We start from the raw sequence: 53,955 nt of genomic DNA, 5'->3' as shown, positions 1-53,955 counted from the left end.
GATGATCTGGCCCGAGCGCCCGGACAACTGGCGCCTGGGTGGCAAACCGGCGCAAGCCGCGCACGTCGCGGTGGCCAAAGCCATTGCGCGTTTCGAACCGGTGACCGTGGCGGTTTCCGCCGGTCAATACGAAAACGCCCGTGCCCGCCTGGACGTGCCGAATATTCGTGTAGTGGAAATGTCCAGCGACGACGCCTGGGTTCGCGACACGGGCCCGACGTTTGTCATCAATAACAGTGGCGAAGTCCGTGGTGTGAACTGGGACTTCAATTCGTGGGGCGGTTTCGACGGTGGGTTGTACTCGCCGTGGAATCGCGATTCCCAGGTCGGCGGCAAAATCCTCGAGATCGAGCGCAGCCAGCGCTACCGCACTGAGGGCTTTGTGCTTGAAGGCGGTTCGATCCACGTCGATGGCGAAGGCACGCTGATCACCACCGAAGAATGCCTGCTTAACCGCAATCGCAACCCGCACATGAACCGTGCAGAAATCGAAGCGGTGCTCAGCGCGAATCTGGCTGTGGATAAAATCATCTGGCTGCCGGACGGTTTGTTCAACGACGAAACCGACGGTCATGTGGATAACTTCTGCTGCTACGTGCGCCCGGGCGAAGTGTTGCTGGCCTGGACCGATGACCCGCAGGATCCGAACTACCCGCGCTGCCAGGCGGCAATGAAAGTGCTGGAGAGCAGCACCGACGCCAAGGGTCGCCCATTCACGGTGCACAAAATGCCGATTCCGGGGCCGCTGTATGCGACCGAAGAAGAGTGCGCGGGTGTGGATCCGGTGGACGGGACTCAGGAACGTAATCCGACCGTGCGTCTGGCCGGTTCCTACGTGAACTTTCTGATCGTGAACGGCGGCATCATCGCGCCGAGCTTTGACGATCCGTTGGATGGCCCGGCAAAAGAGATTTTGCAGAATCTATTCCCGCAGCACGAAGTGGTGATGGTGCCTGGCCGCGAACTGTTACTGGGAGGCGGTAACATCCACTGCCTTACCCAACAACAGCCAGCCCCCCACAAAGAGTGAGTGCGGTTGTAACAGCTTGAGTTGATTGCAAAATAATCCAGGCAAACGTTTTCGCTCACGGTTTGGCACAAAGCCCGCAGCCCTACAGGACTGCGGGCTTTTTTGTATCCGCTCGTCGACAGTTATGAAACTTTGGCACAGCTCTTGTATCGCTCAGGGGGTAAACAGGGAGGGGGAGAACTGCGATGTTCTGTCATAAACCTTGGATAAGTTAGCCGCTCACAATCCAGGAGAGAGCGCGGAAATGAACGCCGAAATGAATGTGGTGAGCGAGCGGGCGTTGCATCCCCTGGCAGTAAACAGCGAATCGCTCCAGATCCTGGCGCACTGGTTGAAGTCCAATGGAACGCGTCAGATCAGAGAACCTGATCCGCGCCGGACGATGATCGAACGCTACCCCGCTGGTTTATTCAGCGAAGCGGAACTGGAAGCGTTGTGGGATGTGATGGAAGGATAAGAAGAAAAACAACGGATTGGTAAAAGCGCTGCCGGGATGGCGGCGCTTTTTTTATGGGCGAAGGTTTTTTCGTGATCACTGGAGATCAAAATGTGGGAGTGAGCCTGCTCGCGATGGCGGTGGATCAGTCGACATCGATGTTGACTGCCCGGCCGCTATCGCGAGCAGGCTCACTCCCACAGGGTTTCGCGGTGTTTAGAAGCTGTAGGTCCCGGTCACGACCACACTGCGCGGTTCGCCCGGTTGAATCTGCGCCGCACTGGTGGCCGACGAGTAATAGGTCTTGTCGCTGATGTTGTTCAGCGCAGCGCGCAAATCCCAATCCTTCTGCCGGAACCCGGCCAAGGCATCCCAGCGGCCATAACCCGGCAGCACGGTGGTGTTGAGGTTGTCGGCGTAACGCTGGCCCACCAGAGTCAGACCGGTTTCGGCGTACCAGCCCATTTCCGGTTTCCAGGTCAGGAACAGGCTGCCGTTATGCTTGGCCACGTTGCTGATGCGTTTGCCTTCAAAGCCGTTGTTGTCCTTCTCGACCGTCGCGTCCTGCACACCCACGCCACCGCGCACGTACCAATTGCCGGCGATTTTGCCGGTACCCGTCAGCTCGATCCCGCGGGAACGTTGCAGGCCGGTCATCAAGGTGACGGTCGGATTATCGGGATCGCTGGTACGACGGTTATAGAGTTCCAGTTCGTAGATCGCCAACGTGGTGCTCAGGCGATCATCGAGCCAGTCGCTCTTCACGCCGATTTCCTTTTGCTTGGTCAGTTCGGGGCTCAGGTCGTTGCTGTTGCCGGCGGCGCCTGGAGTGATACCGATCAAACCACCGCCGACCGGGGAAAACGTCTTGCTCCAGGAGGCGTAGAAGGAATGATTCTGCAGCGGCGTCCATACCAGTCCTACACGTGGGCTGGTGCTATGGCTGTCGCGATCTTCGGAAATGTCCCGCAGCTTGTTGGTCGACTCGATATCGAAAGTGTCGTAACGCAAACCCGCCAGCAGTTGCCATTGATCGTTCAGGCGCAGTTGATCCTGCACGTACACCGCACGGCTTTCGACTTCGGTGTGAGAGCTGCTGGACACTTGCATCCGCCCGGTATGGCGCAAATTGCGGTCGGGGTTGTACAGGTCCAGTGCCGGCACCGGCTGAGTTCCGCGCCCGGTGGCCGCGTTGTACAGCGTAGGGTCGCGCCGCTGGCTGCCGATTTCGAGGCCGGTCAGCAAGCGATGCTCGAGGCCGAACGTGTCGAAACCGCCTTCCAGCTCGACGTTGTTGTAGACGTTGCGGGTGCTCAGGTCCTGTTGCCAGTGCTGGCGCGTGACCTTGTTGGTCGCCGGGGTGTAACCGGTCAGGTAGGTGTTGTCGAAATCGCTGTTGAGCTTGAACACGCCCAGGGTATGGCGCAGCTGCCAGTTGTCGCTGAGTTCATAACTGAGCTTCGAGCGCAGGGATTGCGACTTGTCGTCGATGAAATCGTGCTCGCTGCCGTAGGTCGTATCCCGTCCTACGTCCGCCGGGCGTCCGTTTACCCCGGGGATTCCGCGATCCGGCGTACGGTTGTAGCGGCTGTATTCGTACTGCACCAGCCAGTTCAGGTCCGGCGTCAGTTGCCAGCTCATCGACGGAGCGAACAGTTGGCGATTGCCGCTCACGCCATCGCGGAAGCTGTTTTGATCCATGTTGCCCATGTTCAGGCGCAGGCTGATGTTCTCGCTCGGGTCGGTGCTGAGGTCGGCGTAGAGGCTGCGCAAATCGTCGCTGCCGCCCTGGGCCTCGAGGGTCGAACGGCGACCGAACTCGGGCAGTTTGCTGACCCGATTGACGATCCCGCCCTGACTGCCACGACCATACAAAACAGCGGCCGGGCCTTTGAGCACTTCGATGCGTTCGATGTTGTGCAAATCGCGCACGTATTGGCTGTCGTCGCGGATGCCGTCGAGGTAGAAGTCGTTGCTGGCGTCGAAACCGCGGATGCGCAGGCTGTCGAAGCGAGTGTCGGCGCCGCTGCTGACGTTGGGGATGCCGCTCAACGCGGTGCCCAGGTCGTTGGTGCCGTAATCCACGACGTTCGCGGTTTTAATCGAGTCGATGGCTTGTGGAACGTAGCGCACCGGCGTGGCGGTGCGGGTCGCGGTGCTGGTTTCTTTCACCCGCGGGTCATCGGCTTCGGCTTCGGCGCTGATCGACGTCTCGGGTAAAACAGTGGGCGCGGCGCAGGCAAAACCGGCCGAGAGAAATGCAGAAAGCCCAAGGGTGACGGGCGTAAGGCGAAAGGGGGCAGGCATCTGAAGCGCATCCGAAAGGGTGGAGAAATTCGAGGGCGCGAATGGTAATGCTTGTTATTTGCTTCCGTTAATTATTCTTGAAAGGTTCTGCTGTTTGATTATTTCTAATTGTGTCGAGATGGCTACAGTGGGGCCGCGAGGCCATTCGACCGATTCATGAAACAGTCTGAAAGCCATTCCAGCGTTTTTCAGCAACGGGCGGAGGACTAATCTGCCGGCACGGCTGCGCCGATTGACGTTTACAAGTGATTTCTTAGACGTTTTTCGCCTATTCACAGACGATTCATGAAATTGACACACCATTAAGGGCGCGGCTAGGATTCGCCCCACGCCTGTGGCCAACCGCCACGACTCATAAAAATAACAAAAAGGCCCGCCACGATTTCTTCGTGCGCGGGCCTTTTTGTTTGGGGTGAAAAAAGAGTGCGATAGCGCCGTTTCAGCCGTTCGACACAGTGCGTATCAACCGATCATAAGGAAAAGAACAAAATGTTGAACAAGCGAATCAGCCTGATCGCTCTGGGGATGTTGAGTGCTACACAGGCCATGGCTAACGACCAGGCCGAATCCAAGGGTTTTGTTGAAGACAGCAGCCTCAAAGTGCTGCTGCGCAATGCCTACATCAATCGCGACAAAAAAGACGGCAACGCCGACCAGCGTGAATGGGGTCAGGCTGCCATCGGCACCTACACCTCGGGCTTCACCCAAGGTACCGTCGGCGTGGGCGTTGATGCCTTCGGTCTGTACGGCTTGCGTCTGGACCGTGGTAGCCACAGCGGCGGCCAAGGCATCGACTTCTTCAAGGAAGGCGACAGCGGTAACCCGGCCGGCGACCTGGCCAAAGCCGGCGGCGCGGTAAAATTCCGCGTATCCAGCACCGTTCTGACTTACGGCGACCAGATGCCAGTGCTGCCGGTGTTGAGCTACGACAACGGTCGCCTGCTGCCGGAAAGCTACACCGGCACGCTGATCACCTCCAAGGAGATCGACGGCCTGGAACTGAACGCCGGCCGCTTCACCGCCGAATCGCGCAAAAGTGCTGAAGGCCATGACAGCGGCGGCTTGAAGTCGATCAACGTATTGGGCGGCAGTTACCAGTTCACCGAACAGTTCAAGGCTGCGCTGTACGCCTCCGACGTCGAAGACGTGCTGAAGAAGCAATACGTGAACGCCAACTACGTGTTCCCGATCGACAAGGATCAGTCCCTGACCCTGGACTTCAACGGCTACCGCACCAAGCTGGACAGTTCCTACGTCCGCGAAAACACCGTGCCGGGCCAAAGCATCGTCACCGGCGACGACAACAAGATCTGGAGCCTGGCCGCCACCTTCGCCACCGGCGCGCACTCGTTCACGCTCGCCCATCAGCGCAGCACCGGCGACAGCAACCTGGGCTATGCCTATGGCGGCTACCAGAAGGACCAAGGTCGCGTCGGCGACGGTGGCAACACCATCTACCTGGCGAACTCCTACTGGTCCGACTTCAACGCCGAAGACGAACGCAGCTGGCAGCTGGGCTACGGCCTGGACTTCAGCACCTTCGGCATTCCAGGCCTGAGCTACAACTTCGCCTACGTGCGCGGCGACAACATCACCACCTCCACCAGCGAGGGCGGTACCGAGCGCGAAATCTTCAACCAGTTCAAGTACGTCGTGCAAAGCGGCCCGGCCAAAGACCTGAGCGTGAAACTGCGCAGCTCGATCCTGCGTGTGTCGCAGAAATCGAGTGAGTACAACTCCAGCGGTAACGAAGTGCGTGTGTTCGTGGATTACCCGATCAACATTTTCTGATGATCGGTTGCGTTATCGAGGCCTGATGCAAGGCTGAGAAAGAAGAAGCCCCGACTGGTTCGGGGCTTTTTTGTGGGCGCGATTTAGAGCTCAACGCTCTCACGAGCCTTAGATAATCCGCAAACGAACAAAAATTTAAAACATGTTCGGATCTGTACTACTCTGAAGGCACAACCCTTTGCCCGAAGAAGTCCTTCCGATGGCCACTTCATCCCCCATCCGCACAGCTCCCCAAGAACTCGACACGCCGGAAGCCGGCCGTGTGGCGCTCAAGTTCTTCTTCAACCTGATGGAGCGTTGGGGCTGCACCGCCGAAGAACAGCGCACGCTGCTGGGCAAGGTCGGCAACACCACCTTCTATAAATACAAACACCTGCCGCCCAATGTGCGTCTCCCTCACGACACCCTGGAGCGCATCTCCTACCTGATGGGCATCCATAAAGCCCTGAGCATCATCTTCAGCAACAACCGCGACCGTGCCTACAAATGGGTCAGCAGTCCGAACACCGCCGCGCCGTTCAATGGTCAATCCGCGTTGAGTTATATGTTGGCCGGCCGGGTGGTGGACATCGCTGACGTGCGTCGCTACCTCGATGGCGTTCGCGGCTGATGGCCCCGCCAGTAGCGCTCCCCGAGTGGAGCCGTGCTTACCGGATGATCAACAGCGCGTTTCCCCCGATCACCCTGTTCGAAGACGTGCTCGACCCCGAAGACCTGCAAACCGCCTACGCCCTGGAAGCCCTGACCAACGACCGGTTGGTGCAAGAAGCCGGCGTGCTCTCCCGCGTGCTGCCCGAAGACCGAATCTCCGGCCCCGGCTCATCACCGGTCATGGCCGCGTTCACCCACATCGGCAAAACCAGCCGCTTCACCGACGGCACTTACGGCGTCTACTACGCCGCCAGCAGCCAGGCCGCCGCCATCGCCGAAACGAGCTACCACCAGGAACGCTTCCTCGCCGCGACCAACGAGCCCGACATCGAGTTGACCCTGCGCACCTACGTCAACAAAGTCGTCAAACCGATGCATGACATCCGCCAAAACTACCCCGAACTGCACAACCCGGATCCCGACGCTTACGGGCCTTCACAGGCGTTTGCCCGGCAACTGCGTGAAACCTTGTCGTGGGGGCTGCTTTACAACAGCGTTCGATTATCCGGCCATGAATGTGTCGCTGCGTTTCGTCCGCCGGCCGTGTCTATTCCGAAGCAAGGCAAGCACATTCGATATGTGTGGAGTGCGAGCAGTCGCAAGATTTCGTTTGTGTTTGAAGTCAGCGAGGTGTGAGCCGGAACTAAAAAGCCCATTGATTAGGGAATTAACGAGGTCATGTCGCGAAAATTCAATTTCGGTAACACGTGTCGCCAACATGTCGTCCGCGGCGACATGTTTCTCAGACGTGTCGCAAAAAGTGAAAAATTGCGACACGTTATGGCCTCATGTCTACACTGGCGACATGAGTAAAGCCTCTCTCTGCTCAAAAAACATACAAGATGATCAGGATCGCATTCATGACCGAACCGTTGCTGCCATGGCAGGCTGACAGGCCATACAACCAACTGCCGCTGCTACCACCTGGAATCGAGCTGGAAACACGTGCAGTCCTCAAAAAATGTATTGAGGCACGTACCGCGTTGGCCGAGTTGAAACAGGCCGCAGAGTTGATTCCGAATCAGACGGTCCTGATCAATACAATTCCGTTGCTGGAAGCAAAAGACAGTTCGGAAATAGAAAGCATCGTCACCACCACGGACTTATTGTTCCAGCATGCTCAAGACACTGAAAACCATGCGGATCCAGCGACCAAGGAAGCGTTACGTTATCGAACAGCACTGAATCAAGGCTTTCAATCCCTGACGGAGCGGCCGCTGTCCACCAACACTGCTGTAGAAATTTGCCGCACGCTAAAAGGCGTTAAGTTGGACATCCGCCGCACGCCAGGCACACAGCTCGCGAATGACCGTACCGGCGAAGTCATCTACACCCCGCCCGAAGGTGAGGAACACTTGCGTAACCTCCTCGCCAATTGGGAACGCTTTCTGCACAACGAAACCGATCTCGATCCCCTCGTTCGTATGGCAGTCGGGCATTATCAATTTGAGGCAATCCATCCATTTATCGATGGTAACGGCCGCACCGGACGGGTCATAAATACTTTGTTTTTGATCCAGGAAGGCCTGTTGAACCTGCCTATCCTCTACCTCAGCCGCTACATCATTGCCTACCGGGCCGATTACTACCGACACTTACTGGAAGTCACGACTAAACAGGCTTGGGAACCATGGTTGTTGTTCATGCTAAGCGCTGTAGAAGAAACCGCTCGCTGGACGACGGCCAAGATTGCGGCCATTCGTGCATTGTCCGAACACACCACTCAGTTTGTTCGTGAACAACTGCCGAAGACCTATACGCGTGAACTGGTCGATGTCATTTTTGAGCAGCCTTACTGTCGTATCAGCAACGTCGTCGAGAAGAAAATTGCTCAGCGCCAGGCTGCGTCTCGTCACCTGAAAGAGCTGGTGATGATTGGAGTATTGGAAGAGGTTCAGGTGGGTAAGGAGAAGCTTTTTATTCATCCGAAACTGATGCAATTACTCATTCGCGACAGCAACGAATTCAAGCATTACGCAGGCTAATGTGTGTGAGTCGAAACGCAAAAAGCCCCGATTGATCGGGGCTTTTTCTTGTGTACGATTTGTTTATGACGCGACGTTACTGGCTTTGTTGTTACCCGGTGCATCGAGCACCTTCGCTACGTCATCGATGATCGCCTTACTCATCTCCTGCAAAAAATGCGACGCCCAGGCGGGCACCTCCGGTTTTTGGGCGGTGGTGGGTGGTAACCAGTGAAGCGGTAACGCAAATTTTGGACGGATCGATAGCGGGCATTAGCAAAAACTCCTGAATCAAAGTTAGAGCTACCACGTTCGTTATCAGGCGAATGGGTGGCAGCTATGCGCGGGCTGATAAACCGGAGATACAGGAACCCGGCAGACCCGAAGGTCTCCCACGCACAGCCGCCATTACACGGAAATGTTGGCACAAAAAAAACGCCAGCAATCGTGATTTGGGGCGCTTGTGCGCCTGTATCTTACTCGGGTTATCAGGCCCGGTCGCCGAATTGGCAGCGACGGGTTGAAGGTAGCTTGCGGGCGGAGGATGCGCAATCGTGGCTAGGTGGTGGCGTGGGTTGAAGGTTTTAGTGATTTTTATGGCTGGGCAATGATTATTGGGCAGCCATAACTTTCATAATTTTGAAGAAGGCATGCTGATGGCCTTGCCGACTTGTTGAAGGAGATATTCGGAATGGACATTGAATTGGATCAGTTTCAAAAGGATTTGCTGGAATCTGTACGCGAAATGAATGAGAGCCGCGCGGCTCAAGTCTCCAAGACCAGGCCGTTGCGAATACAAGATTGCATCGACACTTACGTGTCGTCCTCAGCGACACATCCCAAGAACGTGTCGCCGAAACAGGAAAATAGCGACACGTAACAAGACGGACTACAACAGAAGGGGCTGAGTCCTACTGCAAAATCGCACAACGTCTAGCAGCCGTTAGCTTGTGAAATGACGATCTGAGGCAAAGCCCCGGCATCGTTGGACGGCAGGGTAAAAGTCGTTCGAAAACCGAGTTTATCCAGCATGTCCATCATCGCATCGATCGTAAATTTCTCGATCTTGCCAGTGGTGAGTTCTGAGACGCGTGATTGGGTCACGTTCAACCTGGCTGCAGCCTCACTTTGTTTGAGGCCCAGGGTTTTGATGTAGTCAGTGATAAATATCGATAGCTCCATCTTCAACGCTGTTTTGCTAGCGACTTCGCTGTCATGCGTGGCATGGAATGGGCTGTCGAAAAATTGAACTGCCATGAACGCCTCCCTACTTTGAGTTATCTAAAATTTGCGATAAACGCAGGCTAGTCGATTGATCGTTTTTGATGCAAACGTATTGTGTCTGCGAGACATAACTCATTACATCAAGTAACTAATGATGTTCCCGTCCCCACCTTTATCCCCTCCAGCCAACCCCATACATTGAACTCCAACGCCGACCCATTCATTCCGAAGGGAAGGTCACTTGGAGATTCCTCATGCCTTTCGTAAGCGTACGCATCACCCGCGATGGCGTTACCTCTGAGCAGAAAGCTCAGGTGATCGCCGAAATCACTGAAACCCTGCAGCGCGTCCTCAACAAGGATCCGCACCTGACCCACATCGTGATCGAAGAAGTCGACACCGATAACTGGGGCTACGCCGGCATCACCACCACCCAGTACCGCAAGCAGCTGGCTGAGGCGGAGGGGAAGTCATGACCGCGACCGTCTCCATCGATTTCATCTCCGACGTGGTGTGCCCGTGGTGCGCCTTGGGTGCGACGGCGCTGGAGCAGGCGATCGAGAACGTGGCCGGTGAGGTTTCGGTGGAGCTGACCTACAAGCCCTTCGAGTTGAACCCGGACATGCCGGCAGTCGGCGAGAAAGCGGTCGAGCATTTGATGCGCAAATATGGACGAACCGCCGAAGACGTCGCCGCCGGCAAAGCGATGCAGATCGCTCGCGGTGAGGCCATCGGCTTCAAGTTTGATCTGGAGAAACGCAGCCACTTCTACAACACGTTTGATGCTCATCGGTTGTTGATGTGGGCGTTGCAGAAAGGGCGGCAGGTCGCACTGAAGAAGATCCTGCTGCGCGCTTACTTCACCGACGGCCAGAACCCGAGCGATCGCGAGACGCTGGTGGGTCTGGCTGCTGAAGCGGGACTGAATGCGGTGGCTGCTCAAGAGGTGTTGGCGTCCGGCGCGTTCGCCAAAGAAGTGCGTGAGCTTGAAGCGTTTTACCGCCAGCGCGGCATCAATTCGGTTCCAGCCATGGTGCTGAACGGTCGTCACCTGGTGTCCGGTTCGCAGTCGGTCGAGTACTACGAACATATGTTGAGACAAATGGCGAAGGCCCCCGCCGAAGCCTGATTACTTACTTTCTCAAACCATCATTTATTAGTTGAGGTTCATCATGAGCAATTCGAAAAAAGTCATCGTAATTACGGGCGCTTCCCAAGGTCTCGGCGCAGGCATGGTCAAGGCGTTCCGTGATCTGGATTACAACGTTGTCGCCACTTCGCGTTCGATCAAACCGTCCACCGACCCGGACATCCTCACCGTGGCGGGCGACATCGGCAACCCGGAAGTCGCCCAGCAAGTCATCCGTGAAGCCATCGAACGTTTTGGCCGCGTCGACACCCTGGTCAACAACGCCGGGATCTTCGTTGCCAAGCCGTTCACCGCTTACACCCAAGAAGACTACGCCGCGGTCCTGTCGGTTAACCTGAATGGCTTCTTCTACATCACCCAACTTGCGATCACCGAGATGGAAAAACAAGGCAGCGGCCATGTCGTCAACATCACCACCAGCCTGGTGGACCACGCCATCGACGGAGTGCCGTCGGTACTGGCTTCGTTGACCAAAGGTGGTTTGAACGCGGCTACCAAATCTTTGGCTATCGAATACGCCAAGCGCGGGATTCGGGTGAATGCGGTGTCCCCAGGCATTATCAAGACGCCAATGCATGGCGAAGAAACCCACGAAGCGCTGGGCAATCTGCACCCGGTCGGGCATATGGGCGAGATCAGTGATATTGCGCAGGCTGTTGTGTATCTGGACAGCGCCAACTTTGTTACTGGCGAGATCTTGCATGTGGATGGTGGGCAGAGTGCGGGGCACTAAGGCCGGCTTTTCCAAACGCCAGAAACAACAAAGCCCTCGTATTTCTACGAGGGCTTCGTTTTGTATGGTGCCGGCACCAGACGAACGGTATGTTTCGGGGAGGCCAGGTTTTCCGGGCGTCTGGATTTCGATGGAAAATTCGGCGTACCCCAACTAGTAACTATAAATAAATCAGCTAGTTATGGCGTTCAGTGGAATCGAACTCGGGATTTTTCAGATGTCAGTACGCTGTCGGTCTGCAAGTTATTCAGAGCCGCATACGGAATGGTAAACCTCCTGAGTTCGAACGTTGTCGATCATCCCCTCCGCAGGGAATAGGCCGGAGTCCGCTAAAAGCTGCCAGTGGCGATAGGCAGAAGACAGCCGATTCTGTTGAAAAAGTCGGTTTTCTCAAACTGCCAGGATACTGATCGGTGAAAGCGTCTATTTTGTTCACTGCTACGTGAAATCTAAGTCCTAATACCTCTGCGCCGATTCTAGATTTTAATCTCAGGTGCGTACTTTTCTGCTGTGAAAACCGCGCCAGACTATTTTCAATAGAATCAGCCAATAGCAGACGCTCATAGAGGATAGGTATTGGTCCTCAGTGGACTGTGACAGGTAGAAATGGGTTTAGAGCAGCTTTCAATGTTTCGATGAAATCAGTGGCGATTCGAAGTGCAGGCGCGGGCCAAGGTTGAGCATCCATTTCTGGTGATCAAGAGGCATCTGATGGGTATGGGCGAGTTGCGCGGTTAACACGGAGAACCGGACGGAAAAGCCCGCCAAGCTGCTACGCGCACTGACGCCTCGATTAGGTTCCAAGGCCGGAAACGTAGAGGGGCCGCATGAGGGCTGGCTTCTAGTTGGTGACTGATGGGCTGACTTTTTACAGCGGTACATCTAGCTGTGGTGCACGGCTTGCTCTCGACCGGCTTTTACCAGCTTCACCTTCTTTTCGCGTTTTTCCTTTTCCCGCTGCTCAAGAAACTGGTCGAGAAGGCTATCTAACTGCTGCTCATGGGCCTCTGCAACTTCGAGGAAATCCGCATCGATGACGAATTCCTCCGCTGGCTTGGCCTTTTTAGCAAAAGACTCCTTACCGTGCACGTAGAGTTTTATAGCCATGAGTTTGATCCTTGAAGGATGATGTCGAGATCTTTGCTTCTAAAATAAGAGACAACCGACTCCTGAATACGTTCTAGGCAGTCCACCATTTCAACCATAGGGTTATCAAGGCTTTCGTCAAACGCCATCGTACCATCGATGATTATAACAATGGGTCGGATTTTCGCTCTCTCGCCGTGGACGCCATCGCATAGAGGAGCCTTATGACGGCGCCCGATCACTGGAGCAATTGGCAGGAGAGGCCGTGGCGTGACCGGGATGCACATGAACCATTGAACCTTTTCCCACATTCGTTCACGGGCATGAAACGGAACGTCATCTGCAAACGGCAGCGTCATCGCCAACGCGCCTTCATCCCAAGCAGTGCCAGCTGCGGACGACGATAATGGAAGAGTAATTTGGTGATCCGGGTGGTGGTCAGCGAAACCTGCTCCGTAGACCAACGACAAGCTATTCATCGCTCCTGCGCGTTGCGTTCCCAAGGCTAAACGAATCGTGTGTTGATCCATGGAGCCGCGAAACCAGCGGTCTTCAAATTTCTCCATGATGGCTATGACTGCGGCGTGGAGCACCGTCGCAGTCTCACGCATCAGGGCGGGGTATACGGTCAGCTCACGGCGCAGTTGATTAACCACTTGATCCCGCGACCTGCTGACTTCGTCATAAATTTTTCCGATGGGAGCATCAAAATCAAGCAGTGCTAGGTCACACTTCAACGGGATTTTAATGATACGACCCACTGCTCGGGTGTGGATTTCTCCGGTGCCAGACACAATGGCATTGATCACCGACCCCAGCCAATGCTGCGCTTTGGGAACTCCGCCTGGAAAGGGGGATGAGCTGATGCCTAGGGCAATGGTGGTTGTCCCCGGGTAAATTAAACGCTCCTCGTCGAACGGCCATGCCGGAAGGTTAGACATCAAGCCGCCGTCAAAGAAGCTGCCGGACACGGATCTCACGAAGTTTTCCGTGCTACGCCGGAATCGAATGGGCCACGGAGCAAAAATGATGGGTAGACAGATAGAGGCGGCGACCGCATCGGCAATAAGTGTGTCTGGCGTGCGCTCTAGACAAAACAGTTCCAGGCATTCACCAGTAATATTGGTTGACACGATTTTCAAAGGCAGACCTCCTGCCGATGAGAGATCTTTAAACGTTACGTTCGCTCGCCCCAGCGCAAGCTTGTCAGCGATGGCTCCATCAATCAGCTGTCGAACCTTGTTGACACTGGAAATGCCCTTAGCGACGCGAATAACGATTGCCACCAATCCCACAGCCGCAACGGAGGAGAGGATTGCGACGACTTGAGCGAAAGTCGGAAAGAAATAAAGAGAAAATAGTAGCAACAGTCCCAGAATCACGCCTTGACGTTTCCCTGGGCGCAGGACAGCCGGAAGAAGCAAATTCAAACTTTCATGAAAGCCTTTTACCCCCTGAACGAGGACGGGCACTCTCCTGGTAAACTTCAAGATGCTCCAGGCATTCTTCGAAAAAATGTCCGTCGCGCGCACAATCCCAAATTTTGGCGTGATGGATTGGAAAAGATGGCTTTGGGTGTCAGGATCGACGAGCTCTTTACCCGTGTATCCCGCCGCTACCAGCGCTGCAATCAACGAGCCGGCGGAGGTACCAGAAACGCCTTTGATTTCCAGCTTGAGGTCGTTGATCGCCAACAGGGCGCCAGCATGAACCACGCCTTTGGCGCCTCCCCCCTGGAAAGCGAGAAAAACGGGATGCGGCTTTATCATCAAATCATTCCTTGGTTTTACAATATGGTCTGGTGAATGCCCCAGATGCTTAAAGTATCTGTGCCGCGCAATCACTCGGATCCAGGCGCCTGCCTCTTGAGCCCTAACGACTTTAGCGTGCCATGTTTGTAATGCTCATAAATACCGTCAGTGTATTTCAACCTGCTGGCCATATGCTATAAGTTTGCATGATCACTGAACCATGCCTTGAGCGCTGAAATTTCTGGTAAGCGGTTCTAAAAGTAGAATTCTGGTCCCACCGGCGTCCCATATGGGATAGTCCGCAAACGGCTGACCCTGGGAGAAATAAACGGATGACAGTGCAAGAGGTGATGGATACCCCAGCGGCCCGGCTAAAAGGACTGGAGCTCCAAGGCGGCTGGATTGTCGAAGAACTCCTTGGGGTAGGAAAGACCGACCCCAGTGGTGAGGGCACAGGGGGGTCGTTTTCGGTGTCCTACCGGGTCAAACACAACCAAGCCGAGGCATTTCTTAAGGCACTGGATCTGGACCGCATCCTAGACAACGATGACGAGCATGATTTTTTAGACGTCATCAATCGGGAAACGACCGCGTTCTCTCAAGAGCAAAAGCTCAATGAGCACTGTGCGAAAAACCGAATGCGGCAGGTGGTTAGCATCATCAGTCACGGCACTGTCAAGGTTGAACGCAAGGAAGGCGACAAAATTTCGAAAGTGCCCTACATGATTCTGGAGCTTGCCGATGGCGGTGACGTTCGTGGATACCTGAAGCAGCGCTCCATAAACGACTTTTGGGCTAAATTTGGCTACCTTAAAGATGTCCTTCTTGGCATCAGTCAACTCCACGCTCAGGAAATAAGCCATCAGGATTTGAAACCCTCGAACGTGATGGTGTTTGCAAATCACGGGGCCAAAGTAGGTGATCTGGGAAGGGCCTCGATCAAGGGTTTTTCTGGCGGTGCTTATGAGGATTGGGTCGTCGCAGGCGACTCAAGCTATGCTCCACCGGAGCAGCTGTACGGCTTAGCCCCTCCCGAGTGGGTGGATCGGCGTGAACGCAGTGATCTTTATCAGTTCGGCTCCTTGATCTCATTCGTGTTGTTCGGTGTAACACTGAATACGATGATGCAAGAGCGGATTCCGGCCGCTATAGGCCCGAAACACTGGTTCCCGGAGGAAGGGGGCGGGAGCACTTACGCGCAAGCACTACCTTATTTACAGCAGGCATTTTTTGACGGACTGGAAGAGTACAAAACATCGCTGCCTGCCTGGGCGGCAGTCAAAGTGATTGACCTAATCGTTCAATGTTCCAACCCTGATTACACGCAGCGCGGGTCCAAAAGAGTGCTGGGGAAATCCCAGTTTTTGGGATTAGGCCTGAACCGGTTCGTCAGTGCTCTGGAGAATCTACGCACTGAAGCCGCCAAGCAGGCTCGGCTTGAGGCACGCAGGCCAGTTAAGCATGAGGTTTAGCATGGAAGAATTCGACAGGAAGGTCATTCCGATCTGGGATTCTTCCATAATGGCTGCCACCCTGGCCGAGAATTCATCAACGAGGAATACTGCCGACCCTGTGGTGTTAGGGAATGAAACGCCCAGGCTTATTGATGAGCTCGCGCACTCGCAAGCAATTGGCGCTGCGGTAGAATTGCTCAACGCTGCAAAGCTTGAGCGTCACCGGGAAGGAATGATAATCGCTTCCAGACGAATCCTTACGGAAGGCGACTTGCCACAACCGGTTTTGGCAATGGCGCGCATCGCCCTTGCAGAAGAGTCGGATGAATTTCAGCCGCAAGTTTCTGGCCGTGCTCGAATTCATGACCTTCGCCGGCGTCTCCGCAGCAACCCGCGCAACACCCTCGCCTGGGTAGATATGTCCCGCGAATATCTTATCCTCGGGCTTGGTGAGCCGGCAGCTAGAGCGATGTCTATCGCATTGGGATTGGCCGGCGGGCATCGCTGGGTCACCCGAGTGGCCTCCAGACTGTTTGTTCATCTCGAGGATTTTGACCGATCCCATGCCCTGTTATCCAAACACCCAGCCGTAAAAAACGATCCTTGGATTGCCTCGGCCGAGCTGGCTGTTTGCCAACTGCTTGAACAACCCAGTAAAAATATAGTGGCCGCCAAACGCCTGTTGGAGCAGCGATTTCATCCCCGTCACACTTCCGAGCTCGCCAGTTCCCTTGGCACATTGGAAATTGAAAGCGGTGCCATTAAAAAAGCTAAAGCATACATCCGCGCGTCTTTGCTTGATCCAAACCGCAATTCCTTGGCACAGGCGGTATGGGCGGAGCAAGCGCACGACATCAAGTTTGCCTCGCACTCCGCTGTTCAGGGCCTGGATATTGCCTATGAGGCGAAGGCTTGGGAGAACTACATCAGGGGCGAAATACAGCCTGCGATCGAGAACTGCAAGGCCTGGTATGACTCCGAACCTTACTCAAGTCAGCCCCCAATTCTGGCAGGATATCTGGCTGCTCTTGATGATCGCTACGACGAAATCATCGCGACTGCAACGCGTGGATTAGTGACAAGTCCCGGTAACCCAACGCTGAAGTTAAACAAAGCATATGGGGAAATGGCGAAGATTGATCCGATAAATCCGACGGAATCGGATACAAGGAAAGTAGCGGGCTGGGTGACCTTGTTTCAGGAACACATGAAAGTAGACCGTTATCACGCCGCCCATGCCCTCGCTAACATGGGCATGCTCTGCTACCGACTGGGTGTACTTGATAAAGGTCGCGAGTATTACGAAAAAGCAGAAAAAATTTGCACCGCCGAGCGCTTCAACACCCAGTTGATGTGCGTGATTTATCATGCCCGAGAAGCGATGCTTGCCCGAGCCAGCTGGGCGGGCGAATTGCTCGAAAAAGCTCGCCAGGCCAGTATCAAACACGCAGACCATGGCAAGGAAGCTGCCGTGGCCTATCTGGATAAACTTAACGCACTCCAGGCGAACCCAGATAATTACCTGGGCATTTTTAAACTTGAACGGCCAATTGCCGCTCGCCAGACGCCATCGATAGATCGCATCGCCTTTGCGAACTCTATCCAACAAGGCTTGACGTTTTATTTGCCTGAAGATTTCAAGAGGTTCTAACGGCATTTCGGTCTGTTATCTAAGATTCGAGCGGACCAACTTGTTTGTGGCGGAACTTGCCCCTAATCGGCCTCAAGCGCGCTGCGACTTACGCTGTGCGCCTTGACCGTCCCGTAATGCCCGCCGCCAAATAGGTCGCGCAATGCCTGCGATCCGGCATAGCTCAGTTGCCGACCATAGCCAAAATTGCGCCCATCCCGTTTACCGACCAACCGCATGATCACATTCCTCTCGAAACCAAACTTTTAAAGCCATCCCCACGTCATCCCGCCATGGATGTTGAGTGTTATCAGGGATCAAGGCCCCTGCGACCTGTGAGGGTTGTCCACTAACGCGGGACTGGCGGCTCTTTACGACCGGGAGCTTGGGCATCTCATGATCTGGCCTCCTGAGCACTTCCGAAGAAGTGGGCGGGTGGAGGTTGCGCTGGCTGACGAGACCAGCGCCGCGAGATCCTGAGTCGGGTGAAGGCAGTGAAGCGATGACCGGGGCATGCCTGGCTGTCAGTCAGGTGCAGCCCATTCCGTGGGCTGCGGCACCATCATCTGCATCGCTGTTGTTGGTGACTTCGGTGTTTGTCACGCCGATTGTCACGAGGGGAAATGCCGCAATGCCTTGTACGAGTTGGGTTGCAGCAGCGGTAGGAGCGCCCGTCTCTTTCCGCGAGAAAGAGACGGGCGCAGGTTGGCGCAAGGAAATGGCCACGCGGATAGGTTGCTGCAGAGCAGCTATGAAAAGGGATGAGTTGCCGCAGTGGGCACACTGCTAGAAGTAGGCATCCATCACATCGCTGTGACCGTGCGAGCCGCCGGACGCTAATCGCACTTTGGGAGAACCACCACGGTGTGGCGTAGCCTTAAAGGTTCTGGCTACCTGGGTTGCTGTCAAAGACAGCGCTTTGCCCGATCTTTTCTACGCCTGTGGATAATTTGGGTCAAGGCTCGAATTTTCGGGAATTCTGCGGCTGTGGATGAAATTATCCACCGGTGGAAATCTATGGTTTTCCACAGACAATTTGCGTGGGCTTTAGATTTTTTAAATGAGGTCCATCCAAGCAGGGCGGCTTTGCAGCCCCGCTTGGATGGACCCGCGTGGAAGGGCGGACAACGGCGATCTCGCAGGCTTACCCACGTTTGGATGCGCCACGGCTATTTTGTAGGGCCGTGATGTTGTCGCCGACTGGGTGAGCGAATTCGTGGGGTGTCACATGCCCATGGCGGTTGGCGTCGATGTAGTTGCTCCACCACGCCATGATCAGCCTGCGCTGTTCGAGGAATTCGGCCTTGTGGATATACGCGGCACGCACACGGTTGCGTTCCTTGTGGCTCATTTGTCTTTCGATGGCTGCGTCGGTCCATAACCCGGACTCCAGCAGGGCGCTACAGGCCATGGTCCTGAAGCCGTGGCCGCACACGTCCTTGCTGGTGTCATAGCCGACGTTGCGGAGCATGGTGTTCACCGTGTTTTCAGACATGGGCTTCCAGTACTTGTGGTCGCCTGGTAGCACTAATTCTGAAAAGCGACTGAGGCTGCGCAGCCGCTCCAGTATTTCGATGACCTGCGGCGATAGCGGAACCATTTGAATGTCGCCATTCATCTTGGTCCCACGTGTGGAGTTGCGTACCCCTTCAATCGGTGCGCGTGTATCGGGGATTTCCCACATGGCGCGTTGGAGGTCGAACTCACTCCATCGCGCGAAGCGCAGTTCGCTGGAGCGGACGAATACATGCAGCGTGAGCAGGACGGCGAGGCGCGTCAGTTCGCGGCCGTTGTAGTTGTCGATACGGTGTAGCAGTTCGGGTAGGCGGTTGAGGGAAAGGGCCGGGCGATGGATTGTGCGCGGCGCGTAAATCGAGCCTGCCAGATCCAGTGCAGGATTCATGGTGATCTGCCGAGCCCTTTTGGCGCCGCGCATGATGGTGGATAAGTAGTTCTGTACCCTTAAGGCCACATCCATGGTGCCGCGTTCCTTGATGCGCTGGGTGATCTCTAGCAGGTCATGGGTATCGAGCTCAGCTATGGGTCGTTGGCCGATCAGCGGGAAGACGTGGGTGCGCAGTCGGCTCATTACGGTTTTTGCGTGGCCTTCGGTCCAGCGGCGGGACATATCTGCGTGCCACTCCAGAGCAACGGTTTCGAAAAGCAGTGCCGCCCGCTGGGCTACGATCTTGGCCTTCTTCTTTTCTTCCATTGGGTCGAGGTTGTCTAGCAGCAACGCCTTGGCTTCGTCTCGCTTACGTCGTGCGACGGAAAGGGTAACGATGGGGTAATTGCCGATGATGAGCGTGCCTTCCTTGCCGTTGGGCTTGGTGTACTTCAAGCGCCAGGTCTTCACGCCATTGGGTTTGACGAAAAGGTACATGCCGCCACCGTCGAACAGCTTGTAGGCGCGCTCGCGGGTTTTGGCCGTGCGGCATTGCAGGTCGCTGAGAGGGATCGCTAGACGTGGCATAGGGGTACGCGCTCCTGACCGGAAAATCGCAGTACCCCTAACATACCCTCGGGGAAGGGGGATTTTGTTGGATCCCGACAGAGGGTTCTGGAACGAAAAAACCCGCCAAAGGGCGGGTTTTCGGGGCTTCCAGAGCATTCAGTAGAATGCAATGGAGCCTAATGTGGTGCCGGCACCAGGAGTCGAACCCGGGACCTACTGATTACAAGTCAGTTGCTCTACCAACTGAGCTATACCGGCGTGTTGGGCGACGATTATAGCGATTGGGTTGGTTCTGTAAACCCCTGAATTCAGACTATTTTTGCGCAGGCGTCAAGCTGGCCCCGCGGATGCTTCTGCGGGGCCGAGCGATGCAATTGCTTTAGCCCCTTACACGCCGTTTTTAACCGCGTTGATCAAGTCCTGGCTTAGCACCTGCGCGGGCGCCACTTGCACGCTTTGCGTGTAGAACGGCGGCAGGTTTTGGGCCAGTGTCGACAACGCTTGGGCGGTGGTGTTGCCCGGCAGCAGCACGTATTGGAGGTTGGACGGATAGCTTTGCGGCACGGGGCCTTCCATGGTTGAGCCGTACGCGCCGAAGGTCATCACGGCCTGCGGGGTGGTGGGGTCGGGGGAGTAGAGGAAGACGAAGGTGCCGTACTTCGGATGGGTCAGGTATTGGCCGGCCTCGGCGCGAACGACGGGGTCGGGGTCGTTCATCAGGGTCCAGCGCATGACCGCGTAGTTGCGGGTGGTTTCCATGAACGCTGTCCGAATCGGCGACTGGTTCTCGACGCCGCCCAGACACACCAGCAGGTTGCCGAACGGATCGATGAGGGCTACCGAGTTGAACACTGTGCTTTGTTGCGCAGTCTTCAATAGCGGCGGAGCGAGTTCTGCGCCGGGGTCACGCGGGTTGGCCGATTGCACAGTCAATGCAAACGGGCTGAGCGCAGTCAGTGCCTGGCGGACTTTGCTGGTGGCCGGGAGGTTTGCCGGGTTTTGCAGTTGATCCGGCGGCAGACCGCTGTTGTTGCTGGCCTCGCGGACGGTGTTGACGCTGGCGGAGAAGATCGAGCTGGTGAGGAAGTAAGCCGCCGAGTCGATGGTCTGGCCAGCAAACACCGGACTGGTCGAGCCCTGATAGGCCCGGCTGACCGGCGCCGCGATCGCGTAATAACCCCAGGTGTCTTGCGCCTGTTGGCGGATCTGCGGCGGCAGCGATGGAAAGGTGAACTGGCTGTTGTAGTTGATGCCTGCGTAGTCATCGATCGCACTGACGGCGACGTTAAATCCTGCAGTCAGCAGCGAACCGGCGCACATGGCGCACGGGTCTAGCGTGGTGACGACGGTCAACTGATTGGGCGGTGGCAGGTTCAATGGCGCGGCGTTTTCGTAGTACCAGTCCACCAATTGCCGTTCGCCGTGGGCGGTCGGGTCATGAGGTAGAAAGTACGTGGTGCCACCGCCGGGGATAGGCATCAGCACGTTGTTGTGCAGCGCGGCGATGACCTCGCCCGTTGCGTTGTTGATGATGGCGCCGCCCACCGCGAAGGTTTGCTGCAGCGCAGCTTCAATGGCTTGGTTGGCGACGGTATCGACGGCTTCCTGTGCACTGTTCAATGTGCTCATGATCTTCCCAGCTCCTTGCTGTTTGAGCGCCAGGAAAATCTGGCGTTTGGCAACGATAGTTGAGGTTTCGCCGGTCGTTATGTTGTTTTGTCTTAATGCTTATGCACAACGGGATCTGTACCGCACCTGTTTAGAGGCAAATTTGCGGACCCGTTCTCATTTGCTCGCAAATACCTGTTTTCCCGCTTTTTTTACAGGTGTACGAAAATTGTACAGTTGTGTTTCTGCCCCGAAACAGCCGGATATATTGGATCCACGATAATTTCATCCCCAGAGTTATCCACAGGCTGGAGCGTTTTAGGGGCGCTCAGCCAGGATCAGGAAATTACGCGGTGTAAGCGGGGTTTCGCAGAAGGTGCCGAGGCGGACCGCATACCCCTGCTCGGAGAGGAAAAGGGCACGATCGAGTACCAGCCAAAGCTCCAATGGGCGTCGGAAAAGTCCGCGCAGCAGCTCGAGATTGCGCACTTCAGCCAGTCGCTGCCAACCGGTGGCTTCGAGCGCTGGCCAATCGTGCGCTCCGATTGTGGATAACTCCTTGAGCGCGGCTAAATGATGGCAGTAATCGGCAAAGGATCTATCCAGCCAGGCACTGGGCAGCGACGGGGTGGGCAGGTATTCGTCAACGCCGCGAAGTTGCCGTTGCAGCAGGTCGAAACCCAGGCGCCGGGCCATGGAGGTGTCGCGCTGGCGTCGGACGCGAGCGCCGGCGGTGACGGTTTCGTTCATCGGCAGCGAGAGATCTTCGAGCGACAGTTGTAGGTCGGATCGCATACCCGCAGAGGAAAGCGCCTGATATTCACTCACACTGATCCGGTTGTAGCAGCAAGGGGCGATGGCCAACTGCTTGCAACCGGTGGCGCTCGCGAGTTGCATCAGCCGCACGTGAAGATCACCGCAGGCGTGCAGCGCTACCGGCGTGTGGCCGGCCTTCAGTAAAGAGGCAGCCCCCGGCGCGAGCACGTCTTGCTCGACGTGAAGCGCATGCAAATGATGACGCTGACTGAGTGCCTGGCCACTGGCGACCAACGTCGGGTCATATTCCAGGCAAGTGAGCTGCTGACCGGTTTGTAACAGGCGTCGCCCCAGATGTCCTTTGCCCGAACACCAATCCAGCCAATGCTTCGGCGCCTCGGAAAATTCCAGCCGACTGGCAAACGCCTCGATCTGCTGCCACTTGCGCCCCGGCACATCGACATTCAGCCGATGGCCAGCTGCTTCGAGTGCGTGAGGCGGCAATTCAGCTACAGCGCTCAGTTCGAGGGACAACGCCGCCAGTGAAGCGAATGGCTCCGGCGCCTCCAGAAGAGCAGGTTGGTTATGAGCATTTTCCGCATCGTCCAATGACCTGCCGCGTAGCCGTGCAGACAACTCGGGGTAGGACGCTTCCCACGGAAGCCGCAGGTGAGTAAATGGACGAGGTTTCCACAGCGCCTGATGCTTTGTCAGAAAAGCATCCAGCGCCGTGAAGCGGGCGAGTAGGGCCTCGCCCGTCAGCACGTAAGAATCAACGCCCTTGGCAGGCATCGACGCGCAGCCAGCGCTCCAACTGACGGAACGCCTGCACCAGTACAAACGACATCAATAGATAGAACACACCGGCAGTAAAGAACATGTCCACCGTCAGGTAGTTGCGGGCAATGATGGTGCGCGCCATGCCGGTGAGTTCCAGCAGGGTGACGGTGCTCGCCAGAGAACTGGCCTTGAGCATCAGGATCACTTCGTTGCTGTAGGCAGGCAGGCCGATCCGTGCCGCTCGCGGCAGGATGATGAAAAACAGCGCCTTGGCCTTGGACATGCCCAATGCGCGTGCCGCTTCGATCTCACCGGGCGGAATCGCCTGGATCGCGCCGCGCAGGATCTCCGCAATGTAAGCCGCCGTGTGCAACGTCATGGTGGCCGTGGCGCACCAGAACGGGCTTCGCAGGTAAGGCCACAGGACGCTGTCGCGCACCGCGTCGAACTGCGCCAGGCCGTAATAGACCAGGAACAACTGAACCAACAGTGGTGTGCCGCGAAAGAAAAAGATGTAAGCGTAGGGAAACGCGCGAACGTACCAAAGCTTGGACGAGCGCGCGATGCCCAATGGGATGGCCAGCAGCAGGCCGAGAATCACGGCGATGCCCACCAGCTCCAATGTCAGGGTGGCGCCCTGGATGAACTTCGGCAGCCATTTGTAGATGACTTCCCATTCCATTACGTCGTCCTCACAAAGCCGCGGGCGGCGCGTTTTTCCAGAAAATGCATGCCAACCATGGCCAGTATTGTCAGGCCCAGATACATGAAGGCCGCGACCATGAAGAACGTAAATGGATGCTTGGCGAAGGTCACGGCGTTCTGTGCATGACGCATGATTTCTTCCAGGCCGATGACGGACACCAGTGCCGTGTCCTTCATCAGGACCATGAACAGGTTGCCCAGCCCCGGCAGGGCGATGCGCCACATCTGCGGCATGATCAGTCGGGTGAAGATGCGAAATTTCGACAGCCCCAACGCCACACCCGCTTCGCGGTGACCTTTGGGGATAGCCAGAATCGCACCACGAAACACTTCCGTGGCGTAGGCGCCGAAGCACAGCCCCAGTGCAATTACGCCGGCGGCGAAGGCATTGAGTTCGAGGTCGGGCTTGCCGAAGAACTCGCCCAGGGCACGCATCAGGTTGACCGTGCCGAAATAGATCAACAGCACCCAGAGCAATTCAGGGATGCCGCGAACCAGGGTTGAATAAGTGCCGCCAAGCCATTGCAGCGGCTTGTACGGGGAAGTCTTGGCCAAGGCGCCGAGCAGACCGAGCACCAGCCCCAGGCACAAGGCCGAGAGTGCCAGTTTCACAGTCATCAGCGCGCCAGCGGCGAGCGCCGGGCCGAATCCGTAGAGATCGATAGTCATGGATTTCTTTTCAAATCGCGCAGGCAATGCCAGGGACTGGCGCCGTCAGATAACGGCGCCGGCCCGACAGGTCAGAATCAATAGATGCTGAACGGGAAATACTTGTCGTTGATCTTTTTGTAGGTGCCATCAGCGACGATTTCTTTCAGTGCGGTGTTCAGCTTCGTACGAATCTCATCGCCTTTACGTACAGCGATACCGATCTTGTCGCTTTCTTCCACCGGGTCGCCTTTGAACTCATAAGAACGGCCGGCGTCGCTTTTCAGCCACTCGTAGTTGACGTACTTGTCCGCCAGGATGGCGTCCAGACGACCGGAAGTCAGGTCGAGGTAGGCGTTTTCCTGGGTGTCATAAAGTTTGATTTCGACGCCTTCCATGTTGTCTTCCAGCCAGGTGCCAGCGAGGGTCGCACGTTGTGCACCGATCACTTTGCCTTGCAGGGAAGCCTTGTCGGTTTTGAAGTCGACGTTTTTCGGAGCGATAAATTGCAGCTTGTTGGAGTAGTACGGGTCGGTGAAGTCCACCGCTTGCTTGCGCTCGTCGGTGATCGACATCGAGGAGATCAGGAAGTCGAACTTCTTGGCGTTCAAGGCCGGAATGATGCCGTCCCAGTCAGACGTGACCACGGTGCATTCGACTTTCATCTTGGCGCACAGGGCGTCGCCGATTTCTTTGTCGAAGCCGACGACATTGCCACTGGCATCTTTGTTGTTGAACGGCGGGTAGGCCGCTTCGATGCCCATCTTCAAGGTCTCGGCGGCGGCACCGGCGCTGAAGGCCAGGGTGACGACAGCCGCCAGGAAGATTTTTTTGTAGTTCTGCATGCGGGTAGCTCCGTTAGCGGTTGCTGGACATGAATTGTTTGCAGCGCGCCGAAAGCGGGTTTTCGAACACCTGCTGTGGCGATCCTTGCTCTTCTACCAAGCCTTGGTGGAGGAACACCACCTCGCTGGACACCTGACGGGCGAAACCCATTTCATGGGTGACCAACAGCATGGTGCGGCCTTCTTCGGCCAATGCGCGGATGACATTAAGTACTTCCTGGACCATTTCCGGGTCAAGGGCGGAGGTGGGTTCGTCGAACAGGATCACCTTGGGCTGCATTGCCAACGTGCGGGCAATGGCGGCGCGTTGTTGTTGACCGCCGGAGAGTTGCGCCGGGTAGGCGTGGCGTTTGTCCGCGATGCCGACCTTGGCCAGCAAGGCCTCGGCGACTTCGATGGCCTCGGCCTTGCTCTGGCCGAGTACGCGGCGCGGCGCTTCGATGATGTTGTCGAGCACGCTCATGTGCGGCCAGAGATTAAAGTTTTGAAATACAAAACCGATCTCGCTGCGCAGGCGATTGATCTGCTTGCCATCAGCAGCAACCAGTTCGCCGTTCTTGGCGGCTTTGAGCTTGAGTTCTTCGCCGGCCACAAGGATTTGTCCCTGATGCGGGTTTTCCAACAGGTTGATGCAACGAAGGAAGGTGGACTTGCCGGAACCGGAAGAACCCAGGATCGAGATCACGTCGCCGTCGCGGGCGGTCAGCGAGATGCCTTTGAGCACCTCAAGCTGTCCGTAGCGTTTGTGCAAGTTGCGGATTTCAAGCGCGGGCGTGGCCTCAGCCATGTGCGTTCCTCATAAGTATTTCGCTCCTGCTATTGGCGGCCTTCCTGGCGAGGCGGCCAAGCTAGCATAGCGTCTGAATGACAGCCAACAGCGCTACGGACGCTAAACAGCTGGCGTGTGGCAGGTTGTCGCATCGGTACAGCAGACTGTCGCGCTGCTATCAACCGAACAGCCGTTTGAACCCTGCCTGTCGATAAAAAGGCTGGGGCTGTTCCAAAAAAGGGCGCGATGTTGCCAGCTTTGACGGGGGGTTGGAAGCGCTAACCGGCCAAACGTTCCTGATCCGCACTTTTATTGTGCGTCGCTTTATTTTTGGGTGTGTTTCTGGTGCGCCACTTCGTTCCTGAAAGTGGGTCGCAGGGTAACGCTCTGGCGAATTGCCATTAATCTCAATGACTTGCGATGACTGTCCGGTCCGGCGGAGAGCCCCATGTTTGGGTGCTTTGTAATATTTTGGCGCAATTATTGCGTGCAGAATACGGAACGCCCTGTTGGTTTCTTTTTACGAGAAGGAACGCCACGCCGGGTGGACGTCATCGCTTTTCCTTACAAAAGGTAGTTTCAATGAGCAGTACCCCAAGCTCCAATGGCCTCGAACAGGGGCTCAAACCGCGTCATGTGACCATGCTGTCGATCGCCGGGGTTATCGGTGCCGGCCTGTTCGTCGGCTCGGGCCACGCCATCGCTGCTGCAGGCCCGGCCGTGCTGTTGGCCTACGCTGCCGCCGGTATGCTGGTGGTGCTGGTGATGCGCATGCTTGGCGAAATGGCCGTGGCTTCACCCGACACCGGCTCCTTCTCGACGTACGCCGATCGCGCGATCGGTCACTGGGCCGGTTTCACCATCGGCTGGCTCTACTGGTGGTTCTGGGTACTGGTGATTCCGCTGGAAGCCAACGCCGCCGCGACCATCCTGCACGCCTGGTTCCCGAATGTGGCGATCTGGGCCTTCACCTTGGTCATCACCTTGCTGCTGACGGTGACGAACCTGTTCAGCGTGAAGAACTACGGTGAATTCGAATTCTGGTTCGCCCTGGTCAAAGTCATCGCGATCATCGGCTTCATCGGCCTCGGCGTTCTGGCGATTTTCGGCTTCCTGCCGACCAGCCAGGTCAGCGGCGTTTCCCACCTGTTCGACACCCAGGGCTTCTTGCCAAACGGCATGGGTGCAGTGTTGGGCGCGATCCTGACTACCATGTTTTCCTTCATGGGCACCGAAATCGTGACCATTGCGGCCGCGGAATCGAAGAACCCTGGCCAGCAAATCTCCAAGGCCACCAACTCGGTGATCTGGCGTATTGGCTTGTTCTACCTCGTGTCGATCTTCATCGTTGTGGCCCTGGTGCCATGGAACGACCCGGTACTGGCAGCCGTCGGCTCCTACCAGACCGTGCTTGAGCGCATGGGTATCCCGAATGCCAAGCTGATCGTCGACATCGTGGTGCTGGTTGCTGTGACCAGCTGCCTGAACTCGGCGCTGTACACCGCTTCGCGCATGATGTTCTCTCTGGGCAAGCGCGGTGATGCACCGGCCGTTTCCCAGCGCACCAACAAGAGCGGCACGCCGTACTGGGCCGTCATGTTGTCCACCGGCGCTGCGTTCATTGCGGTTTTCGCCAACTACGTGGCCCCGGCCGCCGTGTTCGAATTCCTGCTGGCCAGCTCCGGCGCTATCGCGTTGTTGGTGTATCTGGTGATCGCGATTTCGCAACTGCGTATGCGCAAGCAGCGCATGGCACGCGGTGAAAAAATCGCTTTCAGCATGTGGCTGTTCCCGGCCCTGACCTACGCGGTGATCGTATTCATCGTGGCGGCCCTGACCATCATGCTGTTCCAGGAAGCGCATCGCGTGGAGATTCTCTCTACTGGTCTGCTGAGTTTGTTGGTGGTGGCTGCCGGTTTGTTTGTGGCTCGTCGTCGCAAGCTGCAGAAGATGGGGGCGGTGGTGCTGAACTGATTCGCACCGCATAACGCAAAACGGCCGCTGTCAGTGATGACAAGCGGCCGTTTTTGTTTCTGTCAGTTGTGCCGGGCTCAATCGGGGTGAACCCAGTCTTCTACGCGTAGCCCTGGAACCCGTTCAAATTCTCGCAGGTTGTTGGTTACCACTATGAATCCGCGTGAACGTGCGTGGCCGGCAATCATGTGGTCGTAGGGCCCGATAGGCGTGCCAGCCTTGGCCAGCTCGGATCGAATCATTCCGGTATGCGAGGCTGCTTCATTGTCGAAAGGCAAGACTTCAAGGCGTGCCGCAAAACCCTCGATCACAGCGAGGTTTTTTTCGGGTGCTGCTGATTTTTCCGCACCGTAGATCAACTCCATCAGCGTGACGGCGCTGATACATAGCTGCCCGTCATGACGGTTGAAAGCTTCTCGTACGATTTGCGGTTTGTTCTTTATGGTGAAGATGCAGATGTTGGTATCGAGCATGTATTTGATCATCAGAACGACTCACGCTCCTGATCGGCGGGTTGTTCACGATCGCTCATGAAGTCTGCACTTACGCCATCCCCGTCGAACCAGCTGTCCCATGTTTCATCTGCGGGAGTGATGATGCGAGCTCTGCCGATGGCAACTACGTTGACTCGTTTCACGTCGCTTGGCATCGCAACAGCTTTGGGGAGGCGGACAGCCTGGCTTCGATTGCTCATGAAAAGGGTGGTCTGTTCCATTTTGGCCTCCTGCATTTGCGGGGTTTGTGAGCCAGAGAATAGATCTCTTAGAGGATATGTCAACGGGATATACACGGTTGCTGACGAGGGGATCGATTGTTTCAGGTGAGTGGCTTCCAAAGAAAACGGCCGCTGTCAGTGATGACAAGCGGCCGTTTTTGTTTCTGAGGCGAGTGTTTACTCGGCCTTTACTTCCTGAGCATCCAGCGACTCGCGATAGCTGTCGAGCGCCGCGCCGAAGTCAGTGATGAACTGCGGATCCGTCAGCCAGGCCTGGGCGGTGTCGCGGTCCATGCCGTCGGCCCACATGCGGTAATCGATCAGCATGTCGGCGGCCAGGTGAGTGGCGGCCATGGCTTCGTTGTCGGCGTTTTCCATGTCCAGCAGTTCTGGATGGTCGCTGATGATTTCGGCGAGGTCTGACAGCAGGGTCAGCAGCATGTCGTTGCGGCTGGTGGCCTCTGCATCGCGCATTTTGCTGAACATCGCCAGGGTGTATTCCGGGATCGGCTCGCCGATTTCGCCGAGGTCATCGTCCAGTGCGGCGGGTTTTCTGCCGTGGATATTGATTTGCTTCGCTTTGATCTTGGCGCGTTTGGCGCGTTTCTGTTGCTTGTTCAGGGAGGCCATGGGAACTCAGTTCGGTTTCTGTTGGTTTTGGGCCGCGATAGCTTCGGAAGCTGCCACGTAATCAGTTTGGAAGGCCGGGGACTCAATCCAGGCCAGGGCACTGGCTTCGTCCGTTTCGGTGGACCATTGGCGGTACTCGATCAGCGCAGCGATGATGAAATCTGTCGCTGTTTCTTCGCCCTCCTGCTCCAGCACCAGCGCGAGCAGCGGGTGTTCAAGGAATGCCTTGCACATGGCTTGCTGACTGATCTTTTGCGCGTCGATCATTTCTTTGAACAGGTCGGTCAGGTCCACCGATTCAAAGTCGATGCGGTCGTCGTTCGGGTCCAACTCGACCGGCGCGGCGGCCCGTTGGGTGCGGTTCTGCTTGGCCTTGGCTTTGGCGCGGGTGGCGCGTTTGTTCTGCTTGTTGGCGGATGCCATGGGCTCGTTCCGTATTCCGATGAGTGGGAGCATCAGTCAGTTGCGTGGCACTAGCCGCCCGGGTGTGTCGGGGGCCAGTTTGCCGGTCTGCAACCAGGACAATGCAATGGGCCATAGTGTGGCTTGGTATGGGCTACGAAAAAAGGCGAAATGTCCGACTTCTTGTTCGCCGATGTCTTCGGGGGCGATTCGCAAGTGGGCATTCGTGCTGTTGGTGAAGTAACCCAGCAGCCGTTCAATGGCTGGAATCGTACCGTAAGGATCGTCGCTGATGCTGATGGCCAGGGTGTGTGCGGTGACGGATGAGAAGGGCAGGCGCCCGGTCTTTGCGTGAAGAACGCGACCGCTGGGGCGTTTCTCGTAGTGCGCGGTGGGCATGCTCCAGTCGCGAACCACGCCAGCGGGGGTGTCCTCTAGCCAGCCGAGACGTTTGCCGGGGAAGTAGCCGCAAAGCAATGTCATCAACGGCATCGCCAGATGCCACTTGCCGAACATCCGCCAGCGATGGGCGGGTGCGTAATCGCGCCAGTAAGCAAATTGCGCACCGACGGTCAGCAGACGTCGAATCAAATGCCCGGAAGCTCCCAGGCCCGCTGCACAGCCTCCAAAGCTGTGGCCTACAACGTCGATGGGTTGCCCGGGAAATTCACGCTGAGCGCGCTTGAGCATCGCCTCAAAGTCCAGCGCGCCCCAATCTGACCATGAAGCACGCAGTCCTTTCAGCGATGCGGGTCGCGAGTCGCCAATGCCACGGTAGTCGTAAGTGATCACGTCGAAGCCGTTGGCGAACAGGTAATCGGCGAATCGCGAGTAATGGCGGCAGCGGACGGAGGTGGCTGCGTTGATGATGACCACCGAGCGGGTAGCGTCGTGACGGGGGTGCCGCCAGGTAAAGCCGCCGAGGCTGTAGCCATCTGCGGCGGGCTCCTTGAACGGTTCGCCTGCCGTAGATATGCGCGGTGGCAACTCGGCTTGAGTGGGTGCCAGTGAGGGCATGTCCTGCAAATTCATCGGCGTCGGACCTTTGCGGGTAGCTGCCAACGATAGTCTTCGCGCAGCGCATGAACAATCCACCCGTGCTTATCGGAGCCTGTGCTTGAGTATTCGCTCCTCAAGCACCGCCCATTCCCGATCCAGCTCCGCGCGAAGTTCCTCCTCGCTCGGCAGTACCAGTCTGTAGGTACTGGCGAACAGTTGTTCGTTGCCTTGCAGCACTGAATAGCGCACCACCGATTCATCTTTTTGTGCGCAGAGAATGAGGCCGACGGTGGGGCCATCCTCCGGTCCGCGCTTGAGGTCGTCGTACATGCGCACGTACATGTCCATCTGGCCGACATCCTGGTGGGTCAGTACGCCGCGCTTGAGGTCGAAGATGACGAAGCACTTGAGCAGGTAGTTGTAGAACACCAGGTCGATGTAGAAGTCTTTGCTCTCGGTACTGATGCGTTGCTGGCGAGCGATGAAGGCGAAGCCTTTGCCCAGTTCGAGCAGGAAGCCCTGTAGTTGATTGATCAAGGCTTGTTCAAGTTCGCTTTCCTGGACCAAGCCCGCATTGGGCAGGCCGAGAAACTCCAGTAGCACGGGGTCGCGGATGAAATCCCGAGGGCTGGCGTTCATCTGCTCGATATGGGTGGCGGCTTCCTGTTTGACGGCCGGCCGGTCGCGACTCGCCAGCAAGCGTTCGTAATAGAGGGTATTGATCTGGCGCTCGAGGGCGCGACTTGACCAGTTCTGCATCGCTGATTCGTTCATGTACCAATGGCGAGCGTGATCGTTCTCGACTCGTAGCAATCTGCGGTAGTGGGTCCAGCTCAATTCATGACGCAGTGCGTCACGAATTGGGAATGCTTGATAGAACAGGCGCATGTAGCGAAGGTTGGAGATGTCAAAGCCTTTGCCAAACTCTGTTGTCAGACTCTTCGCCAGCGTCGCCAGCAACTGCTTCCCATATCCCGCCCGCCGGGCCCCCTCCTGCTCGAACTCCACAATATGCCGTCCGATCTGCCAACAGGTTTGCACCTGGACGGTATCGACCGCTCGCAACACTTTCTGGCGGGCTTCACGGATCAACTCGCCAAGATTTCCGAGCAGTGAAGTGATCTGTGAATCTTGAGTGTTACCGGGTTTGAGAGGACTCATGACATTTTCCGCGGCTGAAGGAAACAGGCGGAAAAGGATGGCAAAAGAGTGGTAGTCCGCGATGCCGGGCGTTGCTGGTAAATCGGAAGGAAAGGCGAGTTTGCTTTGCAGGACCAGGCCGACGATATCCCGTGTAAGAGGAGTACATCTCGTAGTCCGATTCGCAGTGAGCTCAAGTGCTAATCGATCTAAAACTTGAACATTCGGTAACAAATCTAAAAGGAGTAACGATTGGGTTCCAAGCAACCCGGGAGTCGCCATCATGAAGAACGTCCATTCATTCATGCTGCCCATCGCCGCCGTCGGCGTACTGATGTTGCCAGTCGTGCTTAACGCCGCCAGTCTTGAACCGATCGACAGCACAGGTGTGCAAGTGCAACAGCAACAGCAAAACGGGATTACTTACCTGAACGGGGGGATCGGAGAGGATGAGGCGAAAGCTATCCAGCAAACGCAGGGCTACAACCTGCACATGACTTTCTCCATCGGGGCGGAGGGCAAATATGTTCCGGATGTAAATCTGGTCATTCAGAAAGATCCGGGGCAACCCGTGCTGACGCTGAGCGAGGCTGGCCCGTTGGTTTACGTACAGCTGCCACCAGGCAAGTACACCGTCGTCGCGACACGCAATGGTGAGGAACGGCGTGATACGGCGGAGATAGGAAGTGGTGCCGCTCGCAATCTGGTTTTCCACTGGAATACTGAAAACTAGCCGAAGACCGAAGAGAGACGCTTGCACGATGCCTGATCAAATCGCAGGCATAAAAAAACCCTGAATCTTGCGATTCAGGGTTTTCGGTATTTGGTGCCAGAGACGGAATCGAACTTTTGTCTGTAGAGTGCGTTTCATAAGGAGTTTGCTAGTCAGGTAATGAAAATCTACTCACAAATCTACTCTCTTTTTGAAATGCTCCCCCTCTTTCGGTCATGTTAAGGGTGGTCGAAAACGACGCTGACTGCGCTCAGCCGAACCCGACGAGCGGTAAACCTGCCTCGTCGAAGCCGTCGCCGACTTAAAGGTGTGGTCATCTTCACCACCCCGGATCAGGGTAGTGGTCATTCATGGGGGGAGTGTTGGTGGCAACCCTAGGACTATGCCATCTCACAGGTGGCCGGCCCCCTAGAGAGAGAGCTGGTTCCATCAAGTCGACCGATGCCGGTATCTCGGCATCGGTTTTAAATCAAAAGGTTACGCTAGCTTTTCCAGTAGGGCAGGCAGGTATTGTAGCGCCACCGGGTCTTTTTCCTGAAAGTAGGTCCGGCATCGTTGTGGAATCCACGTACCGTAGAAGTACAGTCGGAAATCACTTAAAAGCTCAATGGGGTAAAGTCTGGCGTCGACAACACGTCCATCCAGATACTGATGTTGATAGTTTGGAAAATCTTTTGGCTCGATGCCTTTTTCTTTGCGCAGCCAACCAGAAAACATTCTCCCGCTAGAGATGTCAGGGATCATATTTTCGGGCAGAACATAACCATCAGCCTCTAACGGCGCAATCAGAGCCAGAACAATTTCATTGAGCATCGAGAAGTGTGTATGGGGAATCTTCGCTCTGTTTGCGATATACCGCTGGAGATGCACAGGGATACGCGCGGCATTTTTTGGAGATACCCCTCCAGCCATCCATTCGGTAATCCAAGCGGTCACCTGGACAGCGAAATCTGCCGATAGCCACTGAGCAAGGTGGAGAGCTACCTGGGGATGTACCCAGGTACCTTGGTAATTGCCGCCTTTTACTGACTGGACCAAGACCGCAATTGGTAGCTTGAGTGACTTAGACAAAGCCTCAAGAAAGTCACTATTCGTCTTTGTCGTATGGTAGTGGCTAAATTTTTTATCAGCCGCTTGGCACATAGCTGTGGCGTTGATGTATCCATCTACGGCGCGCTGGTGAATTAGGTTGCCTTCCATCTCGTGCGGAATAACCGGCAAATCCATTTGAACCATTTTGTTCCCCTCGTGGCGATAAGGTGACCTGTCCTGCACCCAGATGCCCTGGAGTACGGGGTTAGCCGAGGTGTTCGGCGTCACACTGAGCCCTTATACCGGGTCTAGTGGCACTCGGCTATTGCCCTTTAGGATTGTGTTTCGATAGGGAGGTTGTCTATATCTGACTCCCATGGGGACTAAGCGCCTATGGCTAGGAGATGCCGGAAACTCTCTACGCATCTTCCTGCAACGCGAGCTCGCAAGGCTGGCTGAACTCCCATTTCGGTAGGGCAGGTGTCGCGACTCGTTTTGCGAATTTTGAAAACGTGTCGCGGAAAATTTATTGCCAAAGGGCTTTTACGATCTGCTCGTAAACCCGCCGGGAAACAACCGGGGACAAAGTGAGAAAATCCCAATTCGGTCCGTATGGATCAAATGTGAGCCTGAATCACAATTAAGCCACACCTGCTCCAGCCTGCTATCAGGTCGGCGGACGCCCCAATAAATACTTGACGAGCATCAAACGCCAGCACACGGCCTTTAACGATGGAGACGGCGCGGTACGTGGGCTGTTGAGAAACTGACCGGCGCCTGCGGGCGAAAATCCGTCAATGCCCTGTCAAGAATTGCTTGGTGCGCTAAATGAATTGCCAGGGCCGGTAACTGGTCGTCCGACATATAGAGCGCGGCATATTTGGCCTGCTATTTCCCTTGATGGTATTTTTGACGAGCACGCTGAAAATTCTAGACGAGATCTCCGACGTTTTGTCGGCGCCTGATCGCCAAAGTCCCGTATTACGGGGCTCTTAGGCCGACGGCAGCGCGCCGGCGCTATAGAGTTCGTCTGGGGTCTGTCTGAGGTTCGTCAAGACCTGTCAAAAATTTCGTCAAGGCTATTGCGGGATTGGAATGGGGGCCTGAGATAGGTGGTGAGTCTCACTCTCTTCCAATAAATCTTAGGCACTCCCTCCTCGGCTTCTTCAATTAGTTGGGTAGTGGAACGTTGTGCGTACGAGCAAGATCGAACACCTTAGCCTCAACGTCTAGGTAAGAATCTAATATTTCTTGGGATACGTGACTGGCTTCTTTATTCATTATTGAAACAGCCAGTCCTTTGTCATCCTTGCGCTTAGTGTTGAATGCAAAGAATGCCGTATACCGTTTAGGTGACACACCTTCGAAGGTTTCGAAGATGATTTTGTTTTCTGCTGCGAGGTCAATAGAGATCGCGTCGGAGTGGAGAGCCATTGCTAAACTTTTTTCATATGGCTCGATATATACAACTCGATTGATTCCGGAGGCGATTATATGTCTAGCGCAGTTGTGGCAAGGGTAGGTTGTTGTATACATTACCCCGTCTGTGGTGCTGCCTGATGGTTTGCGAGCGATATTTAAAATAGCTTCCATCTCAGCATGAATTGCACGGGAGTATTCAATTAAGGCTCCGGCAGGTGTTTCTTTCAATATTTTTTTTGAAATTTCTTCGGCGAGGCTCGGATCAATTTTTGCGGAGCTTTCCAGAATTCTGACAATGCTTTCTACCAGTCGGCTTTTATGAAAGTCGTTGTAACATTTTCTTCCGTGATTTACACATCGTTGGTCGTTGGGGTTATCTGCGGTATACAGGCCTCCACCTGCTTGTGGAACGTCATTCCAACCAACCGATAAAATATTGCCTTGCGAGTCAGTAATCGCAGCTCCAACCTGGCGGCTGAGACAGGCCGACTTCAAAGACGCTGAGTGGGCGGCATACATGCCTGACTCGTCGCGCGTTGGCGTTATGCCATTCTGTCCGTGAACTAGTCCTACGAACCTACCGCAGGGTTTAGATAAGTTTCCAATACTGGTCAGATGGTTTCGGATGAAGAAGTCAGATTTTTGAACGGTTTTTTCCAGTAGCTGACCATGATCAACATTTTCGTTGCGGTCTCTTTCAATCAGCTCCTGAGCGGCTACGGAGCTCATTCCTTCCTGCTTGAGTTGATCTATTCTAGAGTGTTGAGGGCTCATTACGCCAACAAGATAGAATATGTTTTTATAGACTAATCTGAAAAGCTCAACTTCTGCGGGATTCTTCAGCTGGTCGATAATATATACGGTTCTTGGCGGGTCTTCGTCCTCACTAGCGTTGATTTGAATCTGTCGGGATAGTGAGAGGTTGTGAATGGCCAAGGTTGCTAATGCATCATCCCCTAATCGCTTGCGAATACTGTTACCAAGATCTTGGAGCACTCGATATCGCTCGTCAACGCCGAGTCGATTTAGATCTTTTCCGAAGTGCTCGGTAGGTACAGTATGATTGGCGAAATAGTCTTTAATAATTTTGCTGAGCTTTATGTGAATTACATGGTAATTACATAGGCCAAATTGGTTTTTCAGCTCTTCGACCACGTCTGCTAAGTTGCAGCCGACGGCGCCACATACACCAATAACAATTTCTTTGGTTAGGCGGGATTTTATGCGGGCTTGTATATTTCTTTCTTTTTCATCAACTAAAGCAGTAGCTTCGCCCAAAATAGGCAAAGCTTTTACATTCCCTGTACTCATCTGATTCCTGCTTACCAGTCGGTTTTTTGAGCGCGCCTTGAGATTTGCTCGGCAGCAATCTCATATTCGGTTTTTTTCTTTTTGGCCGCAAAAGCATCGGTATAGATCACAGCCCCTTTCAGGTCGTCCTGGGTTTTCAAGTCCGTCCGATCTGACCTTCCCGTTCTTTCCTGAATGTTCATATGCTATCCCTTCTGACTCAGTGAAAAGCCTTGCAATTCACTTCTATTTGTGCTAGCTGGTCGTATCTCTAGCCCGCGTAGATGATAAACGGTATAGCTCAGAATTTGGTACTCGTTGGTCTGAAATTACAATTGTTTTTTTCTACTAGGAATAGAGCGATCCCGAAGAATGTTGTTGGATCTGAGAATGCACAGCCTCCTCCATGGGTTTGTTCGGCAACTGATCAGGTTGCCAGTGGAAAACACTGCAAAACCTTGGAAACCACAGTGGAAACCAGCGCCTGGTCACCATGTCTTTTGACAGGCGGGCGGCTTGGTTCGCGTTAGTGGGTGCGAACCTGGTGCTGGTACGCATAGGTGGGTGCGTACCGATGGTGCGTACCTGGCTGCGTACCATCGGCACACAGCTCTCTGCCACGGAACGTTCGCGCACTCCAGGTGCGTGAAGACACTGCGTGAAACCTTGCTGGGCGATGGCTTCGCGCATTGACCAGGTGCGCGACGACGGTGCGCGACACACAGCGCGAAAACACCCTGATGAGCCTTGCCGCCAGCCTTCCATGGGGTTGTTTCCGCAAATCGGTGGGAACCATTAACTACTTGGTTCTCCAATCATCTACGATCACCGTGACGGATTCGCACCAATTACCTACGGAGCTTTTGGATGGACGATAACCACGGCGAATTGCTCGATGGCCTCGATTGGTATTGGTCTCGAAAGGTGGAGGCTTACCGAGGATTTGAGTCGATGGGCGCATCGACTTTCAGTGCCAACGCCCGCCGATATTATGGGGAGTATTTTTTATATATCGTCAGCGCAGTCGAGCTTCTTTGCGATTTTGATGCGTCGTTCAATGATTGCATCGAAACCACACTTGATGGATATGGTGGCCACTCGGGGAAAAACAATTTCCAGTACCTTCGGCTCCTCCGCCACGCGATGATACATAGGGGCGCAGACTTAACGAGTGCTGGTGTCGAAGTAAATGGCATCATTTGTCCGCTGGCTCCCCCGACACTTACTGCGAGGGGGGGGAAGAGATTTGTGCGGTTCTCACCTTTTTTGACTGTCATTATTTTTTTCTGCGAGGCCAAGATCGGGCCCACTATTGAGCGCTTCATGGACGGTAAGCAGTTGTGGGATAGAGATCCCGCTAAATCGCTTGAAGTGGCGCTGAATGTTGTGAGGTCTATGGAGCACTGCTCAGCAATAAAGAAACGTGACATAGAACAGGTCATGAATGAACAGGCACAAAAGGGGGGCTTGCCATTCAATACATTCGAAACGTTGCGAGCCTCTTTGAAATCTGGAATGTCATCAGAAGCTGATTTGCAAGGCCTGCTCAGCGAGGCAGAGGCATGGTGGGCGTATTACCTAAGCAACCTATAGCTGTGCCTGAAGCACTCCTTAGTATCCAGTGTAGCCACGGCCAAACCGTGGATACCAGAGTGGATACCGAACGATCAGGCCGGCGTCAGCCACCTGGACAAAAGCCTGACATTGGCCAGCCAATTAGCCTGTTAACAATTGTCAAGGTTGGGGGCGGGATGACTCCGTAGCGAAGATCCCCTTTGATGGAGGGTAACCAGGCTCAGGTGGTACTTTGAGTGGTTACCATACTCGTGGCAGAGTAGGATCAGTTTCAGAAGGTGGATACTCTATTTTGGATACCGATCAATCTGGTCAACGCCTGAAGATTGGCGAAAATTGATGATTGCAGTCTTCGATTTGATGACAGTCCTTTTTCCGCACTTATGCGAATCTTCTAGACAAGGCTCATCTACAGGAAGAATGCTGTTCACTAACAATTGTGCGCATGTCCGCACCATTTCCATAGCTAGGAGTTATACCATTCGATGGAAAGTATATTTGGTTTCTTTGAAAGCCTCTTCAAGAACTTCACATGGGGTCGCCTAACTTTTCTTGCTTTTTCTATTCTATTAACTGTTGGTGGTTTATTTGTTTACGAGTCGTACACAGGGAACTTTAAATTAAATCGAATCAGTGCTGAGTTGAAAATAGTTGAAGCAATCGTTGAGCTCGAAAAGAAAGTCGAGAGTCTTCCGGACAACTCCCCTAGTAAGCGATACTTTGACAGGCTTATGTCCGAAGCAGGGAAAAGTCAAATTGAGTTTAATTTTCAACCAGGATTCTCATCGCCGAGGTTCGAGCGTATTTTTTACCAGTGCTTACCATGGGCGTTGTTATTAACAATTATTTTCTTCACTACCTCGTCAGGCCGCAGTTCTGCTGTTGGGGGCGTGCTTGCAATTGGTAGTCCATTTATAGTGCTTGGCTATAATCTGCCAGCATTGGAAGAAACTTGGGTGATTGATTATCTATACCCATGGGGAGTATTCACCTTGATACTGATTTTTATACTTGTATGGCAGCACCGCAAGAAAAGTTAGCTACAATCCTCATTTTTATGAGGTCCTGATCAAAGAGATAAAATGCGGTGTTTTGCCCAGGTTTTCACTATCATGGATGACTAGTTTGTTGGAGCAAATTCTCATTCGGAATCGCTTTCGGCGACAGATCATATGGTCCCAGTGGGATCATATGGTCTCTCTCGGTGGTGTACTTTTGGCAACTATAAACAGGGTTTGAGACTTGCCACGCGGCGGTCTGAAATCCAACTCATGCTGCTGCTGGAAAAGAACTGGACCTTTGTTGACTCCTTGCTGCCGATCACGTCCGCCATTTCTCTGTTGTTTGCGCTCACCACTGACTTGCCGCCACTCGGCCTCGGCTGAAGACTCACGTTGTAATGAGCCCCCGCCAGTGATTCATTTTGCCAGGCGTACAGAATGCACTCTGCCACCTGCTGTTCTGGTTTAGAAGTGGTGAAGGACTTTAGCGCCCCCTCTGTCCTCATCTCCTGGGGTGAGGTAGTACATCCGCCCAGTGCCAATACGATCACGCCGACTGCGATAATCCTTTGCATTTTCTTCTCCTGGAAATGGGCGAATGTATCACCGGCTGGGCTACATCTGGTCTTCGGCGTAAATCGCGGCGCTGATGATCGCTCCGCCGACACGGCGCTTCCCATAACAGAGCGGCACCGGGTTGCCAGACGCGGTGGTGTTCTTGGCACTGCCGAACGCATAGCCCGGCGTATTCTCGGGCGCGGCGCTGGTCCTTAGCCCCCCGGCTTGAGGGCTCAGCATCTGAATTACGCCGCCGATAGCCATCGATGCGCCTGCCGCGCCAACGGCGCCCCACGCCCCACCCGCGGCGAACCCGCCGACACCTCCCGTGGCGATGGTTGCAACAATTATCAGCGCGACACCGATAATCGTCTGCATCATACCGGCGCGCTTACTGCCCTCGATCACGGGCGCAATGATGATGTCGTCACCACCTTGATAGCAGAGCTCGGCCTCGCTGATGTTCTTCTTGCCCAGAAAAACAGCGAACACAAGGCCTCGAGATTTCGCGTTGGATATGAACCGCTCGAAGCCCGGGATTTGCACGCAAAGAGCCTTGATGGCTTCAGCAGGAGTGCGCACAGCGAGCGGGTACGATTTCCCGAACTGCCGCAACTGACCATAAAGCTTTACGGTTCTGATCGGCGGATTAAGACAGCTGCTCATGCTTTGTCCTCTGCGTAGATTGATGCGGAAATGATCATGCCGCCCCAGGTTCGCTCGCCGATGCAGATCGGGACGGGGTTACCGCTGGCAGTCGTGTTTCGGGCGCTCCCGAAGGCGTATGAGGGTGCGTTTTCGGGGGATGAGCTCTTGGCCAGCCCGCCCTGTTGCGGGCTAATCATTTGGATCACGCCGCCAATGGCCATAGAGGCGCCCGCCGCTCCCACAGCTCCCCAGGCGCCGCCGGCGGCGAATCCTCCGACGCCTCCTGTTGCAATAGTGGCAACCAATATGAGCGCAACTCCTATGATCGTTTGCAATGATCCTGCTCGCTTGCTGCCGGCGATCACCGGGACTATGCGAATCTCCGTGGCCCCACCCATCGCGAGCTCCTTCCCTCCAATATTTCGGCGGTTCCGAAAAATCGCGAATTCGAGACCTTTCCTTTTGGCGTCTGCGAGGTATTTCGCAACCCCGGGATGGTTGACGTCAACCGCCTTGACTGCTTCGCGCACATCGCCGGTTGATAACTCGAAAAAGTGTTCGCGACCGAACAGCTTTCCAGCTGACCCACCGAGCAGAACACGGGTTTTGTCTCCGAAATCAGTTGCCATACGTTACCCCTGGGCGCCTTGGGCGCTGTGTTTTGGAATTCCCATCCCGAGCTGACCAGCCAGGATCATGCGAGCGGCCATGGCATCGTCTCGGATCGCGATTTCTCGCTTCACGTCTGGATTCCAAGCCGAGCAGTGCGTCGACTGGTAAGCCCGGGCGCCGCGGTATTCAATGCGCATGAGTTCGGCCGAGATCCGGGCCTCGTCCTCAGTGAAAAAAGGTCCCTCGATTTCAACCCTTTCCCCGTCCCGCACGCGCTGAACGTTCCACACGAAATACCCACCAATCATTCCGGGGTCAGTAGTGAAATCCGTGGTCTTGCACGCCGCGGCGAAGCGTATGTGGTGTGACATGTGTTTCCTCCTTCGACGCCTTGGCGCCATTGATGGGCTGATGCCCGGTGCTGTTGCTCAATGTCGCGACACGTTTTGCGAATAACGAAAACGTGTCGCGGAATAGGTCGCTTACTTGCCGACGATGCTTAGGGTGGGCGGCAACTTCGGGCCGAACGGGGCACCAGGTGCGAACGGATCAGGCAGCAAGTGCTCCGGGCATTCCCTGATGAAATTCGCGGTCGCGAGTTGGCAGGCGTTGAACAGTGGGCCGTCGTTCCATTCCTGGCCTCGGCGGGCGGCGCTATCCTCGAGCGCATAGGCGAACACCAGGTCGGCAAGGCTGGCCAAACCCTCCTTGCGCGCCGTCTCCCGCTCCACGGTGTTGATCGCGAGCAGATCGCACAGACGATCAAACCCCAGGCCGTTGGCCAGTCCCTCGGTGTCCAGCACCAGCGATCGCCCGAATGCGGCGAGTACCGTGCGCAGGTCTTCCCACTCGGTGCGGCGGTGTTCGGTGGCTTGCTGCTGAATCTCGTAAATCTTGGCGGCAGTGAAGGGTAGGTAGTGGCGCAACTTGCTGGCCTCGCGGCGTATTGCCCGGCGCTCGAGGCGGATCGAATCAACCCGCGCCCCGAAGATGCGGCAGATCCGTCGAGTGGTGATCAAGCTGGTGCTCATGCTGGCGCCTGGCTTCCTGGCAATGTCCAGCAGGCCGATAACGAGACTGGTGCTCATGGGTGAGCCTCCATAGGTGTTTTGTCGTAGCTGGCGCGCAGGTGAGCACCAGCCGTGCAATGGCGGCCGGTGGGCGCGTAGCAGGAACGGCAAACCATGATGTGATTGAGGTATTGGTCGCGGGCTTGTCGCCACTCGGGTGTGGCAGTGGCGGCGTTTGCGTGTGGGCCGGTGATGAACTGAGCAGGACGCTCGACGCGAGTGGCCAACACCAGGCGCGGGCGAGCCCGACCATCCACTTTTGGCGTGTCGGTACCTGGAATGGCTGGTGGCATGTGATCGAGCAGGCGGGAAAGGAGGCTCATACCTTCACATCACCCTGATTGCTCCATTGCCCATATGTGTCTGTAGAAAAAAAACGGGGGAACGGGGGAACAGTGGGAACAGCCAATGTTTCCGGGGCTTTCAGAGGGGGATTCTGTTCCCCACGTTTTTTTGTGGGGAACAGTGATAACCAGATACTCAGAAATGCGGAGATGCTTATATTCAAAAACATGTTTGTGTTCCCCCTGTTCCCCATACATTCAATAAGGGGGAACGGCTACAGGCCACGGTTTTACTGGCTGTTCCCCCGTTCCCCCTGTTCCCCACGTTTATAGGTTCCTGTGAACTCGGGTATTCGTACTTGGTGGCAGTGGTGGTCATGCGCTACCCCCTTCGCAGTCCATGGCTTCGGGATCGATGACGTATAGGCGCGCTGAGCCGCCGGCGGGGATGCGGTACTTTTTGGTTTTGCGGCTTTCGCGGTCGGTGTCGCGTTTGGCCAGGGCTCCACCAACCTCAATGGCCTTGACCACTCGGGTAAGGCCGAACCCGTGAGCGGCCTCAATGAGCGCCGACTTGTTGAACAGGTAGAGCCGCTTGCCGGCCACCAGCTCCCAATAGCCGGCGCGGTTGAACACCTTGGCGTCCACCTCTGGCGCATCCACGTTGGAGAACCGGCTGCTGCCGTGTTTGTCGATAAAGTCGATGATGCCGGCCAGGATCTGGCGGTCTTCTGCGTTACCACCGCCCACACGGGAGAGCCATTCGCCATAGAGCAAACGACAGTCGGCGAGGGCGGTACCCGGCTCCCAAGGCAGCAGGCCATAGGCGATGGCCATCTCGCCCGCGAGCGCGATGACGGCGAACCGATCGGCTACGCGCCCGGCCTGGGCGTTGTCCTCGACGAACTGGGCGCGGATGCCGTCAAAGTCACTGAGCAGGCCGGGCTTATCGTCGGCGGCGACAAGGCGCTCCACGAACGCTGGCCCAAGGTGGCCATGGTGGGCGCCGACCGCCACGGTGAGCTGCCGGTGGAAGTCCGCTCCCTCAAGCCCGTGCAACTCATCGAAGGCCCGGTGTGTGCGGGTGCCGGCGTTCACGTCGACCATGCGCAGCTCGGCGCCAGCGTGGGCGGCATTGCCGGAAATGGCGGCGTGTTCGGAGAGCGAGCGCTCGCCGCTGGAGAGTGTCAGCAGGCGCCAGCTCAATTTGGCGCGGCCTTCACGCTCGCGGGTCATGGTGCCTTTGCCTTGGCCGTTGGCGAGGGAGTAGGCCATTTCCTGTACCCGTTTGGGGTCGGCGCGCTTGATCTCGTCCAGCGGAAGGATGGTGTCATTACGGCTCGACGCTTCGATCTCAAGCCCGCCCTTGGTCATGTCCCAACTGGCAGCGAACACGCCCGGGTCGCCCCACACCGACGACCCGATCAGTTGCGCCAGTGACTTGCCGCTCGAGCTGTCGCCCACCAAGTGAACACCGCCACCCAGCACGCCGACCAAACTCAATAGCGGGCCAGCCAGCGAGCACCCGATCGCCAGTGTCAGTACTGGATTGCCCGCGCACTTGGCGGCCACCTCTGATTGCCACAGCGCCAGCTCGCCGCGCCGGCTGAACAGTACCTGTGCCTTGTTGCTGGCCTGGTACCGCACATTGGTGCTGCCAATAGTTCGCCCAGGCAGTACGAACGCGCCAGACTCATGCCAGCCCGGTCGGCTAGTGGTGGCAAACACTTCTGCAGGATGCTGGTCGAGCAGGTACTCCATGAAGGTGCCGCGTTTCTTGAGGGCGATAATGACGCCCATCCCGAACAAGGCGCGCCGGGCGTCCTCGCCGCTGCCGCCGAACACCTCCATGGCGATGATCCATTCCTTGATGCCGCCCTCAGTGACCAGACGCAGCAACCGGCCCTCGCTGCCGTCGTCGCTATTGGTGGTGCGGGCCACGACCGTGATGGGGCTGGAGATCCATTCATCAGTGATAGGTCGGTCGCCGGTATCGCCCTCGGCGTCATCTTGGTCGGCGGCGGTGCGTTTGAAGCTGTGCCAGTAAACGCCTGGGCGCAGCTTGCGGCCTTTCTCATTGGTCACCCAATGCTCGTACACCGCCCAGCAGGGACGATCTGGCGCAATGGTTGCCGCATCTGGTCGAAGGTTGATCACGTTGGTGTCAGGCTTGGACATTGGCGAGTTTCCAGTTGGCGAGATCGTTGAAGTCGGTGAGGTCATCGGGGGCGCCTTCTGGCCACTCAGGGAAAGCCACTTGGCCGCCCACGGCCGCCGCGGCAGCGTTTGCCGCTTTGCGTCCTGGGTTGCCGTCGGTGAGCCGGTCGTCGTCGCCGACGATAACGATTGCCTGGCCCGGGTAGCGGGAGCGAAGGCCCATCGCCGCCGGGATCAGGTTGCCCGCGTTCATGGCTGCCGCAACGACATAGCCGCCGTGCTGGTGGAGGCTGGCGGCGGTCGCCCATCCTTCGCAGATGCAAAGCACAGAACCCGGCTCGATGATGCCCAGCGGCGAGTAGGTGCCCTTCACGCGGCCACCGGGCAAGAAGCGCTTGGCGCCGTCCGGGGCAATTCGTTGCAGGTTGACCAAGCGCCCATCCAGGTACAGAGGGATCAGCAGATCAGCGCCGCGCTGGCGCAGGCTGTGGGAGCGAACTCCTTTGGCGGCGAGATACGGGTGGTCGGGTGCGGCGCGGCGAGCATTGCGCCACCAGTGGTTGGCCTTCTCGGCGGCCTGCTGCTGGCGTCGGTGTTGCTCGGCCTCGCGCTGGCGCCGGGCCTGATCAACTCGCTCGCGGACCTGCGCGGCCTCGCGAGCGTCCACCGGTTCACGACTACACCAGGTGCTGGCGCCACCGGCTTTCCAACTGCCGAATGCGCCGGATGCAATGCCGTCCAGATACAGCACATACCAGCCGTTGAGGGAGCCGGGCTTATCCTCCGGCACACGGAACCGGTGGATAGTGCCGTCGGCCAGGGGAAGCCAGTCGAGCTGGCCATAGACGGCCTGGAGTGCGTCACGGAACAGGATCGTAGCGTCAGTCATGCGGCCCCCTTCGGTGGGGTGAACCGCTTGGCCAAGCATTCCAGTTTCTGGTTCAAACGATCCAGTTCATCGCAGTGACGGCCCTGGTCGCCTTCCTTGATGCGCAGCTCCAGAAAGCCAATCAGGGTTTCCACCAGCAGCGCATAGCTGGCGCTATCGATGTGCGCGCCAGCGGTGGGCGGCACGCCGCTACCTTTGCGCTTGATCGGGGTCACGTTACCCATGGTGGACCTCCCGGCGATCAGCGCCAGCAAAGGCCCGGCAGACCTGGCCGTTGTTCACGCCGTGCCAGTGGGTAATGTCGTCGATTGAATCAACCAGGCAGGCCGTCACTTGGGCGCCAGCACTACGTATAACTACGCGCCCGAACTCGGCGTCGGCCTCGGTCAAGAATGGCCCCAGCAGCGCCTTGGGCACCTTCGGGTGAGTGACGTAAAACAGTTTGGTGGCTTTTTTCGGGCAAGCCGATCCCGTCGACGCAAATGCGCCATTTTGAATTTTCATGCTTAACCTCTTAGGTCAGGGCGTCGGCGCATTGCGCGGGTGGTTTGAGAAAGCGTCATGCTGGAATTTCCAAATCAGAAACCAGCTCATGCAGATCACGTCTCGCCATATCAGCAATCAGATGGATTGCGGACTGAATTGCGGATTCGCCGAGATCGTCAATTTGCGGGGCTTCATCCAGATCGCTGGCGCCTTTGTAGGAGCCGTTGTCCATCAGGATTTGCGATAGCTGGGTGACGGTGAACAGGGAAAAGTCGAGACGATCAACGAGATCGCGGACGTACAGGCTTGGCCGATTCATAGCGCGATCTCCCGAACATTCTGGTCGGCGCCCGGGTCGTCTGAGCCGAAAATGGCCTGATTCAATGCCTTCCTGCTCTCACTCCACAGGTCGTACTCGGGGTGGCTGCCAGCTCCCGCATCATTCGCCCATTCTGGTAGCTCGTTACGCCACCGCATTTCGTTCAAGTGCGTCCACCAGCGGCTCGCGTGGCGCTGCTCATCGATGATCAACTCCGCCAACAAAGCGCGTTGCATATCCGTAAGCACAAGGGTCGTCGTGGCGATGAGATCGGAATTATCGATAGTCATGCGCACCCCCGTTGTCTATCCCGCTCCGTTTTCCGACCACGCCATAGGAGGCGCCTAGGTCGCGATGCTTCCAGCAGAAGTTGCCACTGAAGATGCGGATCTGCTCGATGTGTCGAGCAATATCGGAAGCAACACCATTTTCCTCACGACACATCATGGGATCGATCAGCGGCACCAGAATCCGCACCAGCTTGTCGAACTCCTCCGTGGCGAAGTTCATCGAACACATTTCTTGAGCATTCAGAGCGGCGTCACGCAGCACCTCGCCCTCGATGAACACTGCGGCAGGCAGAGTTTGCATATTCATTGCACACCTCCTTCAACCAGCAGGTGCTCATAGTCCTCGATGAAACAGTCCACGGAGTTGGCGTGATCCATGGCGACGAATGCGCCCAGAGAGGCAAGGCGCGCCTGATTGGAGTGCTGCGGGGAGGATTCTTTGAGGGCGATCAGCAGTGCTTCAAGCTGCTGCAAAACCTCCTGACAGCCCCTCAGGTGCTCAAAGGCGTCACTGGCAACTCGATGCGCAGAACGGGCGGAGGCAGTCATGCGGCACCTCCGATAGATTCCAGGGTGCGGACGATGGCCATGTGGGCGTTGTAGCGGGCGAGACGAACGGAGAGGGACGAGTTTGCGCGGAGAGCGCTCAGGGCCATGCGGCGGTGAGCAAAGGCGCGAATTGCGGACGGAATGAGGGCGTGTTTCATAGGCGAAGCTCCCGAATCATGAGAGCCACCACGGCCTGCCGCCAAGCAGAGAAGGGTGGCGAATTGCGCAGGATTGGCGGACCGGTGATTCAGGAACCCGGCGCACCCGAGGGTGCTCCTGCGCAACCCGCCATAACGCGAGAATGCGGACACAAAAAAAGCGCCTGCAATCGTAATGGGGGCGCTGTTGCGCCTGAAATCATTCGACCCGCCAAGGTCGTTGTCAGCAATGTGACGGAGGGAACCATACCGGCGGGCGTGACTACTGGCAAGAAAAGTTATCGACTGATTGTCACTGACCATAAGCATAGCTGTCATGCGGCATCACTCCGAAGATGCTTGGCGCGCAGACTTTGGATGTAGCGCAGCAGAGACTCTTTGCGAGCTGTGAAGTCTTTCCCCTGACCGATCAGCAGCACGTCGCGGATCTCGATCAGCGTCACCAGCACCAACTCGTGGGCGTTGAGTTCATCGCGATTGCGGCCGGCGAACTGCCCGGTAATTACCTGATTGATCAGCTTGGCTTCGTTGATGAAGTGGTGGCGCTGGGGAGTCTTGCCGCTCTCCTCGTAGGCGATCGCCAGCGCGTCACAGAGGCCGCGATAGCCGACGGCTGATTGCTGGCGGGCCTGGTGCCAATTGACTTGATCTCCGTGGATCAGCGCCTCGATCTGCATGTCACACCAGACAGAGAACTTGGCATCACACCAGCGGGCGAATGCCACTGCCAATTTAGGGTGGAGCCAGGTGCCGCCGGCGTTACCGCGGCGAGATTTCAAATACCCGGATTTCCGGGTATTCAAGATTGCAGACGGCCCCGCAGCAGGATGCTGAATTTCATCCAGCGCACGGATGTACTCGAGTGTTTCAGCGTTATCGAGCCAGTGATCAAGGCGTTTGCCGAAGCGTTCAGCGATCACTGTCGCGTGAAGCCAGCCTTCGGTGTTGAAGTTGACGGCCTGGCCCTGGTATTCGAAAGGGAGAATGCGGGCGCTCATGCTGTCACCCCGGCCGGCGGGTTGGTGCTGAGGTAGTAGAGCGCCATGCCTTGGTGAGTGCGCCCTTGATCGTCGGTCAGGGTGAGGCGGTGGGTCAAAATCTTGTGGCCCAGGCTGCGCAGCTCATTGATGCGAGCACCAGGGCGGACGATGTTAAGTTCGCGGATGGCGGTGAAGGTATCAATCGGGCCGGTTTGCAGACGCTCCAAAAGGCGAGCGCGCTGTGCCGTTCCGCTGGTATTCTCTACGTGAGTATTTTCGTGGCTGGCCTGTTGGTCGGCCATTTTTTTTGGGCTCATGCTAGGCGGCCTCCACTCGGAGGGCGACCAACGAGTCGCACCAGGCTATTACCTCGGTCTCAATCCAGACGGCGGACTTCGGCCCCAGCATAACTTGCTTAGGGAAGCGTCCGGCTGCAATGCGGCGGTAGATCTCGGATGTGGAGAGGGTGGTCAGAGCCTTGACCTCTCCTAGCTTAATAAAGCGAAGTGGCCGTTCAGATTGTACTGAGGACTGTTCGGTCGGCTTGCGGATTGGGTGGGTTGTGTTTGCCATGCTAGCGCCTCCTTGGGTGGCGTTGAGAACATGGGCATAGATTGGCTGGCGAGTATTGGCGGGAACAGGTGAGAGGTTGCAGTCAGGGGGTGAGGTGTTAACGCCATTTAGATATGGATAACGGCTGCACGCTTTGAATTACAAGGCTTACAACGGGTCACCCCTTTTTTCGGGAGTTCCGGGTTGGAGCACCGCCTTTTTTGCGTGAAAGGAGAGTCAGTGCTGTGGCAAACCGGTCAATTTGAATTTCTGCCGGTTTCTCCGCTCGTTTTTCCAGCCATCGTCTGACCTGTTCACGAAGTCCAATACCTTTCTCGGCCACTGCATCAACAGTGCAATCATTGCTGAGCTCGCGGCAGCACAAAACCATGAGACGTAACTCTGGCGGGGAAAACTCGTTATCGGCGCGCAGTATCTCGGCCAAGGCCATGACTTCCTCTAGCCTCTCCTCCATTGACAGAAGAGACTCCTCGATCTCTAGCCTGGCCCGACGCTCGTCGCTTGATTCTCTTCGGAAGCTTTCAGCCTCTTCCATGAATTGCTGTGATCGCGCTTTTTCGATTGAGAGCTGAGCTTTGAGTTCGATGTTCTCCAGTTCTGCGCGCTGCCTCCCTGATCGAGCCTCGTCGAGCTCTGCGCTGGCGGTCTTCTCGCCCTCACGGCGTAATTGAGCTTGCTGCGCTTTCAGAACTATTGGGGCGCTGCCCGAGAGGTGAGGTGGTGGAGGCTCAAAGTTAGCTACAGCAGAGCCACCGAAGGGGATGGAGAGCCGTCTGCTATCGTTTGCTGGTTGAGCGAAACCAGCGGCCAACTCGGACCGGGTGGTTGCCTCATCGACAAGACGCTCAATCCATTTCCGCCATATCAGGATGTTGGTAGCAGGTATCGGGCCCGAGCTGGTTGAGATAGTTGTGACAGCTCTGCCGGTGCTGGCGGCGGTGAAGTAGTCGGCGAGCGCGCCGTGAGTGATTTGAATATTCCTATCGGAGCGACCTTCTGAAAAGACGCTCGCATGCAGAGGCTGAATCGGCTGATTTAACGGTGCCAAGGTCTCGAGTGTTGCGGCGAGTTCGGAGGCCAGGAGGCGGGGGTTCAGATGGTGGCCTGACGCCCAGTCAGAATAGATCCCGTCGAGCTTTATCCGCCCGAAAGGTCCTATCTGATTGTCTCCATCGGCTCCCGCCATTTGACTAGCTCATATTTGCCGGCTGTACGAATATACAGCGATAGCCATTATGTTATCAGCAAATCCCAGCCACACCCAACCGAGCCCGCGCATACCTAGGAAGCTATGCCTTACGCTTGATGCTCACCACGTTGGCGCCGTTGCACAATGCGTCGATAGAGTCTGCCCAAGCTTGCATCATCTCCCGACGCTGCTCGACATAAGCGGCGTGATTGTAGGTGCCGCGTATTTCGTCGCTGTCGCCGTGGGCAAGTTGGCGCTCAATCCAATCCTTGTTGTACCCGCGGCCATTTAACTCGGTGCTGAGCAAGTGGCGGAAACCATGGCCGGTCTGCCGACCTTCGTAACCAATTACTCGCAGTGCTTTGTTGACGGTGTTCTCGCTCATAGGTCGTTCGGGATTGGCGCCAGCAAAGACCAGCGTGTAGCGTCCAGTGATCTCATGGAGCTGGCGCAGGATTGCAACGACCTGGCGGGGCAGCGGGACGATATGAGGGCGCCGGGCTTTCATGCGTTCGGCAGGAATTGTCCACAGAGCGGCATCGAGGTCGAACTCTGCCCAGGGGGCTTGGCGAAGTTCACCAGGGCGAACGGCCGTTAGTGCCAGCAAGCGAATGGCGTGCCGGGTCAGTGAATGGATGTTCGCGGCTTCGCTCTTGGCCAAGAGCTCGGGCAATTCGGCAAAAGTGATGTGCGGGTGATGGCGGGCAGCTTTTGTTGGCGCAGCTACCACGTTGAGGTCGGTGGCCGGATTGACCTCTACGACGCCCTTGGCCAGCCCATACCGAAATATCTGGTGTAGCCATTGGCGGATCTTGCCGGCGGCATTCAGTGTGCCTCTGGCTTCCACCTTGCGCGCCAGCTCCACCAGATCGGGCCGGGTGATTGCTTTTACCGGGCGGGCGCCGATACCCGGAATCAAATCATTCTCCAGATACAGCTTTGCCTTGTAGGTAGTGCTCTCAGCCCAGCGGGGAGCATTGTAGGCAAACCACTCTCGCGCCAGCGTCTCGAAAGTCAGCCCCTCGACCTTCTGCGCTTGCTTGGCCGTTTTCTTCTGCTCGCCGGGGTCGGTGCCTTCAATCAGTAGCTGGCGCGCTCCATCGCGAAGCTGGCGGGCTTTCAGAAGGGTGACCGCAGGGTATGCGCCGAGCGCCAACATCTTCGCGCTGCCGTTGAAGCGGTAACGATAACGCCACAGCTTGGAGCCGGTCGTGGTTACTTCAAGGCATAGGCCATTGGCGTCGGTCAGCCGGTAAAGCTTGTCCTTCGGCTTGGCGGTACGGATGGTGGTATCTGAGAGTGGCACGCAGCCTCCTTGCAGGCCGCACCAGCCGGGCTTTTGCCGCGGAGGTGTGAGTAGATTTGTAGACCGAACTGGATCTACTCACGAATCTACTCACATATGTTTGGGCTTACAAGGGAACGGTTGGGAACCGTAGAAAGCAAAAAGCCCGCACGAGGCGGGCTTCTTGTGTGTTTTCAGGTGTGCTTGGCATCACCTGAAAACGAAAGGTGGTGCCCAGAGACGGAATCGAACCGCCGACACGGGGATTTTCAATCCCCTGCTCTACCGACTGAGCTATCTGGGCAACGGGGCGCATTAAACTGGTTTTTCAGGGGGTCGTCAAGAAAGTTTTCAAAAAAATTTTAATTATTACCGTCGCTTACGTTCCGACCCTCGAAAAAGCGGGATTATTCTGCCGGCGGAACGTAGCCGTCAGCCTTGGCGTATTCCTCGCCGGAAAAGAACTTGTCCATCTCGCCCTGAAGATATTTGCGGTCTTCGGCGTTCATCATGTTCAGGCGTTTTTCGTTGATCAGCAGGGTCTGGTGCTTTTGCCAGTCGGCCCAGGCCTTGGCCGAGACGTGGTCAAAAATGTCCTGACCTTTTGCGCCAGGAAATGGAGCGCGCTCCAGGGCGGGCAGTTCTTCTTTGTACTTGCGGCACATGATGGTGCGGGTCATGACGACTCTCCTGCGTTCAATACGGCAGCCGCGCGTTCGAGCAAGGTTTTGACCGGGGCGGCAAGGCCCAGGCGCGGCGGGGTGGCGAGGTTATACCAGAGCCAGTCGGCCTCGGCCACGTGATGGCCGGCCTCCTGGACCTGAACCAGCCAGGGTTCGATGGACAACTGAAAATGACTGAAGGTGTGTACCAGGCTCGGCAGCGACTGTCGGCTGCCAAGCTCCAGCGAATGCTGCGAAGCCAGATGTTGCAGGTCGTCGAGGTCGTCGAGTTCCGGCAGGCTCCATAGGCCGCCCCACAAGCCCGTGGAAGGGCGACGGTAAAGCAGAATCGCGCCGTCACCGTTGGCGAGCATAGGCATCAGCGTTCGCTTCTGTGGCACGGCTTTACGCGGTTTGGGGATCGGGTAGCGCGTCTCCAGGCCGAGCATGTGCGCTTCGCAGCCTTTTTCGAGCGGGCAGAGCAGGCAGCTTGGTTTGCTCCGGGTGCAAAGCGTGGCGCCCAGATCCATCATCGCCTGGGTGTAGGCGTTGACCCGATCATGCGGCGTAAAGCGCTCAGCATTCGCCCACAGCTGTTTGGCGACCTTTGGCTCGCCCGGATAGCCCTCTTGCGCGGTAAAGCGCGCCAGCACCCGTTTGACGTTGCCGTCGAGGATCGGCGCCCGCAGGCCCATGCTCAGGCTGGCGATGGCGCCGGCCGTGGACAGGCCGATGCCCGGCAGGTCGGTGAGTTTTTCCACATCCCGCGGAAACTCGCCGCCGTACTCGGCGACGACAATCTTCGCGGTTTTCTGCAAATTGCGCGCACGGGTGTAGTAACCGAGGCCGGTCCACAGGTGCAGGACTTCGTCTTCCGGCGCAGCGGCCAGGGCTTCGACCGTCGGCAAAGAGGCCATGAACCGATCGAAGTAGTTGAGCACGGTGCTGACCTGGGTTTGCTGCAGCATGATTTCCGAGACCCACACCCGATACGGGGTGATGCCTTGTTGCCAGGGCAAGTCGTGGCGGCCGTGGCGGTCGTACCAGTCCAGCACCGCCAATGAAAACTGCTCGGCTCTCATTTTTTGAACAGCCCCTTCAACGCGTTTTTCAGCTCAGGGCTGACTTTGTCGCCAAGCTTTTCATCGATTTTTTCGCTGATCCGTTCGCCAGCCAGTTTGCTTGCGACCTGGCCCATGCGGTCGTTATCCAGGCGGCAAGCCTTGGCGCCCAGTTCCAGCGGGCCACGGCAGCGCAGCGGCCACTCGATGCCGACAAACCTCTCGTTGACCTGGCAGGCCGGGTCCGGCATGTCGCTCTTGTCGCCTTCGACGATAACGCCCACGCGGTAATCCATGCCCAGCACCCGCAGATCGACATCGCCGTCGGCGTTGACGGTCATGCCCGGGATGCGCACTTTCAGGTCCGGGTTGCTGGCCACGCCGTTACGGAAGGTCAGGTTGCCCTTGAGTTCCTGGAACGGTGTGTCCTTGCCCCGTGGTTCGCCGCTGAGGGATTTACGGTTCAGGGTGGCGATGCCTTTGCACAGCTGTTGTTCGAGGTTGGCATTGAGCAACACGCCGTTGTTGATGATGAAACTGGCGTTGCCGTTGAGGGTTTCGATCAGCGCTTTCTGGCTGTTGCCGCTGCCGGTCAGGTTGCTGTTGAGCGTCACCAGGCCTTTGACCGGCGGATTTTTACCCTGGCTTTCGAGGATTTTTTCCACGGGTACTTTGGTGATGCTCGTCTGCATGTTCAGCGCGGGCACCTGTTGGCGCACGTCGAGCGTCCCTTTGGCGTCGAAGTTGCCGTCGTACAGGTCGCCGCGAAGGCTTTCCAGGGTCAGCAGGCCGCCCTGGCCTGTGGCCTTGAGCGCAGCGTTCTGGATCGGCAATTTATCGAGGGTCAACTGACCGAAGGTGAGGTCGGCGTCTACGTCGAGTTTGGCCAGGCGCTCCACCGGCAACAGGCGCTCGGTGCTCCATGCCTCTTTGGTCGGTGCTGGCGGCAGCGGTGTGCTGCCAGCGCCCGCCATGGCTTCGGCTTCGGTGTTGGCCACTTCGGCTTTACGCACCTGCGTCGCACTGTTGGCTTCTGCGGATTTTGGTGGCAGATAACGGTCGACGTTGAAGGTGTCGGCCTTGAGATTCGCCCGCAGCGATTGTTTGGCGAAGTCCTCGACGGCGATGCGACCGCTGAAGGTACTGTCGTCGACTTTGAGGTTGATGTTGTCCAGGATCACGCTGGTCGGCGTGCCGGCAAGGCGACTGACCAGTTCGACTTTGCTCAGGCTGCCTTCAGCCATCGCTGGAAGCTTCTGGCCGATGCTGTCGATGAATTTCGCCAGATCGAATTGTGCGATGGAAAGGCCGCCGCTGATTTGCGGAGTTTTGTCGAGGTCGTTGACCTTCAATTCGCCCAGTGCGCGCAGTTGGTTGGCGGAGATCTTGATGCCGGTCCATTCGGCGACGTTCGCTGCTTTATCCAGCAGTAACTGACCTTGTGCGGCGAAGGTCATGGTTTTGCCTTGCAGCGGATCGCCAGCCGCTTCGCCAGAGAG

The 53,955-nt window shown here is 56.4% G+C and carries 58 protein-coding genes, 2 tRNA genes and 2 pseudogenes (2 of these 62 running past the window's edge); 16 read left to right on the top strand and 46 right to left on the bottom strand.

Annotation, left to right across the window (positions count from 1 at the left end):
• Nucleotides 1–1,030, top strand: partial view of an agmatine deiminase gene (gene aguA / locus AC3WP4_RS14625; RefSeq protein ID WP_102614983.1) — the 3' portion only. It extends 77 nt beyond the left edge of the window; 1,030 of the gene's 1,107 nt are visible here — the last part of the coding sequence; its start codon lies off the left edge, out of view; the stop codon is at nt 1,028–1,030.
• Nucleotides 1,031–1,274: 244 nt separating this feature from the next.
• On the top strand, nt 1,275–1,487 hold the full coding sequence (locus AC3WP4_RS14620) for a hypothetical protein (RefSeq protein WP_074872612.1): 213 nt from the start codon (nt 1,275–1,277) through the stop codon (nt 1,485–1,487).
• Nucleotides 1,488–1,682: 195 nt separating this feature from the next.
• Here the strand turns inward: AC3WP4_RS14620 and AC3WP4_RS14615 are convergent, their stop codons facing one another.
• Nucleotides 1,683–3,773, bottom strand: coding sequence for a TonB-dependent receptor (locus tag AC3WP4_RS14615; RefSeq protein WP_076029020.1), 2,091 nt, complete (start codon nt 3,771–3,773; stop codon nt 1,683–1,685).
• 489 nt (nt 3,774–4,262) lie between these two features.
• Between AC3WP4_RS14615 and AC3WP4_RS14610 the strand changes: the two genes are divergently transcribed.
• From AC3WP4_RS14610 to fic, 4 genes are all read left to right on the top strand, one after another.
• Complete coding sequence (locus tag AC3WP4_RS14610; protein WP_102614982.1) at nt 4,263–5,564, top strand: OprD family porin; 1,302 nt, start codon at nt 4,263–4,265, stop codon at nt 5,562–5,564.
• Between the two features lie 199 nt (nt 5,565–5,763).
• Nucleotides 5,764–6,174 (top strand): MbcA/ParS/Xre antitoxin family protein, encoded by a 411-nt coding sequence (locus tag AC3WP4_RS14605; protein WP_102614981.1) that lies wholly within the window; start codon nt 5,764–5,766, stop codon nt 6,172–6,174.
• Complete coding sequence (locus AC3WP4_RS14600) at nt 6,174–6,851, top strand: RES family NAD+ phosphorylase (protein WP_102614980.1); 678 nt, start codon at nt 6,174–6,176, stop codon at nt 6,849–6,851. The genes AC3WP4_RS14605 and AC3WP4_RS14600 overlap by 1 nt, the downstream gene beginning before the upstream one ends.
• 224 nt (nt 6,852–7,075) lie before the next feature.
• On the top strand, nt 7,076–8,200 hold the full coding sequence (gene fic, locus AC3WP4_RS14595) for a protein adenylyltransferase Fic (protein WP_102614979.1): 1,125 nt from the start codon (nt 7,076–7,078) through the stop codon (nt 8,198–8,200).
• Between the two features lie 63 nt (nt 8,201–8,263).
• On the opposite strand, the pseudogene AC3WP4_RS14590 reads toward fic, so the two are convergent.
• Nucleotides 8,264–8,371 (bottom strand): annotated as a pseudogene (locus tag AC3WP4_RS14590) (DUF3077 domain-containing protein); the annotation flags it as partial.
• 499 nt (nt 8,372–8,870) lie between these two features.
• Here AC3WP4_RS14590 and AC3WP4_RS14585 point away from each other — a divergent pair.
• Entirely contained in the window at nt 8,871–9,059 is a 189-nt protein-coding gene (locus AC3WP4_RS14585) for a hypothetical protein (protein ID WP_074872626.1), read from the top strand.
• A 53-nt stretch (nt 9,060–9,112) separates the two neighbouring features.
• On the opposite strand, the gene AC3WP4_RS14580 is transcribed toward AC3WP4_RS14585, so the two are convergent.
• A complete protein-coding gene (locus tag AC3WP4_RS14580) occupies nt 9,113–9,436 on the bottom strand; it encodes a helix-turn-helix domain-containing protein (protein WP_074872629.1) in 324 nt (107 codons plus the stop codon).
• Nucleotides 9,437–9,657: 221 nt separating this feature from the next.
• Between AC3WP4_RS14580 and AC3WP4_RS14575 the strand changes: the two genes are divergently transcribed.
• Genes AC3WP4_RS14575 through AC3WP4_RS14565 form a run of 3 tightly spaced genes read left to right on the top strand, consistent with a single transcriptional unit; the run spans nt 9,658 to nt 11,286 of the window.
• The gene (locus AC3WP4_RS14575; protein WP_008149366.1) at nt 9,658–9,879 is read left to right on the top strand and encodes a tautomerase family protein; all 222 of its coding nucleotides are present in this window, start codon (nt 9,658–9,660) and stop codon (nt 9,877–9,879) included.
• A complete protein-coding gene (locus AC3WP4_RS14570) occupies nt 9,876–10,532 on the top strand; it encodes a DsbA family oxidoreductase (RefSeq protein ID WP_102614978.1) in 657 nt (218 codons plus the stop codon). Before AC3WP4_RS14575 ends, AC3WP4_RS14570 begins: the two co-directional genes overlap by 4 nt.
• A gap of 43 nt (nt 10,533–10,575) precedes the next feature.
• Nucleotides 10,576–11,286, top strand: a complete 711-nt coding sequence (locus AC3WP4_RS14565) for an SDR family NAD(P)-dependent oxidoreductase (RefSeq protein WP_102614977.1) — start codon at nt 10,576–10,578, stop codon at nt 11,284–11,286.
• A gap of 882 nt (nt 11,287–12,168) precedes the next feature.
• Here AC3WP4_RS14565 and AC3WP4_RS14560 read toward each other — a convergent pair.
• A complete protein-coding gene (locus AC3WP4_RS14560) occupies nt 12,169–12,393 on the bottom strand; it encodes a hypothetical protein (protein WP_102614976.1) in 225 nt (74 codons plus the stop codon).
• Nucleotides 12,384–14,141, bottom strand: a complete 1,758-nt coding sequence (locus AC3WP4_RS14555) for a patatin-like phospholipase family protein (RefSeq protein ID WP_102614975.1) — start codon at nt 14,139–14,141, stop codon at nt 12,384–12,386. Before AC3WP4_RS14555 ends, AC3WP4_RS14560 begins: the two co-directional genes overlap by 10 nt.
• A gap of 314 nt (nt 14,142–14,455) precedes the next feature.
• Here AC3WP4_RS14555 and AC3WP4_RS14550 point away from each other — a divergent pair, with 314 nt between their 5' ends.
• Nucleotides 14,456–15,595: a protein kinase domain-containing protein gene (locus AC3WP4_RS14550; RefSeq protein WP_102614974.1), complete on the top strand. Its 1,140-nt coding sequence runs from the start codon at nt 14,456–14,458 to the stop codon at nt 15,593–15,595.
• Between the two features lies 1 nt (nt 15,596).
• The gene (locus AC3WP4_RS14545) at nt 15,597–17,228 is read left to right on the top strand and encodes a hypothetical protein (RefSeq protein WP_102614973.1); all 1,632 of its coding nucleotides are present in this window, start codon (nt 15,597–15,599) and stop codon (nt 17,226–17,228) included.
• A 92-nt stretch (nt 17,229–17,320) separates the two neighbouring features.
• On the opposite strand, the pseudogene AC3WP4_RS14540 reads toward AC3WP4_RS14545, so the two are convergent.
• The 9 genes and pseudogenes from AC3WP4_RS14540 to AC3WP4_RS14500 form a co-directional block, all read right to left on the bottom strand.
• Nucleotides 17,321–17,446 (bottom strand): annotated as a pseudogene (locus AC3WP4_RS14540) (integrase domain-containing protein); the annotation flags it as partial.
• A 905-nt stretch (nt 17,447–18,351) separates the two neighbouring features.
• Nucleotides 18,352–19,680, bottom strand: coding sequence for a tyrosine-type recombinase/integrase (locus tag AC3WP4_RS14535; protein ID WP_102614971.1), 1,329 nt, complete (start codon nt 19,678–19,680; stop codon nt 18,352–18,354).
• Between the two features lie 164 nt (nt 19,681–19,844).
• A tRNA-Thr gene (locus tag AC3WP4_RS14530) sits at nt 19,845–19,920 on the bottom strand.
• Nucleotides 19,921–20,049: 129 nt separating this feature from the next.
• Nucleotides 20,050–21,291, bottom strand: coding sequence for a nucleoside deaminase (locus AC3WP4_RS14525; protein ID WP_102614970.1), 1,242 nt, complete (start codon nt 21,289–21,291; stop codon nt 20,050–20,052).
• 297 nt (nt 21,292–21,588) lie between these two features.
• Nucleotides 21,589–22,818: a methyltransferase gene (locus tag AC3WP4_RS14520; RefSeq protein WP_102614969.1), complete on the bottom strand. Its 1,230-nt coding sequence runs from the start codon at nt 22,816–22,818 to the stop codon at nt 21,589–21,591.
• Nucleotides 22,799–23,488 carry an ABC transporter permease gene (locus AC3WP4_RS14515; RefSeq protein WP_074872677.1) on the bottom strand — a complete coding sequence of 230 codons (690 nt, stop codon included), beginning with the start codon at nt 23,486–23,488 and terminating at the stop codon, nt 22,799–22,801. The genes AC3WP4_RS14520 and AC3WP4_RS14515 overlap by 20 nt, the downstream gene beginning before the upstream one ends.
• The gene (locus AC3WP4_RS14510) at nt 23,488–24,180 is read right to left on the bottom strand and encodes an ABC transporter permease (RefSeq protein ID WP_076029000.1); all 693 of its coding nucleotides are present in this window, start codon (nt 24,178–24,180) and stop codon (nt 23,488–23,490) included. The genes AC3WP4_RS14515 and AC3WP4_RS14510 overlap by 1 nt, the downstream gene beginning before the upstream one ends.
• Nucleotides 24,181–24,257: 77 nt before the next feature.
• Complete coding sequence (locus AC3WP4_RS14505; RefSeq protein WP_102614968.1) at nt 24,258–25,004, bottom strand: ABC transporter substrate-binding protein; 747 nt, start codon at nt 25,002–25,004, stop codon at nt 24,258–24,260.
• Nucleotides 25,005–25,017: 13 nt separating this feature from the next.
• Nucleotides 25,018–25,791: an ABC transporter ATP-binding protein gene (locus tag AC3WP4_RS14500; RefSeq protein ID WP_007897462.1), complete on the bottom strand. Its 774-nt coding sequence runs from the start codon at nt 25,789–25,791 to the stop codon at nt 25,018–25,020.
• Nucleotides 25,792–26,355: 564 nt separating this feature from the next.
• On the opposite strand from AC3WP4_RS14500, the gene gabP reads away from it, so the two are divergent.
• A complete protein-coding gene (gene gabP / locus AC3WP4_RS14495) occupies nt 26,356–27,747 on the top strand; it encodes a GABA permease (RefSeq protein ID WP_102614967.1) in 1,392 nt (463 codons plus the stop codon).
• Nucleotides 27,748–27,824: 77 nt separating this feature from the next.
• Here gabP and vapC read toward each other — a convergent pair whose 3' ends face one another.
• The 6 genes from vapC to AC3WP4_RS14465 form a co-directional block, all read right to left on the bottom strand.
• The gene (gene vapC, locus AC3WP4_RS14490) at nt 27,825–28,232 is read right to left on the bottom strand and encodes a type II toxin-antitoxin system tRNA(fMet)-specific endonuclease VapC (protein WP_076028998.1); all 408 of its coding nucleotides are present in this window, start codon (nt 28,230–28,232) and stop codon (nt 27,825–27,827) included.
• Entirely contained in the window at nt 28,232–28,462 is a 231-nt protein-coding gene (gene vapB, locus AC3WP4_RS14485; protein ID WP_102614966.1) for a type II toxin-antitoxin system VapB family antitoxin, read from the bottom strand. Before vapB ends, vapC begins: the two co-directional genes overlap by 1 nt.
• A 177-nt stretch (nt 28,463–28,639) precedes the next feature.
• Entirely contained in the window at nt 28,640–29,092 is a 453-nt protein-coding gene (locus tag AC3WP4_RS14480; protein WP_074872687.1) for a hypothetical protein, read from the bottom strand.
• A 6-nt stretch (nt 29,093–29,098) separates the two neighbouring features.
• Nucleotides 29,099–29,515, bottom strand: coding sequence for a hypothetical protein (locus AC3WP4_RS14475; protein ID WP_102614965.1), 417 nt, complete (start codon nt 29,513–29,515; stop codon nt 29,099–29,101).
• A 36-nt stretch (nt 29,516–29,551) separates the two neighbouring features.
• On the bottom strand, nt 29,552–30,526 hold the full coding sequence (locus AC3WP4_RS14470) for an alpha/beta hydrolase family protein (protein WP_102614964.1): 975 nt from the start codon (nt 30,524–30,526) through the stop codon (nt 29,552–29,554).
• Between the two features lie 69 nt (nt 30,527–30,595).
• Nucleotides 30,596–31,654 carry a PDDEXK nuclease domain-containing protein gene (locus AC3WP4_RS14465; protein WP_102614963.1) on the bottom strand — a complete coding sequence of 353 codons (1,059 nt, stop codon included), beginning with the start codon at nt 31,652–31,654 and terminating at the stop codon, nt 30,596–30,598.
• Between the two features lie 262 nt (nt 31,655–31,916).
• Between AC3WP4_RS14465 and AC3WP4_RS14460 the strand changes: the two genes are divergently transcribed.
• A complete protein-coding gene (locus AC3WP4_RS14460; protein WP_074872704.1) occupies nt 31,917–32,366 on the top strand; it encodes a hypothetical protein in 450 nt (149 codons plus the stop codon).
• Between the two features lie 477 nt (nt 32,367–32,843).
• Here AC3WP4_RS14460 and AC3WP4_RS14455 read toward each other — a convergent pair whose 3' ends face one another.
• From AC3WP4_RS14455 to AC3WP4_RS14445, 3 genes are all read right to left on the bottom strand, one after another.
• Nucleotides 32,844–33,602, bottom strand: coding sequence for a KilA-N domain-containing protein (locus AC3WP4_RS14455; RefSeq protein ID WP_102614962.1), 759 nt, complete (start codon nt 33,600–33,602; stop codon nt 32,844–32,846).
• A 966-nt stretch (nt 33,603–34,568) separates the two neighbouring features.
• Nucleotides 34,569–36,131: an anti-phage dCTP deaminase gene (locus tag AC3WP4_RS14450; protein WP_102614961.1), complete on the bottom strand. Its 1,563-nt coding sequence runs from the start codon at nt 36,129–36,131 to the stop codon at nt 34,569–34,571.
• An 11-nt stretch (nt 36,132–36,142) separates the two neighbouring features.
• On the bottom strand, nt 36,143–36,313 hold the full coding sequence (locus tag AC3WP4_RS14445) for a hypothetical protein (protein WP_158242617.1): 171 nt from the start codon (nt 36,311–36,313) through the stop codon (nt 36,143–36,145).
• 664 nt (nt 36,314–36,977) lie between these two features.
• Between AC3WP4_RS14445 and AC3WP4_RS14440 the strand changes: the two genes are divergently transcribed.
• Nucleotides 36,978–37,703: a hypothetical protein gene (locus AC3WP4_RS14440; RefSeq protein WP_102614960.1), complete on the top strand. Its 726-nt coding sequence runs from the start codon at nt 36,978–36,980 to the stop codon at nt 37,701–37,703.
• Between the two features lie 467 nt (nt 37,704–38,170).
• Nucleotides 38,171–38,725 carry a hypothetical protein gene (locus AC3WP4_RS14435; protein ID WP_102614959.1) on the top strand — a complete coding sequence of 185 codons (555 nt, stop codon included), beginning with the start codon at nt 38,171–38,173 and terminating at the stop codon, nt 38,723–38,725.
• Nucleotides 38,726–38,907: 182 nt separating this feature from the next.
• On the opposite strand, the gene AC3WP4_RS14430 is transcribed toward AC3WP4_RS14435, so the two are convergent.
• The 23 genes from AC3WP4_RS14430 to AC3WP4_RS14320 form a co-directional block, all read right to left on the bottom strand.
• A complete protein-coding gene (locus AC3WP4_RS14430) occupies nt 38,908–39,261 on the bottom strand; it encodes a hypothetical protein (RefSeq protein ID WP_102614958.1) in 354 nt (117 codons plus the stop codon).
• Nucleotides 39,262–39,301: 40 nt separating this feature from the next.
• Nucleotides 39,302–39,910: a tail assembly protein gene (locus tag AC3WP4_RS14425; protein ID WP_102614957.1), complete on the bottom strand. Its 609-nt coding sequence runs from the start codon at nt 39,908–39,910 to the stop codon at nt 39,302–39,304.
• Nucleotides 39,907–40,521, bottom strand: coding sequence for a tail assembly protein (locus tag AC3WP4_RS14420; RefSeq protein WP_102614956.1), 615 nt, complete (start codon nt 40,519–40,521; stop codon nt 39,907–39,909). The genes AC3WP4_RS14425 and AC3WP4_RS14420 overlap by 4 nt, the downstream gene beginning before the upstream one ends.
• Nucleotides 40,522–40,524: 3 nt before the next feature.
• Nucleotides 40,525–40,875, bottom strand: coding sequence for a hypothetical protein (locus AC3WP4_RS14415; protein WP_102614955.1), 351 nt, complete (start codon nt 40,873–40,875; stop codon nt 40,525–40,527).
• Nucleotides 40,876–40,986: 111 nt separating this feature from the next.
• On the bottom strand, nt 40,987–41,592 hold the full coding sequence (locus AC3WP4_RS14410) for a hypothetical protein (RefSeq protein ID WP_102614954.1): 606 nt from the start codon (nt 41,590–41,592) through the stop codon (nt 40,987–40,989).
• Nucleotides 41,589–41,897: a hypothetical protein gene (locus tag AC3WP4_RS14405; protein ID WP_102614953.1), complete on the bottom strand. Its 309-nt coding sequence runs from the start codon at nt 41,895–41,897 to the stop codon at nt 41,589–41,591. Before AC3WP4_RS14405 ends, AC3WP4_RS14410 begins: the two co-directional genes overlap by 4 nt.
• A gap of 336 nt (nt 41,898–42,233) precedes the next feature.
• Nucleotides 42,234–44,036: a DUF927 domain-containing protein gene (locus tag AC3WP4_RS14400; protein WP_102614952.1), complete on the bottom strand. Its 1,803-nt coding sequence runs from the start codon at nt 44,034–44,036 to the stop codon at nt 42,234–42,236.
• Nucleotides 44,023–44,904 carry a toprim domain-containing protein gene (locus AC3WP4_RS14395; protein ID WP_102614951.1) on the bottom strand — a complete coding sequence of 294 codons (882 nt, stop codon included), beginning with the start codon at nt 44,902–44,904 and terminating at the stop codon, nt 44,023–44,025. Before AC3WP4_RS14395 ends, AC3WP4_RS14400 begins: the two co-directional genes overlap by 14 nt.
• Entirely contained in the window at nt 44,901–45,128 is a 228-nt protein-coding gene (locus AC3WP4_RS14390; RefSeq protein ID WP_102614950.1) for a hypothetical protein, read from the bottom strand. The genes AC3WP4_RS14395 and AC3WP4_RS14390 overlap by 4 nt, the downstream gene beginning before the upstream one ends.
• On the bottom strand, nt 45,121–45,408 hold the full coding sequence (locus AC3WP4_RS14385) for a hypothetical protein (protein WP_102614949.1): 288 nt from the start codon (nt 45,406–45,408) through the stop codon (nt 45,121–45,123). The genes AC3WP4_RS14390 and AC3WP4_RS14385 overlap by 8 nt, the downstream gene beginning before the upstream one ends.
• Before the next feature lie 55 nt (nt 45,409–45,463).
• A complete protein-coding gene (locus AC3WP4_RS14380; RefSeq protein WP_102614948.1) occupies nt 45,464–45,709 on the bottom strand; it encodes a hypothetical protein in 246 nt (81 codons plus the stop codon).
• Nucleotides 45,706–45,999 carry a hypothetical protein gene (locus AC3WP4_RS14375; protein ID WP_102614947.1) on the bottom strand — a complete coding sequence of 98 codons (294 nt, stop codon included), beginning with the start codon at nt 45,997–45,999 and terminating at the stop codon, nt 45,706–45,708. The genes AC3WP4_RS14380 and AC3WP4_RS14375 overlap by 4 nt, the downstream gene beginning before the upstream one ends.
• On the bottom strand, nt 45,986–46,306 hold the full coding sequence (locus AC3WP4_RS14370) for a hypothetical protein (RefSeq protein ID WP_102614946.1): 321 nt from the start codon (nt 46,304–46,306) through the stop codon (nt 45,986–45,988). The genes AC3WP4_RS14375 and AC3WP4_RS14370 overlap by 14 nt, the downstream gene beginning before the upstream one ends.
• Nucleotides 46,303–46,548 (bottom strand): hypothetical protein, encoded by a 246-nt coding sequence (locus AC3WP4_RS14365; RefSeq protein WP_102614945.1) that lies wholly within the window; start codon nt 46,546–46,548, stop codon nt 46,303–46,305. Before AC3WP4_RS14365 ends, AC3WP4_RS14370 begins: the two co-directional genes overlap by 4 nt.
• A 472-nt stretch (nt 46,549–47,020) precedes the next feature.
• Complete coding sequence (locus tag AC3WP4_RS14360; RefSeq protein WP_102614943.1) at nt 47,021–47,704, bottom strand: KilA-N domain-containing protein; 684 nt, start codon at nt 47,702–47,704, stop codon at nt 47,021–47,023.
• Entirely contained in the window at nt 47,701–48,003 is a 303-nt protein-coding gene (locus AC3WP4_RS14355) for a helix-turn-helix domain-containing protein (protein ID WP_102614942.1), read from the bottom strand. The genes AC3WP4_RS14360 and AC3WP4_RS14355 overlap by 4 nt, the downstream gene beginning before the upstream one ends.
• 1 nt (nt 48,004) lies before the next feature.
• The gene (locus AC3WP4_RS14350) at nt 48,005–48,259 is read right to left on the bottom strand and encodes a helix-turn-helix transcriptional regulator (RefSeq protein WP_102614941.1); all 255 of its coding nucleotides are present in this window, start codon (nt 48,257–48,259) and stop codon (nt 48,005–48,007) included.
• A gap of 157 nt (nt 48,260–48,416) precedes the next feature.
• On the bottom strand, nt 48,417–49,445 hold the full coding sequence (locus tag AC3WP4_RS14345) for a hypothetical protein (RefSeq protein WP_102614940.1): 1,029 nt from the start codon (nt 49,443–49,445) through the stop codon (nt 48,417–48,419).
• Nucleotides 49,446–49,548: 103 nt separating this feature from the next.
• Nucleotides 49,549–50,754, bottom strand: coding sequence for a tyrosine-type recombinase/integrase (locus AC3WP4_RS14340; RefSeq protein WP_102614939.1), 1,206 nt, complete (start codon nt 50,752–50,754; stop codon nt 49,549–49,551).
• 207 nt (nt 50,755–50,961) lie between these two features.
• Nucleotides 50,962–51,037 (bottom strand) — tRNA-Phe (locus AC3WP4_RS14335).
• Nucleotides 51,038–51,140: 103 nt separating this feature from the next.
• Nucleotides 51,141–51,413: an oxidative damage protection protein gene (locus AC3WP4_RS14330; RefSeq protein WP_008149405.1), complete on the bottom strand. Its 273-nt coding sequence runs from the start codon at nt 51,411–51,413 to the stop codon at nt 51,141–51,143.
• The gene (gene mutY, locus AC3WP4_RS14325; RefSeq protein WP_102614938.1) at nt 51,410–52,477 is read right to left on the bottom strand and encodes an A/G-specific adenine glycosylase; all 1,068 of its coding nucleotides are present in this window, start codon (nt 52,475–52,477) and stop codon (nt 51,410–51,412) included. Before mutY ends, AC3WP4_RS14330 begins: the two co-directional genes overlap by 4 nt.
• A protein-coding gene (locus tag AC3WP4_RS14320; protein WP_102614937.1) for an AsmA family protein crosses the window boundary here: on the bottom strand, nt 52,474–53,955 show its 3' portion. The gene runs 744 nt beyond the window's last position; the window shows 1,482 of its 2,226 coding nt (coding positions 745–2,226); its start codon lies beyond the right edge, outside the window — the gene reads right to left on this strand; its stop codon occupies nt 52,474–52,476. The genes mutY and AC3WP4_RS14320 overlap by 4 nt, the downstream gene beginning before the upstream one ends.

The organism is Pseudomonas sp. FW305-20, assembly GCF_058788075.1.
The sequence above is the reverse complement of the archived record's forward strand: the minus strand, read 5'-3'. Positions and strand labels throughout refer to the sequence as shown.

Excerpts from the sequence above, each read along its gene's own strand:
- AC3WP4_RS14440 (WP_102614960.1), top strand. The coding sequence starts at position 36,978 with ATGGACGATAACCACGGCGAATTGCTCGATGGCCTCGATTGGTATTGG.
- AC3WP4_RS14545 (WP_102614973.1), top strand. The coding sequence starts at position 15,597 with ATGGAAGAATTCGACAGGAAGGTCATTCCGATCTGGGATTCTTCCATA.
- AC3WP4_RS14605 (WP_102614981.1), top strand. The coding sequence starts at position 5,764 with ATGGCCACTTCATCCCCCATCCGCACAGCTCCCCAAGAACTCGACACG.
- AC3WP4_RS14390 (WP_102614950.1), bottom strand. The coding sequence starts at position 45,128 with ATGGGTAACGTGACCCCGATCAAGCGCAAAGGTAGCGGCGTGCCGCCC.
- AC3WP4_RS14575 (WP_008149366.1), top strand. The coding sequence starts at position 9,658 with ATGCCTTTCGTAAGCGTACGCATCACCCGCGATGGCGTTACCTCTGAG.
- AC3WP4_RS14615 (WP_076029020.1), bottom strand. The coding sequence starts at position 3,773 with ATGCCTGCCCCCTTTCGCCTTACGCCCGTCACCCTTGGGCTTTCTGCA.
- AC3WP4_RS14505 (WP_102614968.1), bottom strand. The coding sequence starts at position 25,004 with ATGCAGAACTACAAAAAAATCTTCCTGGCGGCTGTCGTCACCCTGGCC.
- AC3WP4_RS14520 (WP_102614969.1), bottom strand. The coding sequence starts at position 22,818 with ATGCCTGCCAAGGGCGTTGATTCTTACGTGCTGACGGGCGAGGCCCTA.
- AC3WP4_RS14425 (WP_102614957.1), bottom strand. The coding sequence starts at position 39,910 with ATGAGCAGCTGTCTTAATCCGCCGATCAGAACCGTAAAGCTTTATGGT.
- AC3WP4_RS14580 (WP_074872629.1), bottom strand. The coding sequence starts at position 9,436 with ATGGCAGTTCAATTTTTCGACAGCCCATTCCATGCCACGCATGACAGC.
- AC3WP4_RS14375 (WP_102614947.1), bottom strand. The coding sequence starts at position 45,999 with ATGACTATCGATAATTCCGATCTCATCGCCACGACGACCCTTGTGCTT.
- AC3WP4_RS14480 (WP_074872687.1), bottom strand. The coding sequence starts at position 29,092 with ATGGCCTCCCTGAACAAGCAACAGAAACGCGCCAAACGCGCCAAGATC.
- AC3WP4_RS14430 (WP_102614958.1), bottom strand. The coding sequence starts at position 39,261 with ATGCAAAGGATTATCGCAGTCGGCGTGATCGTATTGGCACTGGGCGGA.
- AC3WP4_RS14515 (WP_074872677.1), bottom strand. The coding sequence starts at position 23,488 with ATGGAATGGGAAGTCATCTACAAATGGCTGCCGAAGTTCATCCAGGGC.
- AC3WP4_RS14465 (WP_102614963.1), bottom strand. The coding sequence starts at position 31,654 with ATGAGTCCTCTCAAACCCGGTAACACTCAAGATTCACAGATCACTTCA.
- AC3WP4_RS14600 (WP_102614980.1), top strand. The coding sequence starts at position 6,174 with ATGGCCCCGCCAGTAGCGCTCCCCGAGTGGAGCCGTGCTTACCGGATG.
- AC3WP4_RS14525 (WP_102614970.1), bottom strand. The coding sequence starts at position 21,291 with ATGAGCACATTGAACAGTGCACAGGAAGCCGTCGATACCGTCGCCAAC.
- AC3WP4_RS14550 (WP_102614974.1), top strand. The coding sequence starts at position 14,456 with ATGACAGTGCAAGAGGTGATGGATACCCCAGCGGCCCGGCTAAAAGGA.
- AC3WP4_RS14570 (WP_102614978.1), top strand. The coding sequence starts at position 9,876 with ATGACCGCGACCGTCTCCATCGATTTCATCTCCGACGTGGTGTGCCCG.
- AC3WP4_RS14350 (WP_102614941.1), bottom strand. The coding sequence starts at position 48,259 with ATGGCAAACACAACCCACCCAATCCGCAAGCCGACCGAACAGTCCTCA.
- gabP (WP_102614967.1), top strand. The coding sequence starts at position 26,356 with ATGAGCAGTACCCCAAGCTCCAATGGCCTCGAACAGGGGCTCAAACCG.
- AC3WP4_RS14475 (WP_102614965.1), bottom strand. The coding sequence starts at position 29,515 with ATGGCATCCGCCAACAAGCAGAACAAACGCGCCACCCGCGCCAAAGCC.
- AC3WP4_RS14380 (WP_102614948.1), bottom strand. The coding sequence starts at position 45,709 with ATGAATCGGCCAAGCCTGTACGTCCGCGATCTCGTTGATCGTCTCGAC.
- AC3WP4_RS14450 (WP_102614961.1), bottom strand. The coding sequence starts at position 36,131 with ATGAGTACAGGGAATGTAAAAGCTTTGCCTATTTTGGGCGAAGCTACT.
- AC3WP4_RS14435 (WP_102614959.1), top strand. The coding sequence starts at position 38,171 with ATGGAAAGTATATTTGGTTTCTTTGAAAGCCTCTTCAAGAACTTCACA.
- AC3WP4_RS14420 (WP_102614956.1), bottom strand. The coding sequence starts at position 40,521 with ATGGCAACTGATTTCGGAGACAAAACCCGTGTTCTGCTCGGTGGGTCA.
- vapC (WP_076028998.1), bottom strand. The coding sequence starts at position 28,232 with ATGATCAAATACATGCTCGATACCAACATCTGCATCTTCACCATAAAG.
- AC3WP4_RS14385 (WP_102614949.1), bottom strand. The coding sequence starts at position 45,408 with ATGAAAATTCAAAATGGCGCATTTGCGTCGACGGGATCGGCTTGCCCG.
- AC3WP4_RS14560 (WP_102614976.1), bottom strand. The coding sequence starts at position 12,393 with ATGGCTATAAAACTCTACGTGCACGGTAAGGAGTCTTTTGCTAAAAAG.
- AC3WP4_RS14585 (WP_074872626.1), top strand. The coding sequence starts at position 8,871 with ATGGACATTGAATTGGATCAGTTTCAAAAGGATTTGCTGGAATCTGTA.
- AC3WP4_RS14620 (WP_074872612.1), top strand. The coding sequence starts at position 1,275 with ATGAACGCCGAAATGAATGTGGTGAGCGAGCGGGCGTTGCATCCCCTG.
- mutY (WP_102614938.1), bottom strand. The coding sequence starts at position 52,477 with ATGAGAGCCGAGCAGTTTTCATTGGCGGTGCTGGACTGGTACGACCGC.
- AC3WP4_RS14330 (WP_008149405.1), bottom strand. The coding sequence starts at position 51,413 with ATGACCCGCACCATCATGTGCCGCAAGTACAAAGAAGAACTGCCCGCC.
- AC3WP4_RS14535 (WP_102614971.1), bottom strand. The coding sequence starts at position 19,680 with ATGCCACGTCTAGCGATCCCTCTCAGCGACCTGCAATGCCGCACGGCC.
- AC3WP4_RS14455 (WP_102614962.1), bottom strand. The coding sequence starts at position 33,602 with ATGGTTCAAATGGATTTGCCGGTTATTCCGCACGAGATGGAAGGCAAC.
- AC3WP4_RS14610 (WP_102614982.1), top strand. The coding sequence starts at position 4,263 with ATGTTGAACAAGCGAATCAGCCTGATCGCTCTGGGGATGTTGAGTGCT.
- AC3WP4_RS14395 (WP_102614951.1), bottom strand. The coding sequence starts at position 44,904 with ATGACTGACGCTACGATCCTGTTCCGTGACGCACTCCAGGCCGTCTAT.
- AC3WP4_RS14555 (WP_102614975.1), bottom strand. The coding sequence starts at position 14,141 with ATGATAAAGCCGCATCCCGTTTTTCTCGCTTTCCAGGGGGGAGGCGCC.
- AC3WP4_RS14460 (WP_074872704.1), top strand. The coding sequence starts at position 31,917 with ATGAAGAACGTCCATTCATTCATGCTGCCCATCGCCGCCGTCGGCGTA.
- AC3WP4_RS14355 (WP_102614942.1), bottom strand. The coding sequence starts at position 48,003 with ATGAGCCCAAAAAAAATGGCCGACCAACAGGCCAGCCACGAAAATACT.
- vapB (WP_102614966.1), bottom strand. The coding sequence starts at position 28,462 with ATGGAACAGACCACCCTTTTCATGAGCAATCGAAGCCAGGCTGTCCGC.
- AC3WP4_RS14360 (WP_102614943.1), bottom strand. The coding sequence starts at position 47,704 with ATGAGCGCCCGCATTCTCCCTTTCGAATACCAGGGCCAGGCCGTCAAC.
- AC3WP4_RS14410 (WP_102614954.1), bottom strand. The coding sequence starts at position 41,592 with ATGAGCACCAGTCTCGTTATCGGCCTGCTGGACATTGCCAGGAAGCCA.
- AC3WP4_RS14365 (WP_102614945.1), bottom strand. The coding sequence starts at position 46,548 with ATGACTGCCTCCGCCCGTTCTGCGCATCGAGTTGCCAGTGACGCCTTT.
- AC3WP4_RS14415 (WP_102614955.1), bottom strand. The coding sequence starts at position 40,875 with ATGTCACACCACATACGCTTCGCCGCGGCGTGCAAGACCACGGATTTC.
- AC3WP4_RS14510 (WP_076029000.1), bottom strand. The coding sequence starts at position 24,180 with ATGACTATCGATCTCTACGGATTCGGCCCGGCGCTCGCCGCTGGCGCG.
- AC3WP4_RS14400 (WP_102614952.1), bottom strand. The coding sequence starts at position 44,036 with ATGTCCAAGCCTGACACCAACGTGATCAACCTTCGACCAGATGCGGCA.
- AC3WP4_RS14370 (WP_102614946.1), bottom strand. The coding sequence starts at position 46,306 with ATGAATATGCAAACTCTGCCTGCCGCAGTGTTCATCGAGGGCGAGGTG.
- AC3WP4_RS14500 (WP_007897462.1), bottom strand. The coding sequence starts at position 25,791 with ATGGCTGAGGCCACGCCCGCGCTTGAAATCCGCAACTTGCACAAACGC.
- AC3WP4_RS14470 (WP_102614964.1), bottom strand. The coding sequence starts at position 30,526 with ATGAATTTGCAGGACATGCCCTCACTGGCACCCACTCAAGCCGAGTTG.
- AC3WP4_RS14445 (WP_158242617.1), bottom strand. The coding sequence starts at position 36,313 with ATGAACATTCAGGAAAGAACGGGAAGGTCAGATCGGACGGACTTGAAA.
- AC3WP4_RS14345 (WP_102614940.1), bottom strand. The coding sequence starts at position 49,445 with ATGGCGGGAGCCGATGGAGACAATCAGATAGGACCTTTCGGGCGGATA.
- fic (WP_102614979.1), top strand. The coding sequence starts at position 7,076 with ATGACCGAACCGTTGCTGCCATGGCAGGCTGACAGGCCATACAACCAA.
- AC3WP4_RS14565 (WP_102614977.1), top strand. The coding sequence starts at position 10,576 with ATGAGCAATTCGAAAAAAGTCATCGTAATTACGGGCGCTTCCCAAGGT.
- AC3WP4_RS14405 (WP_102614953.1), bottom strand. The coding sequence starts at position 41,897 with ATGAGCCTCCTTTCCCGCCTGCTCGATCACATGCCACCAGCCATTCCA.